The sequence below is a fragment of the Pseudomonas sp. FG47 genome, from assembly GCF_057809115.1.
In genome coordinates, this window is sequence record NZ_JBMDJI010000018.1 from 56,068 (window position 1) to 106,249 (window position 50,182).

The window sequence follows — 50,182 nt, forward strand, 5'->3', positions numbered from 1 at the left end:
AAGCCTTCCATCACCTTGCAGCGCAACGCCGATGGCACCCACCGCTGGTTCGCCGACGGTCGCCTGAACAGCTGTTACCTGGCCCTTGACCAGCAGATCGAGCAGGGCCGTGGCGAACAACTGGCGTTGATCTACGATTCGCCCGTGACCGGCGCGCAGCAAACCTTCACCTACCTGCAACTGCGCGACGAAGTCGCGCGCCTGGCCGGCCTGCTGCGCAGCCTGGGCGTGGGCAAGGGCGACGGGGTGATCATCTACATGCCGATGGTGCCCCAGGCGGCCATGGCCATGCTCGCCTGCGCGCGCATCGGCGCGGTGCACTCGGTAGTGTTCGGTGGCTTTGCCGCGAACGAGCTGGCGCTGCGGATCGACGATGCCCGGCCCGCCTTGCTGCTTACCGCCTCCTGCGGCCTGGAGTTCGACCGGGTGATCGAGTACAAGCCGCTGGTCGACCGCGCCCTGCAACTGGCCCGCCACCAGCCGCGGCATGTGCTGGTGCTGCAGCGGCCCCAGGCCCGCGCCGAGCTGCAAGCCGGACGCGACCTGGACTGGCAGCAGGCACTGGGCGGCGCCGAGGCGGTGGCACCTGTGGCGCTGGATGCCGGTGACCCGCTGTACATCATGTACACCTCCGGCACCACCGGCAAACCCAAGGGAATCGTCCGCGAAAACGGCGGCAACGCGGTCGCCCTGTGCTATGCCATGCGGCATATCTATGGCATGCAGGCCGGTGACGTGTGGTGGGGTATTTCCGACGTCGGCTGGGTGGTTGGCCATTCGCTGATCGTCTACGGGCCATTGATGAGCGGCTGCACCACGCTGTTCTACGAAGGCAAGCCGATTCGCACCCCGGATGCCGGGGCCTATTGGCGTATCGTCGAGCAGTATCGGGTCAACGGGCTGTTCTGCGCGCCTACCGCCATGCGGGCCATCCGTAAGGAAGACCCGGAAGGCGAGTTGCTCCGTGGGCATGACCTGAGCTCGCTGCGCCAACTGTTCCTCGCCGGCGAGAAGCTCGACTCCAGCACCCACGCCTGGCTCGAGCGGGTCACTGGCAAGCCGGTACACGACCACTGGTGGCAGACCGAGACGGGCTGGCCGGTAACCGCGCCGTGCGTGGGGCTTGAAGGCAGCGCTGCGCGAGCGGGGTCGAGCAACCGCGCGGTGCCGGGTTACCACGTGCAGGTGCTGGACGATGACGGCAAGCCGCTGGGGCCTAACCAGCAGGGCGCCATCGTCATTGCCTTGCCGTTGCCCCCTGGCTGCAGTCAGACCTTGTGGGGCGATCACCAGCGGTATTTGCAGGCCTACCTGCACAGTTATCCAGGCTACTACCACACCGGTGACGGCGGTTACCTGGACGATGACGGCTTCGTCTACATCATGGGGCGCACCGATGATGTCATCAACGTCTCCGGCCACCGCCTGTCCACCGGCGAGATGGAGGACCTGGTGGCGCGCCATCCGGCGGTGGCCGAATGCGCGGTGATCGGCGTGCACGACGAGATCAAGGGCCAGGTGCCGTTGGCGCTGGTGGTGCTCAAGGACGGGCAGGGCATTGGCGAGGTGCAGCTGCAGGGCGAGCTGGTGGCCAGTGTGCGCGAGCAGATTGGCGCCTTGGCTTGCTTCAACCGGGTGCGGCTGGTCAAGCGCCTGCCCAAGACCCGTTCGGGCAAGATCCTGCGGGCGGTGCTGCGCAAGATTGCCGATGGGCAGGACTACGCGCCACCCTCGACCCTGGATGATCCGGCGGTACTGGCTGAGCTCGAGGGCGTGCTGGCGGACCTGCCCAGGGCGGGCTGAGCCCATCGCGCAGCGCCGTTTCCACCAGGCGCCTTCAGGGCAACTGCGCAAGCGCTGGTGCGCCGATGCGAGTTGCCCGGTGGTCGCTGGCGTCGAGCTGCTGCAACTGCCCCAGCCGGCTGCGGGTGCGCATCAGGTCGGCGAGCGTCCCGCCCAGGCTTTCAGCCAGTGCCCGCTTGCCGATCAGCGTTAGCTGACGGTCCTGGTCGTACAGCACGTCCACCAGGTTGATGAAGCGCTGTTGCGCGGCCAGCGAGCACTCGGCCAGGTCGTTTAGGCCGTCGATGATCCAGTGCTCGTAACGCTCGGCCAACACCAGGTAGTCGATGACCGCGGTGGCTTGCTCGCACAGGTCGCTGAAGGCGAACATCACCTGGCCGCCAGCCTCGGCCAGCACTCGCAGCGGGCGCTGGTTGATCGCCAGTACCACGGGCTGTACTGGCGGTATACCCAAGGCTTGGCGTTGCGCCGCGTCCCCCGGCCAGATGTAATGCCCCTGGGTGAACCGTTGCTGCGCGCGGTTGGTCGGCAGGCTGCGAAAATCGGTTGCGCCGTCGACCTCCAGCACCTGCATATGGCCGTTGATCAGGTGGATCACCGGCAGGAAGCGTTGGTGATAAAGCGGGTTGGGCAGCAGGCCCTCGGGGGCATAGTTGCTGGTCAGCAACAGAAACACACCGCGCCTGAACAAGGCATCGAACATACGGGTGAGCAGCATGGCGTCACCGATGTCGTGCACGTGAAACTCATCGAAGCACAGCACCTGCACATCGCCCAGCAGTTCATCGAGCGTTGCGCCGAGGGCATCGTTCAGCAGGCGATGGCGATGCATGCCCTGGTGCAGGCGAGCGAAGAAATCATGAAAGTGCAGGCGCCGCTTGGCGGGTGTTGGCACGGCCTGGAAGAAGCCGTCGAGCAACCAGCTCTTGCCACGCCCCACGGCGCCATGCAGATACAGGCTGCGTGCCCGGCCATGGTCGAGCGCAGCCAGTTGCGTGGCCATGGCCTCGATTACCTGGCGCTGGCCGGTGCTCAGGGTATAGCCGCACGCCGCCGCCCGGCCCTGGAAAATGTCGAGCAGGGTGCTGGCCGGAGGGCTGCGGCGGCGCAGCACGGCGGGTATCCAGGTGGGCACGGTGGGTTCCTCACGGTCGAGACAGGGCAGCGCGCAGCTTGCGCGCGCATAGGCATTTTGACCAATCGAGAAAATGCCGGGCAATGATCGTGAAAGGTGATAGGTCGCTCAGCCCTTGCGCGCCAGTTGCCGTTCGATCATGTACTTGATCGCCAGGCGGCGTTCCTTGAGGTGGCGCAGGTCTTCGTCCGCGAAATTGCCCGCCGAGATCGATTCGGCGGCCAGCACCTGGTTGTCGATGTCGACGTACTCGTCGAGCAGGCGGTCGAGTTGCTTGTCCTGCTGGCGGCGCTGCTGGACGATTTCGCGGGGGTAGTGCAGGTCCTGGTAGAGATCATGGGAAGCTGGCATGGCGCCCTCCTTGTGAATGCGCAGATAGGTCTCTACCTGATTGGAAGGGGCGAAGCCGAATGTGTTGAAGCGAGGCGGTGGAAAAGCGACGAATGGCTTATGACCGAAGCGTCGTGGCGCCTGGCCCTGGCTGGCGCGGTGTTCGCCGGCGAGGCCGGCGCCTGTGGGCAAGGAGGCGACGGAAAACCACGGCGCATCGAGCAGAACTACTAACTTGCTGTTTTCCTATGATTTTTTTTAAAAAAAGCTTCCCACCTGAGAAAAACGTTGTTAAAGTGCGCGCCATTGCTGAGCAGCGACACACGCAGCGACAGCAGTATCTACAGGGGCGTCGCCAAGCGGTAAGGCAGCAGGTTTTGATCCTGCCATGCGTTGGTTCGAATCCAGCCGCCCCTGCCATATTTGAAAAAATCGCCGAAAGGCGATTTTTTCGTTTCTGCGTAGGTGAAAAGCCCTGTTGCTCTGTATGAAAAGCCTTGAAACGAAGGTCAGGCAAGGCGAAAACAGCCGAGCAAGCGCAGTGTACTGAAGCACATGAGCATCCGAGGCTGTTTTCAACGCCGCATGAGCGAGTATCAAGGCTTTTCGTACAGTGCCTAGCGCGGGTCCAGCAGCTCTGCCAGGGCTTGGGCCAGCAGCTGCTCGCTCACCGGTTTCTGTATCACCGCACTGTGCGGCAACTCCAGCCCCTGCAGCTCGGCGTAACCGGTCAGAAACACCACCGGCAGACGGGGAAAGCGTTCGCGGGCGGCCAGCGCCAGTTGAGCACCGTTGAACTCCGGCATGGCGAAATCGGTGAGCAGCAGCTCGACCTGTTCATCTAGCAACGCCAGCGCCTGCTCGCTGCTGTGGGCCTGGCGCACATTGCAGCCATAGCGGCGCAGGACGTCGCCAATCATTTCGCGCACCAGGTGATCGTCATCCACCAACAGCACATGGCGGTCAACGACGCGTTGCGCCAAGGCGCTGGAAGTGTCCTGTTCGGGGGCGATCTCCACGGCTTGTTGATGGACCGCCGGCAGGTACACGGTGACCTGGGTGCCACGGCCTGGGGCGGTCTCGATGCGAACCCCGCCGCCGGATTGCTTGGCGAAGCCGAACACCTGGGCCAGGCCCAGGCCCGAGCCCTTGCCGATATCCTTGGTGGTGAAGAATGGCTCGAACACTTTGGCCAGCACCTCTTCGCTCATGCCGCACCCGCTGTCGCGAATCGACAACACCACGTATTCGCCGGGCTCCGGGTCTTCTGGGCGATGCGGGCGGGCGCTGACCCGGTTGTTGCGGGTGCTCAGCGTCAGTTGGCCGCCCCCAGGCATCGCATCGCGGGCGTTGATGGCCAGGTTGAGGATGATCATCTCGGTCTGGGTCGGGTCGATCAACGCTTGCCACAGGCGGGGGGCCAGATCCAGGCGCACCGCGATGCTGCCGCCCAGGGTGCGCCGCAGCAGTTCTTCCAGGCCAGACAGGGTGCGGTTGAGGTTCAGCGGCACCGGCTCGAGCCTTTGCTTGCGTGAAAATGCCAGCAATTGCGCGGTCAGCTTGGCGCCGCGCTCGCCGGCTTCGCGAATGTGTTGCAGGCGGCTGTGCGCCTTGTCCACAGAACCGCGTTCCAGGTCGCGCTGCAAGAAGCTGGCGCCGGTAAGAATCACCGTCAACAGGTTATTGAAGTCGTGCGCCACCCCGGCGGTGAGCTGACCGACCGCTTCCAGGCGCTGCATCTGCTGCAACGCGGCTTCGATGCGTTCGCGTTCGGCGATCTGCTCGCGCAGGCGCGCGTTGGCTTCGGCCAGCTCCAGGGTGGCCTCGCGCTCGCTGGTGATGTCGCGAGCGACCACGTAGAGCATGCTGTCATCCGGCACCACCACCCAGGACAGCCAGCGCTGCTGGCCGCCGGCGTGCAGGATGCGGCCAACGAAGCGGGCGCTGGTGCGCCCCAGCGACAGCGCCGCCAGCTCCGCGAGAAAACCATCCTGGTCGGTTTCGGGCAACAGCTGCAACAGCGAGATTCTTCCCAACTGCTCACGGGTAAAGCCCAAGCTGGCTTCCCAGGCTGGGTTCAGGGCCACGGGGGTCAGGTCCTTGTTCAGTACCGCCAGCAGGTCCTGGGACAGTTCCCAGGCGCGGTCACGCTCACGGGTGCGGCGCTCGACCCGCTCGCCGAGCATCTCGTTGAGCTGTTCCAGCGCGCGGGTGGCCTGACGCTGTTGATGGATGTCCTGCAATACCCCGGAGAAACGCAGGCAGCGGCCGTCGACGAACTGGGTCTGGCCGCTGGAAAGCAGCCAGCGGGGCTCCAGCCCAGCCGGCTGGTCGATGCGAAACTCGGCGCGGTACAAGCCGTCGCTGTCCGGTTGCATGGCTTGCTCGACGGCGTCGCGAACCCGCGCCCGGTCGTCTGGATAGATCCCGGCATAGAAGACTTCGAGGGTCATCTGGGTATCGGACGGCAGGCCGAACAAAGTTTTGCAGCGGTCATCCCACAGCAGCAGGTTGTCCTGCGGTCGAAAATCCCAGGTACCCATGCCCGCCGCGTCGATGGCGATGCGCGCGCGTGCCTCGACGTCCGCCAGCGCTTCTTCGGCGCGGCGTCGGCGCTGGCGTTCCTGCACCTCGGTCATGGCCCTGCGCACGGCCTTGGGCAGCAGCGGCAGGTTTTTCTTCAGCACATAGTCGGTGGCGCCGAGGCGGATCATCTCCACCGCGTGTTCTTCGCCGTAGATCCCCGACAGAAAAATGAAAGGCACGTCGGCGGCCAGGCGCTGGGCGATGGCCAGCACCTCGGTCCCGGACGAACCCGGCAGTACGCAATCGCACAGGATCAGGTCATAGCTGGCTTCTAGCAGGGCATGTTCCACGCCGACATGGTCGAACACCAGCCGCGATTGCACATGCAGCCCACTGCGCTCCAGGCGCAGCAGGGTCAGTTCGGCGTCCATGCTGCTGTCCTCGACCAGCAACAACCTGATGGGCGTGTTCGGCATCGTCGCGGCGCTCAAGGCTTGCTGCGCCGGTTCAGACGCAGCGAGCCGGGTGGCGGCTCGTTGAGCACGGCCCAGAACACCCCCAGTTCGGAAATGGCGGCAACGAACTCCTTGAACTCCACAGGCTTGACCACATAGGCATTGACGCCCAGCTCATAGGCCCGCAGCAGGTCCGGCTCTTCTCGCGAGGAGGTCAGCATCACGGTGGGGATGCTGCGCAGCTCTGCGGTATCGCGCACCTGTTTGAGCACTTCCAGGCCGTCCACCTTGGGCAGCTTGAGGTCCAGCAGCAATACGGCCGGGTTGCCGTCGTCGCGTGCGGCATAGCTGTTGCGCCGCAGCAGGTAGTCCAGTGCTTCGGCGCCGTCGCGCAGCACGATGACTTCGTTGGCCAACTGGCTGCGCTCCAGTGCAAGGAGGGTCAACTCCAGGTCCCTGGGGTTGTCTTCGACCAGCAGGATAGGTTTGAGCATGTGGGTAACGGTGCCTCAGGAGTGCGCTTGGAAGCGCGGAAGTACGAAATGGAAGCTGGCGCCCTGGCCGGGTTGGCCGTAGGCCCAGACTCGACCGTCATGGCGTTCGATGATGCGGCGCACGCTGGCCAGGCCGATACCGGTGCCTTCGAAATCTTCCATGCGGTGCAGGCGCTGGAACACACCGAACAGCTTGTTGGCATAGGCCATGTCGAAGCCGACGCCATTGTCGCGGACATACACTTCCGTCTCCCGTTCGTGTTGCACGGAGCCGACCTCGATGCGTGCCGGGGCACGGTCGCGGCTGTACTTGATGGCATTGGACAGCAGGTTGTGCAAGACCATGTTGATGAACGCCGGGTCGGCGATGACCTTGGGCAATGGGGCGATCTCCCAGATGACTTCACGTCCCCGGTAGTCGGGCTCGAGCTCGACGCGAATGCTGTCGACCAAGGCATTGAGGTCGACGTCCGACAGACGCAGGGCGGAGCGGCCCATTTGCGAGAAGTTTAGAAGATTGTCCACCAGCGAGCCGGCAAATTGCGCAGCCTCGCCAATGTGGGTGAGGAAGCGGTGGCCGCGTTCGCTCAAACGCTCGCCTTCGATCTCGCCGAGCAGTTCCGAATAGCCGGCGATATGGCGCAGTGGCGCCCGCAAGTCATGGGACACGCTATAGGAAAACGCCTCGAGTTCCTTGTTCGAACGCTTGAGCTCGCCGGCCAGTTGCGCCAGCTCCTCGGCCTTGCGCAGGACGATGCCTAGCACAGCGCTGCGCAGCTCGAGCACGGCATCGAGGATCATCGGGCTCCAGGGCAGGCTGAAGCCGCGCACCACCTCTTGCCAGCGGGCGAAGCTGTGGCGCGGGCTGAGTTGTCCCAGGGGGCTGATCGTCTTGTCGGGACGCCCGGCCCAGTTGACCCGACGCACTTGCTCCGGGCGGAACCACACCAGATAGTGCGAGTGGATCTGGGAAATCGCCACGGCCAGCACGCCGCCGACCTGATCGGCCAGTTCCGCAAGCTCGTCGATGTCCCGCCCGACATTGTCGCTATGGAACACCAGTTCGTCCCCCCGGCGGGCCAGCCAGTGCACCAAGGCGGTGACCTGGGCCTCGGAGGGTGTGTCGCCGATCAGGTCGCAGCGTTCGGCGCTGATGATCGCGGCGCCGCTGGCGTCGGCGAAGGCCAACAGGACTTCGGGAAGGTCGAGCAGGCCTGCGCTGACACTGTCGTGGTCGGCCATCGAGGCCAGCATGCGCACGATGCGTTCGCGCAGCGCCAGTAACGTACGGGTGCTGTCATGGGACTCGCGCGATTCGATCTGCAGCGACAGCACGCTGGCCAGCAGTTCGCAGGCGGTGCGGGTCTGGAAGTCGACGGCGCGGGGTTGCGCGTGGTGGCAGGAGATCAGTCCCCAGAGTCTGTCGTCGACCACGATCGACAGCGACATGGACGCCAGTGTCTCCATGTTGCGCATGTATTGCAGGTGCACGGGCGATACGCTGCGCAGCGTGGCGAAGCTCATGTCCAGGGGGCGCCCGGTACGTGGGTTGAGGGTAGGGTGCAACGGCGAGGGTTGGTAGTTGGCGTCCTCGATCAGGCGGATGCGGTTGATCCGATACAGCTCGCGGGCCTGGCGCGGAATATCCGAGGCCGGAAAGCACAAGCCCAGGTAGCTGGGGTAGCCGGGATCGGCCAGTTCGCTCAGCACCGTACCGTTGCCCTCGCTGTCGAAGCTGTAGGCCTTGACCCGGCCGAAGCCGGTGATGCGTTTGATCTGCTCGACCGAGTGCTGCAGCAACTCTTCGATGCTGTTGGCCTGGTGCAAGGTGTCGACGAAGGCGCGCACCAGTGGGTAGTAGTCGCCCTGGAGCGGCCCGCTACGGCGCTGGCTGGGCTCGAACTCGAGGATCAGCAGCTGCTCGTGGCGGTGCGCGAGTACCCGCAGCAGGCCCTGGCAGGGTGCGCCCTGGCGCAGCTGCAGATCGCCGATATGAAAGGGAAACGCCTGTGCATCGGGCAGCAGGGCCAGTTGCTCGCGCAGCTCGAAGCCTTCGCGCACCAGCGCGCGGAACGGCATGCCGAGCACTTCGCTGGCACGCAGGCCGAGCCACTGCTCGACGTTCTCGCTGGCCTGCAGCACCTCGAGCGCGGTCTCGTCCAGCACCAGCAGGAAGCCCTGGGGCTGGATACTGCCCGGGACCCGGATCGGTTCCTCGGCACAGCGCTCGATGGCTTGGTCCAGTGGTGTGGGCGCGTTGCTCAAGGGAAAACTCCTGTCAGGCCTGTGCACGGGTTGCAGCTTGCCATGCACGGTATCAGAAGGCCGGTCGTTTTGCCGGTATCTGGGTGTTGGAGGGGCGTTCGACGCAGAGGTTTCGTTGAATCCTTTTGTCGGTAGGCACCAGCCTTGCTGGCGAAGCACCCGCCATTTTCATTAATGCCAAAGAAGGGTAGGGCCGCGCGTTCGTCAGCCAATCGCGCTGCTACGCTCAAGCTCAACCCCTCCAGACAAGGAACCCGCTGGTGTTGGAACGCGTAGTCACCGTGCTGCTGGCCCTGTGTGCCTGCTCCAGTGCCCTGGCCGCAGACTTTCTCGTCGAGGTCCAGGTTTTGGTGCAGCGTGGCTGCATGCTGGTCAGCCAGCAACGCGATGCCGGCGCCCAGGCCTTGGGTGTCGTCGACCTCGGGGCCGCGCCGCGCCTCGATGGCGCCGATGCGCCCTTGAGCGGCGTGCTGCTCAGCCAGCGTCCGCCACGCCTGGAATGCAACCCCGACACCCCGTATCAGGTTCGCGTCGACGGTGGCCAGCACGGCGGCGTCGGCGAGTTGCGTTACCTGGCCAGCAGCGATGCCCGATCCCGGCCGATCCCATACCGCCTGTACGCTGACCCCAGCTGGCGCCAGCCGCTGGCGGTGAATGTCGCACAAGCGGCGCGGGTCCCGGACAGCGGCGTGGTGGAGCTGCCGCTGTACGCCAGGATCGACAAGCTGGCCTGGGTCCCGCGCGCCGGGCTGTACGCCGACCTGCTCAAAGTCACGGTCACCTGGTAGGAGGAGGCACCGCACATGGACGCGCTGCACCGTACTTCACTGCTGTTGCTCACCCTCGGCCCGCTGTTGTTGCCCGCTGGCGTGGCCCATGGCAGCAGTACCGGCTTCATCCAGGCGCGGCTGGTGATCAGTGCCGCCTGCCAGATCAGTAGCGACCCGCAGCAGCCGGCTTCGCTGGGTAACCCAGGCCTGCTTGACTTCGGCGCCCGTGGCCCAACCTGGGACCGGCCCTTGACCAGCAGGGTCGACGAAGCGGGGGGCGAGGGCAGCCTGCAGATCAGTTGCACGCCCCAGGTACGTGCCTTCAGCGTGCGCATCAATGGCGGCCTCAATGGCGGCGACGGCGTGCGCCGGCTGAGCAACGGCCGCGAGCTGATTCCCTACCAGCTGGCCATCGACCCGGGCGGCAACAGCCGCTACGGCATCGGTCAGGCGCGAACCTTCACTATCAGCAGCACCCAGCAAGTACCTGTGCCCATCTACGGTGTGGTCATCGCGCAGCCGCGCGCGCTGCCTGCCGGGCTGTATCGCGACACCCTCAGGGTGACCCTGGACTGGTAACACGCAAGGAGATTTCGATGCCCACCCCTACCATCCGCTGCATCCTCGCCGGCCTGGGCCTCGCCCTGGGCGCCCAGGCCCAGGCCGCCACCGTGACCGGCACCATCAGCTCGACCCTGACCTTGACCGCTGCTTGCCAGGTCAATGGCAGCGGCGGCACCTCGGGGCTGAACTTCGGTAGCCTCAACTTCGGCACCCAGGACTCGTTGTTCACCACCGCCAATGGCCAGGTGCTCGGCGGTGGTGGCGGGGCCATGAGCATTCTCTGCTCGGCAGGCACGGTGCCGACTATCAAGGTGCGTGCCGGAACCCATGATTCGCAGTCCGCCGGCGGGACCCGGGCCTTGGCCGATGGCGCGGGCAATTTCGTGCCCTACGACTTCTACACCGACGCCGGCCACACCCAGCTGTTGGCGATCGACGGCACCATCACCCTGCCGACCAGCACCGGCGTGGCGCAGACCGTCAACCTGTATGGCCAGGCCCGGGGTAAAGCCGGCCTGCCGGCCGGGGTGTACACCGACACGGTGGCGGTCGAGCTGAGCTTTTGAGCCATGCCAGGCGCTGCGCGGCTACTGGCGGTCGGCTTGTGCCTGACCTTGACCCAGGGCGCCCACGCGGTCACCACCAGCACCTTCCAGGTGACGGCGCAGATCGTCGCCGGCTGCCTGGTGGTGGGCGGCGTGACGGCCTATGGCGTGCTCGACTATGGCACCAGCTCGGCACTGTCCACGGCCACCCTGAGCACCTCGCTCGGCGGCAGCACGGTGACTTTCCAGTGCACCCCCGGCGTGGCCCTGAGCATGAGCCTGGACGGCGGTCAGAACAGCGCCAGCGGCACCCGCAACCTCAAGCGCTCGGGCGGCACGCAGCTGCTGGCCTACCAGTTGTTCCGCGACGCCGCGTTCAGCCAGAGCCTGGGCATCGGCAGCAGCGTGGCGGTGAGCTACAGCGACCCGACCGCGATCAAGCTGCCGGTCTATGGCCGTACCACCCTGACCGGCACCTTGCCGGCGGGGACCTACACCGATGTCGTGCAAGTGACGGTGACCTGGTGAAAGGCCACTGCGGATAACAGAAAAGGAGAGGGGCATGGGCGCAGGCGCTAACTGGGCGCGTGGGATCATCGGGCTGCTGCTGTTGGCCAGTGCACCGGCTTTCGCGGCCACTTCGGTTTTGATCTGGCCGATCGACCCGGTGCTGGAGGCTGACCAGAAGGCCGGCGCGCTGTGGCTGGAAAACCGTGGCACGGCGCCGGCCAGCCTGCAGGTGCGGGTGTTTGCCTGGCACCAGGGCGAGTACCAGGAGCAGTTCCAGGCCCAGCGCGAGATCATCGGTAGCCCGCCTGTGGCCAATATCCCGGCGGGCCAGAAGCAACTGATTCGTCTGACCCGCACGGGCAGTTCGCCCGCGGGCCAGGAGCAGGCGTACCGGATCATCATCGACGAAATCCCCTCGCCGTTGCCGGCTGATGCCGCCAGCGAAGGGCCGAAGGCGGCGATCCGCCTGCAGATGCGTTATTCGGTACCGCTGTTCGTCTACGGCGAAGGGCTGTGGGGCAAGCCCGACCCAGAGGGCAAGCGCAGTGCCGAAGGCGTGGGCAAGCCGCAGTTGAGCTGGCGCGCGGTGACGGTACAGGGCAAGCCCTATGTCGAGCTGCGCAACAGCGGGCCTGTGCATGCGCGCCTGACCGATGTGGTGCTGCAGCAGGCTGGCCAGGACAGGCCATTGGTCGAAGGGCTGCTCGGCTATGTGTTGCCCGGCGCCAGCATGCGCTGGCCGGCCCCGGCCACGCCGGGTGCTGCCAGCGTGCTGAAAGGGCGGGTCAACGGCCAGGAGGTGGCGCAGGCCATCAAACAGGGTCAATGAACCACGCTTGAACGGATCACAGGGGCCAGGGAGGACCCGGCGATGGTTGGAAATCGTGTGTGAGCTGGATGCGGGTGGCAACGCACCGGTTGTGGCTGGGCCTGGCGGTGCTGGGGCCCGGCCTGGGCGTGGCCGACGAGCTGCCGCCGCCGCCTTCGGAACATGCCGCCATCGCCGACGCCACGCTGTACCTCGACCTGCTGGTGAACCAGGTGGCCAAGGCTGAGCTGGTGCCGGTGCAGCAGCGCGCCGGGCGCCTGTACCTGGCCAGTGAAGTGCTGCGCGCGGCGGGCGTCAGGCTGCCGGGCGAGCCTCAGGGCGAGGTGGCCCTGGACGACATCTCTGGCCTGCACAGCGACTACGACAGCCAGAACCAGCGCCTGCTGCTGCAGGTGCCGCCGGCCTGGCTGCCCGACCAGCAGGTCGGTGATCGCAACCTGTACCCGGCCAGCGATGCGCGCAGCAGCTTCGGCGCCTTGCTCAACTACGACGCCTACCTCAACGACACCGATGAGGGCGGCAGCTACCTGGCCGCCTGGAACGAGCTGCGCCTGTTCGACGACTGGGGCACCTTTTCCACCACCGGGCAGTGGCGCCAGTCGTTCAATGGCGCCACTGCCCAGGGCCGCCAGGGCTTCCTGCGTTATGACACCACGTTCCGCTACACCGACGAACAGCGCCTGCTCACCTATGAGGCCGGCGACCTGGTGACCGGCGCGCTGCCCTGGACTACCTCGGTGCGCGTGGGCGGCCTGCAACTGTCCCGCGACTTCGGCGCCCGTCCCGACCTGGTCACCTATCCACTGCCGGCCTTTGCCGGCGAAGCCGCCGTGCCGACTTCACTGGACCTGTTCATCAACGGCTACAAGAGCAGCAGCACCGAGCTGCAGCCCGGCCCCTACACCCTGACCAATGTGCCGTTCATCAATGGCGCCGGCGAAGCGGTGGTGGTCACTACCGATGCCTTGGGCCGGCAGGTGTCGACCACCTTGCCGTTCTATGTCACCAGCAGCCTGTTGGCCAAGGGCCTGTCGGACTTCTCGGTGGCCGCCGGCAGCCTGCGCCGCGACTACGCCGTGCGCGATTTCGCCTATGGCCCGGGTGTGGCCTCGGCCACCTTGCGCCACGGCGTTTCCGATTACTTCACCGTGGAAACCCATGCCGAGAGCGCCGAGGCGCTGATGCTCGGCGGCCTGGGCGGCAACTTGCGGCTGGGCACCTTCGGCGTGCTCAATGCGGCAGTGACCCAGAGCCGCTTCGAAGGCGATACAGGCCAGCAGCTGGCGCTGGGCTACCAGTACAACAGCCGGCGCATCGGCTTCAACTACCAGCGTGTGCAGCGCCATGGCGACTACGCCGACCTGTCGCGGGTCGACAGCCCCTACACGCGCCTGAGCCAGCGCAGCGAGCAGGCGACCCTGAGCCTGAACCTGGACAGTTACGGCAGCCTAGGTGCCGGCTACTTCGATGTGCGCGCCGGTGACGGCACGCGCACGCGGCTTATCAACCTCAGCTGGAGCAAGCCGCTGTGGCGCAACAGCAGCCTGTACCTGTCGGCCAACCGCGAGGTCGGTGACAGCCAGTGGGCGGTGCAGGCGCAACTGGTGATCCCCTTCGACCTGCGCGGTACCCTGGCCGTCAGCGCCGAGCGCGGCAAGGACGGCCAGGACCTGCAGCGGGTCAACTACAGCCAGGCGGTGCCGGTGGGGGGCGGGGTGGGCTACAACCTGGGCTACGCCACCGGTGGCAATCGCGACGACTACCGCCAGGCCGACCTGACCTGGCGCCTGCAGTCGGTGCAGTTGCAGGTGGGCGCCTACGGCAGCAGCGGCGAGATGACCCGCTGGGCTGACGCCAGCGGTTCGCTGGTGCTGATGGACGCGGGGCTGTTCGCCGCCAACCGCATCGACGATGCCTTCGTGGTAGTCAGCACCAGCGGCTATGCCGATGTGCCGGTGCGCTACGAGAACCAGCAGATCGGCCGCACCGACCGCAATGGCCATTTGCTGGTGCCGTACAGCAGCGGCTATTACCGGGGCAAGTACGAGATCGACCCCATGGAGCTGCCGGCCGATGTCCTCGCGCCGCAGGTGGAGCAGCGCGTGGCCGTGCGCCGTGGCAGCGGCTACCTGCTGGAGTTCCCGCTCAGGCGGGTGCTGGCGGCGAGCCTGGTGCTGGTCGACGGCAATCAGCAGGAGCTCAAGCTGGGCAGCCGGGTACGCCACCAGGAAAGCGGCACCGAGGCGGTGGTGGGCTGGGATGGGCTGGTCTACCTGGAGAACCTGGCGCCGCACAACCGCCTGCAGGTGGACAAGGCCGATGGCGGGCAGTGCCAGGTGGCGTTCGACTTGCCTGAAGGGGAGGGGCCGATTCCGTTGATCGGTCCGCTGGTGTGCCAGTGAATGTTCGACGGCACGGCCTGCTGTTTGGCCTGTTGCTGGCGCCATGCCAGGCCTGGGCACTGTGCTCGTCGGTGGCCACCACGCCAGCGGCGTTCGGCACCGTCAACTCGACGCTGGTCCGTACCACCGTGCAGACCGCCTCGAGCACCAATTCCGGCTTGCAGTGCACCGGCTCGCTGCTCAGCCTGCTGTCCAGCAATGACCACTTCTACGCAACCATCACGCCCGCCTCCGGTGGCCTGGTCGGCCCGACCGGCGATGTCATCAACTACACCCTGTATGCCGACAACAGCGTCAACTACCCGATCACCCGGGGCGTTGCCTTCGACTTTGCGCGCAATGGCATCATCGACCTGCTCGGCCTGCTCAATGGCCCGACGCCCAAGTCGGTACCGATCTACCTGCGTACACAGATCGGCAGCAACGTCGCCGCGGGCCTGTACCAGGAGACGCTGACCGTGGCCTGGAGCTGGAACTACTGCTCGGGCATCGGCATCGGCAGTATCTGCCTGGGGCGCGATATCGGCAGTGGCAGCAAGACCCTGAACGTCAGCCTGACGGTAAGCAACGACTGCCAGATCACCACGCCCAACATCAGCTTCGCCAGCGCACCGGTGGTGGCCGGGTTCGGCACGGTGAACCAGAGCCTGAGCGTGTCGTGCACCAAGGGCAGCAACTACACGGTGGGGCTGGACGACGGACAGAACGTGTCGGGCGGGCGGCGGCGGATGAAGTCCAGTGCCAACAACTACCTGGCCTACGACATCTTCAAGAGTGCCGGCGTGGTGCGCTGGGGCTCGGTGGGCGCGGCGCGGCGTTCGAGCAGCGATGCCGAGGTGAACCCCGGGGCGGGGACCGGCACGGGCAGCCAGGTGTTCAACTACAACGCCAAGGTGTACACCGACCAGGCCACGCCGCCGGCGGCGACCTACACCGACAGCGTGATTCTGGATGTGCAGTTTTGAGTGCTGGCGTAGCTCAGCGCAGATCGCCGACCATCTTCAGCAACGTCTCAAGCACCGCCCCGGCCAGCGCCTTGGAGCGCTCACCCGACCAGCCGGTGCGCTGATTCGGCGCATCGTCGTGGTCCTTGAACGGCATCTCCAGGGTCAGCGACAGGCAGTCATGGGCCTGGCCCACGGCATTGCAGGCCAGGGTCATGTTGGCTTGGCCTGGCTCATCGCGGGTGTAACCGTACTTCGTCTGGAAGTCCGGGGTCAGGCTGCACAGGGTGCCGCGGAACTGCTCTTCCAGCTTGGCGATGCGCGGCGTGTAGCCGGGGTTGCCCTCGCAGGCCGCGGTGAACACATGGGGGATTTCCTCGTCGCCATGGGCATCGATGAAGGCGTCCACGCCATGCAGCTTCATCTGGCTCTGGGCGAAGAACACCTCGGGGCTCAGCTCGACGCTGGCGTCCTGCCAGGCGCGGTTGAGGTCCTTGCCCTTGAAGTTGGTGCGCAGGTGGCCGAGGAAGGCGCCGTCCGGATTCATGTTGGGGATCAGGTACAGGTCGGCTTTGGCCAGCAGTTGCTCAATGACCGGGCCATTGGCTTCGAGGGCGTCGATCACGCCTTCCATGAACCATTCGGCCATATGCTCGCCGGGGTGCTGTTGGGCAATGATCCACAGCTTGCGCTTGCCGGCGGCGCCGTCACCTGCGCGTAGCAGCGGGATATCGCGGCCCTGCACACTGCGACCGCTGGCCAGCAGCTCGACGCCAGAGATCTGCCGGGCGCGCTCGATCAGCTGGTTGTGGCGTGCACGGGGGTAGGGCTCGAAGTAGGCGAACCAGGCTTGTGGCTGTTCGGCCTTGAAGTCGAAGCTCAGGGCCTTGCCGTCGAACTGGCTGGGCACGCGGAACCAGGTTTGCTGGTCATACGAGGCCACGGCGTGGTAGCCGGTCCAGGCGTTCTTGTAGGAGGACTGGTGGGCGTTGTCCAGGCTGAAGCGATGAACCTGGCCCGCGGTCAGGCCGCTGGCCTTGAAGTGGAACCACTGGAAGTGCCCGCTGTGGGTGTCGGGGCGGATGTTCAGGTGGACGTGCGCAGGGTCGCTGGCGTCCAGGACCAGGATGTTGCCGGAGTCGAAATCGCAGTCGATGTGCAGCGGGGAGAGCGTCACGGTCATTGCCAGCCTCCTGTTGGCGTTGTTGTGACCGTACTCTACACCGCTTGGGGCGGGGGTGCGTATGTTGATCGGGATTAACCTGTGTAGGAGCGGCCTTGTGTCGCGAAAGGGGGGCGAAGCAGCCCCAGGATTCGTGAGGCGAGCTGATATCGCCGGGGCCGCTATGCGACCCTGTCGCGACACAAGGCCGCTCCTACAAGGATTGCGAAGTCTTCAGGCCCACAGGCCCAGCGCCACCAGTGCGGCGACACCCAGCCCAACCGCAATCGAACACCCGCCCAGCGACAATGCCGCGCGTCCTTGCCGGTACCAGCCGTCATGGCCCAGTTGCCGTGCCGGGGCGAGCAGGCTGCGCCAGCGCAGCTCGGTGTCGTGGAAGGCGCGCAGGTGTTCGGGCCTGGCATCCAGCCAGCGGCGGAAGTCGATGCGTTCGCTGGCGGTCACCTGCGGGCTTTGCAGGCGTACGTACCAGTGTCCGGCGATACCGCCCAGGCTGTCGCCCGGCTGGCGGGTGGCGTTCAAGGCTTGGCTCATGTGGCGCTCGATGCTGACCAGCGGCAGGTCGAGGCGCGTGGCGATCTCGGCGAAACCCAACTGGTCGAGACGGTTGAGCAGGAACACTTGCTGGACCCGCCGTGGCAGGCGCTTGAGCGCGTGCAACAAGGCGTCTTCGCCGTGCCGTTCGGCCGTGCGCGGATCATGCTCGAGGGGCAGCAGCAGACGGGTCATGGACAGCTCCTTGCTCATTGGGGAAGGGGTGGGGGCATCTTCCTTGACGCGAGATCAGCTTAGCCTTAACGAGATTGATTCTCAAGTGCTGATTCGGCAAAGATTTGTAATGAGCGTTCACGTGCTGACACACTTTTGCTATCATCGGCGCCATCAAACGATCTTCATTAGCCTGAAGAGCCAAAAAAAATGACCCGGCAAAAGCCGGGTCAAAAACCGTGATTAGCCTGATGAGGAGATAATCTGAGCGTCCGACCTGAGGACGTTGCAGGTTATCCAGCGGGTCTCGCGACCTGCTGAGTGCAATAATAATCGTTATCATTTGCCAGTCAAATGATTTTTCCGTGCATCGGTAAAAAAATCTTCCTGACGCCTTCCTCGTCCCCGGCAACTGGGGCTATTGCCGTTCGTCGGCTATCACGTTCTCCCTAGCGATTACCTGCCTTTTCCGTGGCGTGGCACTGCTCCAGCAGGGCCCGGGCCATGTTCATCATGTGCATTAGCGCAAATACCACTTCCCGTGTGGTGCCCTGCAGGTGGCTGCCGGTTTCCTGCGCCGTGGCGGCCGCGCAGCGCAGCAGGGCCATGGCATGCTCGCTGGCCTGGGCGTTGCTGACGCCTTCGCGCAAGGTCCACAGCGAACGCTCCAGGTCAGGCTTGCTGGGGGTGGGGTTGAGGTAATAGTCGAGGGCGCGGCGGGCTGCTTCTTCGTCGAGATCTGTTTCTTCTTTTGTCGAATTACTCATGACTGCTCCTGTGAAATCCCTTCGAGGACAATGAGCGTTGATGTTAGGTCAATTTGTATTATTGTTGAGTTCTGAGATAATTCAGGATGTGTATTGATGCCGTTCATCCAGTCCGTATCGTTCACAGCCATGGAAAACTGGATCGAATTTCTGTCGCGCTACCAGCGCGAGCACAACCTCAAGCAGCACCAACTGGCCGAACGCCTGGGCATGACCCAAGGCGGTGTCGGCCATTGGCTGCGTGGCACGCGCAGGCCCACCCTGGTGACAGTCAACGAGAAGCTGGAAAAGCTCGGGCTGGTGTACCTCGAAGCGCGGGTGATGGTGGTCGAGCGTGACGCCACGGTTCGCGAAACCAGGGGTGTCTATGCCGTGGAACGACCGCTTTCGGTCAATGCCTTGCGCCATGCCAGCTTTCGCTTGCCAGTGTTGAGCTGGGTCGACCTGGACGGGCCGCTGCCGGCAACCAGTGAAATCCACGAGCTGACCGACTATATGCCTGCAGGCAACGCATTCTGGTTGCCGGTCGAGAACGATTCGATGAACGCCGCCAGCGGCAGGAGCGTGCCGCTGGGCATGCGGGTGTTGGTGGATGCGGGGATCGAGGTGACGCCGGGCAGGCTGGTAGTGGCGCGCCAGCCCGGTAAGCCGGCGGTGCTGCGTGAGTTGATCGAGGAGGGCGGGCAGCGGATGCTCAGGCCGCTCAATACCTTGTATCCGACGGTGCTGTGCGAGGAGGGGTGCGAGTTTCTTGGTGTTGTGGTGCGCATGCACGGGGTGCTTTAGGTTCGCGCGTAGCCGTGTTGGGGTTGCGAGGTGCCAGACAGTAGCCTTGCAGCGCCTATAAGATCGAGCGCCGCGTGGGCGGCGCTCGATCTTATAGGCGCTGCAAACCTTTCGGCGGGCACATTGCCGCAATCACGCCCCCTCCAACTCCACCAGCACCGTCCCCTCGCTGACCATATCCCCTTCCTGGCAGAACAACGCCTTCACCGTCCCACCATGGGGCGCGCGAATGCTGTGTTCCATCTTCATCGCCTCCAGCACCACCAGCGCGGTACCGGCCTCTACCACCTGCCCCGGCTCCACCAGCACCCGCACGATACTGCCGTTCATCGGCGCCCCCAGGCCGCCCTGGTGGCTGTGGCTGGCCTCGGCCGCGGCGATCGGATCATGGGCACTGACGGCGTGCAATTCGCCCTGCCACTGCAGGTACAGCGTACCGCCCCGGCGAACCGCCAGGTAACGACGGCGCAGGCCGTCGTGGTCATGACACAGCTGCTCCCCCTCCAGGCAATAAGTCGAAGGCGCACTACGCTCCAACGCCACAGCCTGCTCATGCCCGTCGCATTGCAGGTGCACGCTACTGCGTGCCGGTAGCCCCAGGCGCAGGCCATCGCGCAAGGTCCAGGGCGAGGCGGGGTCGTCCTGGCGCAGTTGCGCAGGCTCGCCTTGCAGCCAGGCTTCGGCGGCGGCCTCCCAGAATTGCGCCGGCAGCTCCTGTGGCGGGGGTAGCAGCACGTCCTGATGACGCGGAATGAACCCGGTGTCCAGCTCCGCCTCGGCGAACGCTGGGTGCGCCAGGATGCGGCGCAGGAAGGCAATGTTGGTCTTCAGCCCGCCAATGGCGAACTCATCGAGCATCGCCAGCAGTCGCAGGCGCGCTTGCTCGCGGTCCTGCCCCCAGGCGATCAGCTTGCCCAGCATCGGGTCGTAGAACGGCGATACCACGTCGCCCTCGCTGACGCCGCTGTCCACCCGGCGGCCTTCGCCCGGCGCCGATTCGCGGTACAGCGCCAGGGTGCCGGTGGCCGGCAGGAATTCGTTGGCCGGATCCTCCGCGTACAGCCGCACCTCGATGGCATGGCCGATCAGCGGCACCTGCGCCTGGCTGATCGGCAGCGCCTCGCCGCAGGCCACGCGAATCTGCCAGGCCACCAGGTCGAGCCCGGTGATGGCTTCGGTGACCGGGTGTTCCACTTGCAGGCGGGTGTTCATCTCCATGAAGAAGAACTCGCCCCGGGCATCGAGCAGGAACTCGACGGTGCCGGCGCCCACGTAGCCAATGGCCTGGGCCGCGCGCACCGCCGCCTCGCCCATGGCCTGGCGCAGCTCGGGCGACAGGCCTGGCGCCGGCGCCTCTTCCACCACCTTTTGGTGGCGGCGCTGGATCGAACAATCGCGCTCGTTGAGGTACAGGCAGTTGCCATGCTGGTCGGCGAACACCTGGATCTCCACATGCCGCGGCTTGAGCACGTATTTTTCCACCAGCATGCGCGCATCGCCGAACGACGACTGCGCTTCACGCTGCGCCGAGGCCAGGGCGTCGGCCAGCTGGCTTTCCTCCTCCACCACCTTCATGCCCTTGCCGCCACCGCCAGCGCTGGCCTTGAGCAGTACCGGATAGCCGATGCGCTCGGCGGCGGCGCGGAAGGTTTCCAGGTCCTGGGCCTCGCCGTGATAGCCCGGTACCAACGGCACGCCAGCGGCCTCCATCAATGCCTTGGCCGCCGACTTGCTGCCCATGGCGTCGATGGCGCTGGCCGGTGGGCCGAGGAAGATCAGCCCGGCCTGTTCGATAGCGCGGGCGAAGCCTGCGTTCTCGGACAGAAAGCCATAACCTGGGTGGATGGCCTGGGCGCCGCTGGCCTTGGCGGCGGCGATCAGCTTGTCGATCACCAGGTAGCTGTCGGCCGCCTTGGCGCCGCCGAGGTCGACGCGGATATCGGCTTCGCGGCTGTGGCGGGCGTTGCGGTCGGTGGCGCTGTGCACGGCCACGGTGGTCAGGCCCATGGCCTTGGCGGTACGCATCACCCGGCAGGCGATTTCGCCGCGGTTGGCGACCAGCAGGGTGGTCAGGGTAGGGCGGCTCATGGGCGCGGTTCCTTGTTGTCTTGCCAGGCCGGGCGGCGTTTTTCCAGGAAGGCGCGCAGGCCCTCCTGGCCTTCGGCGCTGACACGGATGCGGGCGATGGTGTTCTCGCAGTAGCGGCGCAGGGCCGGGCTCAATTCGCCGTCGTCCACTTCGCGCAGCAGTTCCTTGGTGGCGCGCAGGGCCTGGGGGCTGTTGTGCAGCAGGTTGCTCACCCAGGCCTCGACCTGGGCGTCGAGCTCGGCGGCTGGGTAGACCTCGGCCAGCAGGCCCAGATCGCGGGCACGCACGCCGCTGAAGCGCTCAGCGGTGAGGGCGTAGCGACGCGCGGCGCGCTCGCCGATGGCCTTGACCACGAACGGGCTGATCACCGCGGGCGCCAGGCCGATGCGAACCTCGGACAGGCACAACTGGGCGTCCTCGGCACCGATGGCCATGTCGCAGCAACTGATCAGCCCCAGGGCGCCACCGAAGGCGGCGCCTTGCACCACGGCCAAGGTCGGAGCCTTGAGCCGGTGCAGGGCGTACATCAGCTCGCCGAGTTCATGGGCGTCGTCGAGGTTGGTGTTGAAGTCCAGTGCCGCCGACTGTTGCATCCAGGCAAGGTCGGCCCCGGCGCTGAAGTGCCGGCCACGACCGCGCAGCAGCACGAAGCGCAGGCGGCTGTCCTCGGCCAGGCGGTCGAGGGCGACGATCAGTTCGCGGATCATCTGCGCGTTGAAGGCATTGTTCTTGTCTTCGCGGCTGAGCCACAGGGTGGCGAAGCCGCGCGGGTCGTGTTCCAGTTCGATAGTCGCGAAGTCGCTCATGGGTCACATCCGGAAAATGCCGAAGCGGCTCTGTTCGATCGGGGCGTTCAGCGCGGCCGACAAGGCCAGGCCGAGCACATCGCGGGTCTGCGCTGGGTCGATGACACCGTCGTCCCACAGCCGGGCGCTGGAGTAGTAGGGGTGGCCCTGGCGCTCGTACTGGTCGAGGATCGGCTGCTTGAGCTTCTTCTCGTCTTCGCTGCTGAACACCTCGCCGCTGCGCTCGCTCTGCTCGCGCTTGACCTGGGCCAGCACCCCGGCGGCCTGCTCGGCGCCCATCACGCCGATCCGCGCGTTGGGCCACATCCACAGGAAGCGCGGATCGTAGGCGCGGCCGCACATACCATAGTTGCCAGCGCCGAAACTGCCACCGATGATCACCGTGAACTTCGGCACCTGGGCGCAGGCCACCGCGGTCACAAGCTTGGCGCCATGCTTGGCGATGCCGCCTTCCTCGTACTTCTTGCCGACCATGAAGCCGGTGATGTTCTGCAAAAACAGCAGCGGGATGCCGCGCTGGCAGGCCAGTTCGATGAAGTGCGCGCCTTTTTGCGCGGCCTCGGCGAAGAGGATGCCGTTGTTGGCCAGGATCGCCACCGGGTAGCCGTGCAGGTGGGCGAAACCGCACACCAGGGTGGTGCCGAACAGCGCCTTGAACTCATCGAACAGCGAGCCGTCGACCAGCCGCGCGATCACCTCGCGCACGTCGAACGGCTGCTTGGCGTCGGCTGGCACCACGCCATACAGCTCCTCGGCGCCATACAGCGGCGCGATCGGCGCCTGGCATTGCAGCTTGCCGAGCTTGTGCCAGTTGAGGTTGGCCACGCTGCGGCGGGCGATGGCCAGGGCATGTTCGTCGTTGTCGGCGTAATGGTCGGCCACGCCGCTGGTGCGGCAGTGCACGTCGGCGCCGCCAAGGTCCTCGGCACTCACCACTTCACCCGTCGCCGCTTTCACCAGTGGCGGGCCGGCCAGGAAGATGGTCGCCTGCTGGCGCACCATGATCGCTTCGTCGGCCATCGCTGGCACATAGGCGCCACCGGCAGTGCACGAGCCCATTACCACGGCGATCTGCGGGATGCCCAAGGCACTCATGTTGGCCTGGTTGAAGAAGATCCGCCCGAAGTGCTCGCGGTCGGGGAACACCTCGTCCTGGCGCGGCAGGTTGGCGCCGCCGGAGTCCACCAGGTAGATGCACGGCAGGCGATTCTGCAGGGCGATAGTCTGCGCGCGCAGGTGCTTTTTCACCGTCAGCGGGTAGTAGGAGCCGCCTTTTACCGTGGCGTCGTTGGCCACGATCATGCACTCCACGCCCTCGACGCGGCCGATGCCGGCGATCACGCCGGCGGCCGGCACGTCTTCGCCGTACACCTCATGGGCGGCCAGTTGGCCGATTTCGAGGAACGCCGAGCCCGGGTCGAGCAGGCGGTCGATACGCTCGCGAGGCAGCAGCTTGCCCCGCGAGGTATGCCGCTCCTGCGCCTTCGGCCCGCCGCCCTGACTGACCTGGGCGAGCAGGCCGCGCAAGGCCTGGACCTGTTCGAGCATGGCCGCGCTGTTGGCGGCGAACTCCGCCGAGCGCGGGTTGATCTGGGTGTGCAGGGTAGCCATGTGCGCCCGTTCCTTATGCTCAGCGGGTTTCGTTGAACAGTTCGCGGCCGATCAGCATCCGGCGGATCTCGCTGGTGCCGGCGCCAATCTCGTACAGCTTGGCGTCGCGCAACAGGCGGCCAGCCGGGAATTCATTGATGTAGCCGTTGCCGCCGAGGATCTGGATCGCCTCCAGGGCCATCTGCGTGGCGCGTTCGGCGGTATAAAGGATCACCCCGGCGGCGTCCTTGCGGGTGGTCTCGCCGCGGTCGCAGGCCTGGGCCACGGCGTACAGGTAGGCGCGGCTGGCATTGAGTTGGGTGTACATGTCGGCGATCTTGCCCTGGATCAGCTGGAACTCGCCGATGCTCTGGCCGAACTGCTTGCGGTCGTGGATGTACGGCACGACCAGGTCCATGCAGCTCTGCATGATGCCGGTCGGGCCGCCCGACAGCACCACGCGCTCGTAGTCCAGGCCGCTCATCAGCACGCGCACGCCGCCGTTGAGCTGGCCGAGGATGTTTTCTTGCGGCACTTCGACGTCATCGAAGAACAGCTCGCAGGTGTTGGAGCCGCGCATGCCGAGTTTGTCGAACTTGTTGCTGCGGCTGAAACCCTTCCAGTCGCGCTCGACGATGAACGCGGTGATGCCGTGCGGGCCCTTGTCCAGGTCAGTCTTGGCGTAGATCACGTAGGTGTTGGCGTCGGGGCCGTTGGTGATCCAGGTCTTGCTGCCGTTGAGCACATAGCGGTCGCCGCGTTTTTCGGCGCGCAGTTTCATCGACACCACGTCGGAGCCGGCATTGGGCTCGCTCATGGCCAGGGCGCCGATATGTTCGCCGCTGATCAGCTTGGGCAGGTACTTGAGCTTCTGCTCGTGAGTGCCGTTGCGGTTGATCTGGTTGACGCACAGGTTGGAGTGGGCGCCATAGGACAGGGCCACCGACGCCGAACCCCGGCTGATCTCTTCCATGGCCACCACGTGGGCCAGGTAGCCCAGGCCGGCGCCGCCGTATTGTTCCGCCACGGTGATGCCCAGCAGGCCCATGTCGCCGAACTTGCGCCACATGTCGGCGGGGAACAGGTTGTCCTGATCGATCTGCGCGGCGCGCGGTGCCAGTTCGGCGGCGACGAAGGTGCGCACCTGGTCGCGGAGCATGTCGATGGTCTCGCCGAGGGCGAAGTTCAGGGTGGGGTAATGCATGCGCGGGCACCTTGTTGTTCTTGATGTTCGAGGTATCACGGCGGCTTTGCGGGAGCTGGGTTGTGGCAGCGGGCTGGCCACGCGATGCCCGTCAGAACGGCCAGTTGCATCGACTGGTCCGGCCTCATCGCGGGGCTAGCCCGCTGCCACAACCTCGCTCCTGTCCAGCCGCAGTGATGCGTGGTTGACGTTAACGTAAACCTGGCTCAGCAGGCTGTCAATCACCTTTACGTAAACGTAAATCTGCGCCAGAGTAATTCGCGCCTGCTTCAGTCATGCCCAGAACAATCACAAAGAAGGGACATCCATGCCTCAACCAAGCTATACCCGCGGCCGCCAGGACCAGCCCCTGCTGACCCAGACCATCGGTCAGGCCTTCGATGCCACCGTCGCCCGCCATGCCGAACGCGAGGCCCTGGTGGTGCTCCACCAGGGCCTGCGCTACAGCTGGCGTGAACTGGCCGCCGAGGTCGATACCCATGCCCGGGCCTTGCTGGCGTTAGGCATGGCTGTTGGTGAGCGGGTCGGCATCTGGGCGCCCAACTGCGCCCAGTGGTGCATCCTGCAACTGGCCACGGCCAAGGTCGGCGCGATCCTGGTCAATATCAACCCGGCCTACCGCGTCGGCGAGCTGGATTACGTGCTGCGTCAGTCGGGCTGCCGCTGGCTGGTGTGCGCCGGCGCGTTCAAGGCCTCCGATTACCACGCGATGGTGCAGGAACTGGTGCCGGAGCTGGCGACCGCGGCGCCTGGCGAACTGGCCAGCGAGCGCCTGCCAGAGCTGCGCGGCGTGGTCAGTCTGGCCGCCGAGCCGCCGCCAGGCTTTATGCCCTGGGCCATGCTGGCCGGGCGGGCAGGGGCGGTGAGCGAGGCCGACTACGCGGCTCGCCAGGCCGAGCTGCAGTTCGACCAACCGGTGAACATCCAGTACACCTCCGGCACCACGGGCGCTCCCAAGGGCGCCACCCTCAGCCACTACAACATCCTCAACAACGGCTACATGGTCGGCCAGGGCCTGGGCCTGAGCGAGCACGACCGCATGGTGATCCCGGTGCCGTTGTACCACTGCTTCGGCATGGTCATGGCCAACCTCGGCTGCATCACCCATGGCGCCACCATGATCTACCCCAACGATGCCTTCGACGCCGAGCTGACCCTGCGCGCCGTGGCCGAGGAGCGGGCCAGCATCCTGTATGGCGTGCCGACCATGTTCATTGCCATGCTCGATCATCCGCTACGGGCCCAGCTCGACCTGTCGAGCCTGCGCAGCGGCATCATGGCCGGCGCCACCTGCCCGATCGAGGTCATGCGCAAGGTCATCGATCAGTTGCACATGGCCCAGGTGCAGATCGCCTACGGCATGACCGAGACCAGCCCGGTGTCGCTGCAGACCGGCCCGGACGACGAGCTGGAGCTGCGCGTGACCACGGTCGGCCGCACCCAGCCGCAGCTGGAGACCAAGCTGGTGGATAGCGATGGGCGCATCGTTGGCCGTGGCGAGATCGGCGAGCTGTGCACCCGCGGCTACAGCGTGATGCTCGGTTACTGGGACAACCAGCAGGCCACCCATGACGCCATCGATCCGGCCGGCTGGATGCACAGCGGCGACCTGGCGGTGATGGATGACGACGGCTACGTGCGCATCGTCGGGCGCAACAAGGACATGATCATTCGCGGCGGCGAGAACATCTATCCCCGCGAGCTGGAGGAGTTCTTCCATACCCACCCGGCGGTGGCCGAGGCACAAGTGGTGGGGATTCCATGCAGCAAGTATGGCGAGGAGGTGGTGGCGTGGATTCGCCTGCACCCGGGGCACAGCGCCACGGCGGATGAGCTGCAGCAGTGGTGCAAGGCCAGGCTGGCGCATTTCAAGGCGCCAAGGCATTTCCGCTTTGTCGATGAATTCCCGATGACGGTGACAGGGAAGGTGCAGAAGTTTCGCATGCGCGAGATCAGTGTGGAGGAGCTGGGGGGTTAGCCATGGTCTTGTAGATCAGGTCGACCAGTTCGGCGAAGGTGACGTGGGCCCGCAGGGGCTCGGCGATGAAGATGCCGAAGGTTTCCTCCATGATCGCCTGCAGCTCCACGAGGTCGAAGCTGTCGGCGCCCAGCTCGTCCAGGGTGATGTCGGGGCGGATTTGGTGCAGGCTCTGCTCCAGGAAGCTTGCGAGGATCCATTGCACGTGGAAGGCGAGGTAGAGGCGTGAGTGCATGCCGGAAGGATCGTCAGAGAGTGAGGCTACTCTGTACGTGGCTTTGCGGGCAGGTGCTACTGGTAGAAATGCCAGGTGCGGTTGAGCCAGGTTTGTGCTGTGAATGCCGGCCCCGCGACAGGGCCGGCCAAGGTGGCCAGATTTGCGCAGCCTTGTCTATCCTCAAGCTTTCACCGGCGGCTCCTGGCTCGGCGGGTCGCCCACGGTCGGCGGCACGCTCGGCTTGCTCGGCAGTTCGTCCGGCTCCTCCTCGGGCACCGGCGGCGGGAGCGCCGGGTCGTCGATGTTCGGGTCGGGTGTCTCCGGTGGAATGGGAATATTCATGGGCCTGACCTCGTGGGATGAATGAAGAGGTGTTGCAGGCTTTGACCCGGGTTTGCGCCCTGCGCTCATTTTTTTGAACCCTCGCGCTTGCGCACGGCTCTGAACCCTTACCGCCACCAGCCCAGGGGAGCAAGATCGATGTCTGGTAACGAGCCGTTCGAAAGCGTGCCCACGGCAGGTGATCACCCGGACCAGGCCATCAGCCTGTCCCAGGCCTTGCTGGCGCCGCGCATCGTGATTGAGGACATCAGCCCGGTGCTCGACGGTGGCACCTTCGCGGCCAAGGCGGTGCGCGGGCACAAGGTCGAGGTGAGCGCCAAGGTGTACTGCGATGGCCACGATCGCCTGGCCGTGACCCTGCACTGGCGCCAGGCCCACAGCCGGCGCTGGCACTGCGTGGCCATGCACTCGCCGGGCAACGACCTGTGGTTGGCCGAATTCACGCCTGCCGAGCTGGGCGTGCATCTGTTCAGCATCGAGGCCTGGATCGACCCTTGGGCCAGCTACTGCCATGACCTGGAGAAGAAGTACGCCGCCGGCGTGGAGGTGAAGCTGGAGCTGGAGGAGGGGCGCCTGCTGCTGGGCAAGGGCATCGAACGCAGTGATGGCCTGCTGCGCGAGCAGCTTGAACAATTGCAGCAGCGCCTGCCGGGGTTGTCGGCGGACGATCAGGTGGCGCTGTTGTTGCACCGCGACGCCGCGCAGTTGATGTTCGAGGCCGAACACCGCAGCTACCTGACCCGCAGTGCCGAACTGCCGCTGGACGTCGACCGCGAGGCGGCGCAGTTCGCCAGCTGGTACGAGCTGTTCCCGCGCTCGGTCACCGACGACCCCGAGCGCCACGGCACCTTCGACGACGTGCGCCAGCGTCTGCCGATGATCCGCGACATGGGCTTCGATGTGTTGTATTTTCCGCCGATCCACCCCATCGGCATGAAGCACCGCAAGGGCCGCAACAACGCCTTGCAGGCCGAGCCCGGCGACCCCGGCAGCCCTTATGCCATCGGCAGCCCCGAAGGCGGGCACGACGCCATCCACCCGCAGCTGGGCAGCCGCGAGGACTTCCGCCGCCTGGTCGCCGCCGCCGCCGAGCACGGCCTGGAAATCGCCCTGGACTTCGCCATCCAGTGCTCCCAGGACCACCCCTGGCTGCAGGAGCACCCTGGCTGGTTCAGCTGGCGCCCCGACGGCACCATCCGCTACGCGGAAAACCCGCCGAAGAAATACCAGGACATCGTCAACGTCGACTTCTACGCCCCCGAGGCGGTGCCGAGCCTGTGGCTGGCGCTGCGCGACGTGGTGCTCGGCTGGGTCGAGGAGGGGGTCAGGACCTTCCGCGTCGACAACCCGCACACCAAGCCGCTGCCGTTCTGGCAATGGCTGATCGCCAATGTGCGCAGCCAGCACCCCGAGGTGATCTTCCTTGCCGAGGCCTTCACCCGCCCGGCGATGATGGCGCGCCTGGGCAAGGTCGGTTATGCGCAGAGCTACACCTACTTCACCTGGCGCAACAGCAAGCAGGAGCTGCGTGAATACTTCGAGCAGCTCAACCAGCCGCCGTGGAGCCAGTGCTACCGACCGAACTTCTTCGTCAACACCCCGGACATCAACCCGTACTTCCTGCAGACCTCCGGCCGCCCGGGCTTTCTCATCCGCGCGGCGCTGGCGACCATGGGCTCGGGTCTGTGGGGCATGTATTCGGGCTTCGAGCTGTGCGAGGGCACGCCGCTGCCGGGCAAGGAGGAGTACCTGGACTCGGAGAAATACGAGATCCGCCCCCGGGACTTCACCCAGCCCGGCAACATCGTCGCCGAGATCGCCCAGCTCAATCGCATCCGCCGCCAGAACCGTGCCCTGCAGACGCACCTGGGGGTGGTGTTCCTCAACTGCTGGAACGACCAGATCCTGTACTTCGCCAAGCGCACGCCCGAGCGCGACAACGTCATCCTGGTGGCCATCAGTCTCGACCCCTATAACGCCCAGGAGGCCAGCTTCGAGTTGCCGCTGTGGGAGCTGGGGCTGGACGACAACGCCGATACCCAGGGCGAGGATCTGATGAACGGCCACCGCTGGACCTGGCACGGCAAGACCCAATGGATGCGCATCGAGCCCTGGCACCAGCCGTTCGGTATCTGGCGCATCGAGAAGCTGCGCTAACTGCCCGGCAATATCTGCGCGTCGCTGAAATCCTGGGGCCGCTTCGCGCCCCTTTCGCGACACAAGGCCGCTCCTACAAGGGGCGTGCCGAACCGGAAAATGAAAGGAGTCGCACATGGCCAAGCGTTCCCGCCCGGCAGCCTTCATCGACGACCCGCTGTGGTACAAGGACGCAGTGATCTACCAACTGCACGTGAAATCGTTCTTCGATGCGAACAACGACGGCATCGGCGATTTCGCGGGCCTGATCGGCAAGCTCGACTACATCGCCGAACTGGGCGTCAACACCCTCTGGCTGCTGCCGTTCTACCCCTCGCCGCGGCGTGACGACGGCTACGACATCGGCGAATACAAGGCCGTGCACCCGGACTACGGCAGCATGGCCGATGCCCGGCGCTTCATCGCAGAGGCCCACAAGCGCGGCCTGCGGGTGATCACCGAGCTGGTCATCAACCACACCTCCGACCAGCACCCCTGGTTCCAGCGCGCCCGCCACGCCAAGCGCGGCAGCAAGGCGCGGGACTTCTACGTGTGGTCGGACGATGACCAGAAGTACGACGGCACGCGGATAATCTTCCTCGACACCGAGAAATCCAACTGGACCTGGGACCCGGTGGCCGGCCAGTACTTCTGGCACCGCTTCTACTCGCACCAGCCGGACCTGAACTTCGACAACCCGCAGGTGCTCAAGGCGGTGATCGGGGTGATGCGTTTCTGGCTCGACCTGGGTGTCGATGGCCTGCGCCTGGATGCCATTCCCTACCTGATCGAACGCGACGGCACCAACAACGAGAACCTGCCCGAAACCCACGCGGTACTCAAGGCGATCCGTGCCGAGATCGATGCCAACTACCCCGACCGCATGCTGCTGGCCGAGGCCAACCAGTGGCCCGAGGACACGCGCCCGTACTTCGGCGAGGGCGACGGCGACGAATGCCACATGGCCTTCCACTTTCCGCTGATGCCGCGCATGTACATGGCCCTGGCCATGGAGGACCGTTTCCCGATCACCGATATCCTGCGCCAGACCCCGGAGATCCCGGCCAACTGCCAGTGGGCGATCTTCCTGCGCAACCATGATGAGCTGACCTTGGAAATGGTCACCGACCGCGAGCGCGACTACCTGTGGAACTACTACGCCCAGGACCGTCGCGCGCGCATCAACCTGGGGATTCGCCGGCGCCTGGCGCCGCTGTTGCAGCGTGACCGGCGGCGTATCGAGCTGCTCACCAGCCTGCTGCTGTCGATGCCCGGCACGCCGACGCTGTACTACGGTGATGAACTGGGCATGGGCGACAACATTTATCTGGGCGACCGCGATGGCGTGCGCACCCCCATGCAGTGGTCGCCGGACCGCAACGGAGGTTTCTCCCGCGCCGACCCGCAGCGCCTGGTGCTGCCGCCAATCATGGACCCGCTGTACGGCTACCAGACGATCAACGTCGAGGCCCAGGCCCACGACCCGCATTCGCTGCTCAACTGGAACCGTCGGCTGCTGGCGGTGCGCAAGCAGCAGAAGGCCTTCGGTCGCGGCAGCCTGAAGATGCTCACGCCGAGCAACCGGCGGGTGCTGGCCTATATCCGCGAATACACCGATGCCGAGGGCAACGTCGAGATCGTGCTGTGCGTGGCCAATGTCTCGCGGGCCGCCCAGGCCGCGGAGCTGGAACTGTCGCAGTACGCCGACAAGGTGCCGGTGGAGATGCTTGGTGGCAGCGCGTTCCCGCCCATCGGCCAGTTGCCGTTCCTGCTGACGTTGCCGCCCTATGGCTTCTACTGGTTCCTGCTGGCCAGCCACGACCGCATGCCCAGCTGGCATATCCAGCCCAGCGAGGGCCTGCCCGAGCTGACTACTTTGGTGCTGCGCAAGCGCATGGAGGAACTGCTCGAATCACCGGCCCGCGAGACGTTGCAGGCAGCGATCCTGCCGCAGTACCTGCCCAAGCGCCGCTGGTTCGCCGGCAAGGAAGGGCCGATCGACCAGGTCCGCCTGCGCTATGGGGTACGCATGGCCACCCCGGCGTTGCCGGTGCTGCTTGGCGAGCTGGAGGTGCACAGCGAGGGCGTGGTCACCCACTACCAGCTACCCTTCGGCTTGTTGCCGGAGGAACAGATCAATGCCGCGCTGCCCCAGCAGTTGGCGCTGTCGCGGGTACGCCGTGGCCGCCAGGTGGGGCTGATCACCGACGCCTTCGTGCTCGAACCCTTCATTCGCGCCGTGCTCCAGGGCTGCCAGGACGGCCTGCGGCTGGCCTGTGGCGATGGCCTGGGCGAGTTGCGCTTCCACAGCACTGAGCAGTTGGCCGCGCTGCAGCTCGATGAGCACAGCGAGGTGCGCTACCTGAGCGCCGAGCAGTCCAACAGCTCGGTGGTGGTGAGCGGCAGCCTGGTGCTCAAGTTGATTCGCCGGGTCAATCCGGGCATTCACCCGGAGCTGGAGATGAGCGCCTACCTGACCGCCGCCGGCTTTGCCAATATCTCCCCATTGCTGGCCTGGGTCAGCCGCGTGGACGACAGCAAGCAGCCGCACCTGCTGATGATCGCCCAGGGCTACCTGAGCAACCAGGGCGATGCCTGGGACTGGACGCAGAACACCCTGGAACGGGCGATCCGCGACCAGATGGAACCCGCCAGCGTCGAGCAGGAAGCGCACACCGACGCCTTGGTCGAGCTGACCGGTTTTGCCGCCTTGCTCGGCCAGCGCCTGGGCGAGATGCACCTGCTGCTGGCCGCGCCGAGCGGCGACGAAGCGTTCCGTTCACGCCCGAGCGACACCCGCGACAGCGAGCGTTGGAGCCGCCAGATCAGTGCCGAGCTGAGCCATGCCCTCGACCTGCTCGCCCAGCACCGTGACACCCTCGACAGCGACAGTCAGGCCCTGGTCGACGACCTGCAGCAACAGCGCGCAGGCCTGCGACAGCATGTCGATAGCCTCGCCCGCCAGGCCCAGGGCGGGCTGCTGATGCGGGTACACGGCGACCTGCACCTGGGCCAGGTGCTGGTGGTGCAGGGTGACGCCTACCTGATCGATTTCGAGGGCGAGCCGGCGCGGCCACTGGACGAGCGCCGGGCCAAGCACAGCCCGTACAAGGATGTCAGCGGTGTACTGCGATCCTTCGACTATGCTGCTGCGATGATCCTGCGCAGCGCTTCGGCGGTAGACCTCTCCGAGGCCGCGCGCCAGGCCCGGCAGCGGGTCGCCCGGCAGTACCTGCACCAGTCGCGCCATGCCTTCGTCGAAGCCTACGGGTTGGCCACCGCCGCCATGCCCCACGCCTGGCAGCAGGCCGAGGGCGAGCGCGCGGCGCTGGAGCTGTTCTGCCTGGAGAAAGCCGCCTACGAAATTACCTATGAAGCCGAGAACCGGCCAAGTTGGCTGGCCGTGCCTTTGCATGGCCTGCATGGCCTGATCAGTACCTGGGGAGAGTCATAGATGAATGCAACCACGCGTGACAACGGCGGCCTTCGGCAACGGGATCTCGATGCCCTGGCCCGCGCCGAGCACGCCGACCCGTTCGCCGTACTCGGCCCGCACCCCGATGGTGCGGGCGGCCAGTTCATCCGGGCCTTCCTGCCCAGTGCCCTGAGCGTGCGCGTGCTGGCCCGCGACGACGGCCGGGTACTCGCCGAGATGCGCCAGGGTGGCGTGCCCGGGCTGTTCACCGCGCACCTGGACCAGGCGGCCCCCTACCTGCTGCAGATCGGCTGGGCCGGCGGCGAGCAGGTCACCGAGGACCCTTACAGCTTCGGCCCGCAGTTGGGCGAGATGGACATGTACCTGTTCGCCGAGGGCAATCACCGCGACCTGTCCGGGCGTTTCGGCGCCCAGCCGACCGAGGTGGATGGGGTTGCCGGGGTGTGCTTCTCGGTATGGGCGCCGAATGCCCGGCGGGTGTCGGTGGTGGGCGAATTCAACAACTGGGATGGTCGCCGCCACCCCATGCGCCTGCGCCATGGCGCCGGGGTGTGGGAGCTGTTCGTGCCGCGCCTTGGCGTGGGCGAGACCTACAAGTTCGAAGTGCTCGGCCAGGACGGCGTGCTGCCCCTCAAGGCCGACCCCCTGGCGCGCGCCACCGAATTGCCGCCGAGCACCGCCTCGAAGGTGGCCGGCGCCCTGGCCCACGAATGGCGAGATGGCCAGTGGCTGGAACACAGGGCCCAACGCCACGCCTATAGCGCGCCACTGTCGATATACGAGTTGCACGCCGGCTCCTGGCGCTGCGAGCTAGACGACGCCGGCGAGGTCGCCCGCTACTACAACTGGCGTGAACTGGCCGAGCGTTTGGTGCCTTACGTGCAGGAGCTGGGCTTTACCCATATCGAGCTGATGCCGATCATGGAGCACCCGTTCGGCGGCTCCTGGGGCTACCAGCCACTTTCTCTGTTCGCGCCCACTTCACGCTACGGCAGCGCCGAGGACTTCGCGTATTTCATCGACGCCTGCCACCAGGGCGGCATCGGTGTGATCCTCGACTGGGTGCCGGCGCATTTCCCCACCGACGAGCACGGCCTGGCGCGCTTCGACGGCACTGCGCTGTATGAGTATGACAATCCGCTGGAAGGCTTCCACCAAGACTGGAACACGCTGATCTACAACCTTGGCCGCAACGAAGTTCGCGGCTTCATGCTGGCCTCGGCGCTGCACTGGCTCAAGCACTTCCATATCGACGGCCTGCGCGTGGACGCGGTGGCCTCGATGCTCTACCGCGACTACTCGCGCAAGGCCGGCGAGTGGGTGCCCAACCGCCACGGCGGGCGCGAGAACCTCGAGGCCATCGACTTCATCCGCCACCTCAACAGCGTCGCCGCCCATGAGGCGCCGGGCGCGCTGATCATCGCCGAGGAATCCACCGCCTGGCCTGGGGTCAGCCAGCCGGTGCAGCAGGGCGGCCTGGGCTTTGCCTACAAGTGGAACATGGGCTGGATGCACGACACCTTGCACTACATCCAGAACGACCCGATCCACCGCACCTACCACCACAACGAGATGAGTTTCGGGCTGATCTATGCCTACTCCGAGCATTTCATCCTGCCGATCTCCCACGACGAAGTGGTGCACGGCAAGCATTCGCTGATCGACAAGATGCCCGGCGACCGCTGGCAGAAGTTCGCCAACCTGCGCGCCTACCTGGCTTTCATGTGGATGCACCCAGGCAAGAAGCTGCTGTTCATGGGCTGCGAGTTCGGCCAGTGGCGCGAATGGAACCACGACCAGCAACTGGACTGGTACCTGCTGCAGTATCTCGAGCACCAGGGGGTGCAGAAGCTGGTGGCCGATCTCAACCGCCTGTACCGCGACCTGCCCGCGCTGCACGAGCAGGACTGCCAGCTCCAGGGCTTCCAGTGGCTGATCGGCGACGATGCCGCCAACAGCGTGTATGCCTGGTTGCGCTGGAGCAGCCAGGGCGAGCCATTGCTGGTGGTGGCCAACTTCACCCCGGTGCCGCGGGAGGGGTACCGCATTGGCGTGCCGTTTGGTGAGCACTGGGTGGAACTGCTCAACAGCGACGCGGAGCTGTATGCCGGGTCGAACGTCGGCAACCTCGGGGCGGTGATGGCCGATGAGGTCGCCAGCCATGGGCAGCTTTTGTCATTGGCGTTGAACCTGCCGCCGTTGGGAGTGTTGGTGATGAAACCGGCATAGGCCATGCCACTGCTGTTCGCCGGCAAGGCCGGCTCCTACAGGCGAGCGCGATCCCTGTAGGAGGCGGCCTTGCCGGCGAACAGCGCTACCAGCGCATCCTGACGCCCAGGCTGCCAATCAGCCCATTCAAATCGTTGTCATCCACATCGCTGCTGTAGTCGGCGCTGACGAACAGCGCCACGTTCGGCGTCACCCGGGCCACCAGGCCCAACCCCAGTTCCACCGTGGCGGCGCTGCGCGAGCTGGAGATCTTGTCCACCTGGTCCAGCTTCACCGGGTCGGCGTTGCTGAAGTCGTACCAGACGTTGGTGCGCACATAGGGTTCGATGGGCATGCCACGCACCTCGTAGCGCGCCGACAGTTTGGCGCCGACCCGGCCGCTCCAGCTGGGTTGGCTGTCAAAGGCCTGCAGGGTTTCTTCCTGCGCCTGGCTGCCGGGGAAGAACTGCTGGTTGATCAACTGCGCCTGGGGCTCGATCACCCAGCCGGCGCCCAGGCCGATGGGGTAGCCGCCCTCCACCGAGAAGGTCATCGCGTGGCCGCTGTCGTCAAGGCGCTGGCCGGCCTGGGAGCGGCCATTGACGTCGATGCGCGTGCCCATGGCCACGGCGTCCACGTGCCAGCCCTTCTCGTGAGTCATGCTCCAGTACACGCCCAGGCTCTCGCCACTGAGGTTGACCGCGTTGCGCTGTTTGTCGCCAAGCAGCGGGCGCATGCCGTTGAAGGTGCTCTGCAGGTTGTTGTGGCCGACGAAGATGCCCGCGCGATGCACATTGCCCGCGTTGGTTTCACGCACGAACAGGTCCGGGCCGATCACCATCTGCTGGCTGGGTGCCTCCACCTGTGCCGGCGGCTGGGCGCCCTGGCGAGGCGTGCCGGGGAAGAACTGCGCCCACTGGCTGGCGATGTGTTCGTTGTCGAGTTGGCCGTGGCGCTCGCCCATGCGTTCGGAAAAGGCGCTGAGCATGCCCTGGCTCAGGCCGCTGGCGCTGACCGGGTCGAGCGATAGTCGCGGCACCTCGGGTTGCGCCAGGAAGGGGGCGAAGGGCTCGCCCTCCTGCAGTTCGAACGCGAAGGTTTCCACCGGGGTTGCCAGGAGCAGCGACGTGGAAACCGCACAGAAAAAAGCGTCGAAGCGCGAGGGATTCGAGGTGCTTTTCATGGCGGATCTCCTGTTGTTGTGTGAAGTGAACAGCCCGATACCTGGCCTGATGTCACGAGCTGTACGACAAGAACAGGGGCGACCCAAACCAGCGCGCCAGCTTCTTGGAACGCGCACGAGGGCGCGAGCTTGAGGCCCGGCACGAGATTTTCCATCTGCTGATTACTGTTCAGCTAAGGAGAGGACGGCGCTTGCGTCAAGAAAGCGTGAAATGATCGATAAATGTCTGTTTAACTACGCAACTTATTGAATAAATTAAGAATTTATTCATGTATATCGACAATGGTGATTTACCGCTACGCCGCTATGCCGAATCGTTGCTACAACCGTACCTCCACCGCCAGCGGCAGGTGATCGGACAGGTGGGTCCAGGGCTTGTTGCCGAGGATTCTCGGCGCGTGGCTGTCGGCATTGCGCAGGTACACGCGGTCCAGGCGTAGCAGCGGCAGGCGGGCGGGGTAGGTGCGGGCGAGCAGGCCATGGTGGCGCTCGAAGGCCTCGTGCAGATCGCGCTGCAGGCCCAAGGTGCGGTTGCCGCGCAGTTGCCAGTCGTTGAAGTCGCCGGCGATGATCACCGGGGCGTCGGCGGGCAGCGCGTCGAGCAATCGGCGCAGCAGTTGCAGTTGTTGCTGGCGGTGGCTTTCGAGCAGCGACAGGTGCACGCAGATGGCATGTACCTGGCGTTGCCCGGGCACATCCAGCACGCAGTGCAGCAGGCCACGGCGCTCGGGACCGGTGATCGAGACGTCGAGGTTGCGGTGTTCGAGGATCGGGTACTTCGACAGCAGGGCGTTACCGTGGTGGCCGTCGGGGTAGACCGCGTTGCGGCCGTAGGCGAAGTCGTTCCACATGCTGTCGGCAAGGAATTCGTACTGCGAGGTCTGGGGCCAGCCCGGGTAGCGCGCGGCGTGGCGGTCGTGGCTGCCGAGCACCTCCTGGAGGAACACGATGTCAGCCCCGGTGCTGCGCACCGCCTCGCGCAGCTCCGGCAGGATGAAGCGCCGGTTGAAGGCGGTGAAACCCTTGTGGGTGTTGACCGTCAGCACCTTGACCCGGTGCACGGCCGGGGCCTGGCTGACGCTGGCGAAACCTGGACTGCCGGCTTCGAGGTTCACGACCGCTCCTGTTCTTTGAGGGCTGCTCGGCAGCCCCAGGTTCAACTGGCTCGACACAGTCTAGGACAGGACTTCCTGTTTCGGGTTCAGTCCTCCTCGCGCTGCAACACCATCAGCAGCAATGACCGCCCCTTGACCTCGAACACCGTGTCGAACGCCAGGTGCTGCGCCTTGCGCAGCTCGGGCCGGTCGGTGTCGACCAGGCAGCTCCAGTAGTCGCCCTCCGGCACCGCCGGCAGGGTGAACGGCACCACGTCGTGGTAGGCGTTGACGATCAGCAGCATAGTCGCCTCGGCGCCGGGCCGGGCAATACCGCTGACCTGGGCGCGGCCATCCATCAGCATGCCCAGGCAACGCCCGTGCGGGTCTTCCCATTGCTCGACGGTCATTTCGCTGGCGTCCGGAGCCAGCCAGGTGACGTCCTTGACGCCGATCGCCTCGTTGTAGTCGCCGACCAGGAAGCGCGAACGCCGCAGGATCGGATAGGCCAGGCGCAGCCGGGTCAGGCGCTTGACGAAGGTCATCAGCGCCTGGCCGTCTTCGTCCAGGTCCCAGTTCACCCAGCCGATCTCGCTGTCCTGGCAGTAGGCGTTGTTGTTGCCGTGCTGGGTGCGGCTGAACTCGTCGCCGGCAACGATCATCGGCGTGCCCTGGGCCAGCAGCAGGGTGGCGAAGTAGTTGCGCATCTGGCGCATGCGCAGGGCGTTGATCGCCGGGTCGTCGGTGGGGCCTTCGGCGCCGCAGTTCCACGACAGGTTATTGTCGGTGCCGTCCTGGTTGTTCTCGTCGTTGTCTTCGTTGTGCTTGTCGTTGTACGACACCAGGTCGCGCAGGGTGAAGCCGTCGTGGGCGGTGACGAAGTTGACCGACGCATAGGGGCGTCGGCCGCGGTTGTTGAACAGATCGCCCGAGGCGGTGATGCGCGCGGCAAAGTCGGCGAGCATGCCTTCGTCGCCTTTCCAGAAGCTGCGCACGGTGTCGCGGAAGCGGTCGTTCCATTCCGCCCAGCCCGGAGCGAAGTTGCCCACCTGGTAGCCGCCCGGGCCGCAGTCCCAGGGTTCGGCGATCAGTTTGGTCTGGCTGAGCATCGGGTCCTGGCGACAGGCGACGAGGAAACCGTGGCGCTCGCTGTAGCCATCGTGATAGCGGCCGAGGATGGTTGCCAGGTCGAAGCGAAAACCATCCACATGCATCTCGCCGGCCCAGTAGCGCAGCGAATCGGTGACCAGTTGCAGGACCCGTGGATGGCTCATGTCGAGGGTATTGCCGGTGCCGGAATCGTTGATGTAGAAACGCCGGTCGTCGGGCATCAGGCGGTAGTACGAGGCGTTGTCGATGCCGCGCATCGACAGGGTCGGGCCGCGTTCGTTGCCCTCGGCGGTGTGGTTGTAGACCACGTCGAGGATCACCTCCAGGCCTGCGTCGTGCAGGTGCGCGACCATTTCCTTGAACTCGGCGATCTTGCCGCTGGCCAGGTAGCGCGGGTGGGGGGCGAAGAAGGCGATGCTGTTGTAGCCCCAGTAGTTGTTCAGGCCCTTGTCGAGCAGGTGCTGGTCGTTGACGAAGGCGTGGATTGGCAGCAGCTCGATGCTCGACACGCCCAGCTCCTTGATATGGCCCAGCAGCTCGTCGTTGGCCAGGCCCGCGAAGGTGCCACGCAGGTGCTCGGGCACCGCCGGGTGGCGCATGCTGATGCCGCGGGTGTGGGCCTCGTAGATGATGGTGCGCTCCCAAGGGATCGACACGCGCTGGTCGCGGCCCCAGGTGAAGGCCGGGTCGATGACCTTGCACTTGGGCACGAACGCCGCGCTGTCGCGTTCGTCGAACGACAGGTCGCCGTCGGGGTGGCCGATGGTGTAGCCGAACAATGCCTCGGACCATTTCAGCGTGCCCACCAATTGCTTGGCGTAGGGGTCGATCAGCAGTTTGTTGGGGTTGAAGCGGTGGCCGTTCTCCGGTTCGTAGGGGCCGTGCACCCGGTAGCCGTAGACCAAGCCCGGGTGGGCATCGGGCAGGTAGCCGTGGTAGATCTCGTCGGTATATTCGGGCAGCTCGATGCGCTCGATTTCGGTTTCGCCCGTGGCGTCGAACAGGCACAGCTCGACCTTGGTGGCGTTGGCCGAAAACAGGGCGAAGTTGACCCCAAGGCCGTCCCAGGTGGCGCCGAGGGGGAAAGGCAGGCCTTCGCGAATGCGCGACGGGGCGACGGAGCGGGTTTTCTTCGGGGTGCGGGGGCTCATGGCGGTCCTCATGGTCCGGGGAGAGTGGGCCATCGCGGGGCAAGCTCGCTCACACGCACGAGCACTCAGTGACTGAGGCGTGGGGGCGGCGGTGCGCCGATGCGACTTGCCCCGCGATAGGGCGGTACAGGCTTGCTAAAAGCTCAACCAGCGGAAGGCTTCGCCGCTCGCGGTTTTTTAGCCGCCGCAGCCGGCTTCACGCCCGGCAACGCCGCCACCTTGGGCTCTGCCGGTGGCTTGGGCTTGGCCGCTGCCTTCTTGCGTGGCGGCGCCTTGGGGGCCAGCGCCTCGGCTTCGGCCAGCTTGCGCGCCTTGTCCCAGTGTTCCTCCTCGCGCCCCTCGGGCTTACCCTCCGACTCCCAGATCTGATAGGCGAACTCGCGAATACGTTTTTCATCGACACTCATCACGACGCTCCTGAATACAGTTAGGCATGATCAATCAACACATTGACCGGAAACTCAGCCAGCACGGTGCTCAACATCAGCTCCCTTGAAGGGGTGACAGCACCGCCGCCGAAAAGTCCCGAACAGTTGGCAGGCGACAAGGCAAACGGCAGTACAAGCCGGGTATCGTCCCAGTTCTGAGCCGGGATCAACGGGATGGCTGCCGCGCCCAGCAGGGCGCTGGCCAGCCGCGGCACGACGATGACGGCGCGCTCGCCCTGGCCGAGGCGGGCAAAGGCCAGCACCTGGTCGGCGTGGCGGCCCTGCACGCTCAGCGCCAGGTAGGCGCCGCGCTGGAACAGCTCGGGATGGGCCTGGCGGGCGTCCAGCACGCGGGCCACCAGGGCCTGCTTGATGCGGCCATCGCGCCAATGGGCGAGCAGCTCGGCCAGGGGCGTGCCGTCGTCGAGGCTGGCGCGCCTGGCCAAGTAGTCCACCGGGCGGCGGTTGTCCGGGTCGACCAGCGAGAGGTCCCAGTATTCGTTGCCCTGGTACAGGTCCGGCACGCCGGGGATGGTCATGCGCAGCAGGCACTGCACCAGGCCGTTCAAGGCGCCAGGGCAGGCCAGGCGCTGCGCGGCCTCGTGCAGGGACTGGCGCAGCTGCTGGTTTTCCTCGTCCAGCAGCAGGCCGTCGACATAGGCCGCGCAAGCCGCCTCGTAGCGTTCGTTGGGCGCGGCCCAGCTACTGCGCAGCTTGGCTTCGCGCAGCGCCTTGCATTGCCATTGGCGAAGGCGTTCGGCGTAGCGCTTCAGGGCTTGCGGGGCATGCAGGTCGAGGTCCAGCGGCCAACTGCCGAGCAGCGTCTGCAACAGTAGCAGCTCGTCGCCGGGGCTTGGCGCCTGGCCATCGTCCAGTGCCTCGCGTAACGGCGCGGCCAGCTCGCGCCAGTGCTCGACACGGCTGGCCAGCCAGGGCGCGCGTTCGCTGAGCACGGCCAGCCGTGCGCGGCAGTCTTCGCCGCGCTTGTGGTCGTGGGTGGCGGTGGCCAGCAGGTTGTCGGGAAAGTCGCGCAGGCGGCGCTGGGCTTCGTTGTGGAACCAGGCCGCATCGGCGCTGAAACGCTCGGCATCGAAGCCCACGTCGTTGCGCGACAGCAGCCGGGCGGATCGATAGAAGGCGGTGTCCTCCACGGCCTTGGCAGCGCTGGGGGCGGTCAGTTGCTGGAAGCGCACGCAGGCGTGGCGCAGGTGCTTGCGCGGGCGGCCTGGCGGCAGGTGCCGCCAGGGTTGACCGCCAAGCCAGCGTTCGAGCTGTTCGAGCAGCGGCCAGTCGGCCTCCCCCAGCGACTGGCGCGCGCCGGCCAGCGCTTGCTGGAAGAACGCCTCGTCCTCGGCGGGGCGGCCGCAGGCATTGATGTAGGTTCGATACACCGGATAGTGCTCGACCAGCGCCTGCAGCGCCCGGCGAATGGCGCCCAGGGTAAGGTCGCGGGTCATCAGGTCGTCGCGGGCCACCTGCAGCAGGGCCTGGGCCACCGACTCGCAGTCACCGGCCAGGCTGGCGTTGAGCACCAGGTGGCGGGCGATGCGCACCTCCTCGGGGAACTCGGGGCGCTCGCTGGTACTGCGCCATAGTTCGTCCAAGATGGGCTCGCCCTCAGGGTCGTGCTGCAGAAGCGACACCTGGTTCATGAACTCGTAGCCGGTGGTGCCGTCGGTGAGCCAGTCGCGGTGCAAGTGTTCATTCGTGCCAAGGATCTTTTCCACATAGATCGGGAAGTGTGTCAGCGCGGCATTGAGGGGGCGTCGCGCCAGCAGCGAATCGACCCGGCGGCGCAGGTTGCGGCAATAGCGGCGGGGATCGGCGAGGCCATCGACATGGTCGATGCGCAGGCCATCCACCAGGCCGCGCTCGATCAGCTCGAACAGCTTGGCGTGGGTGGCCTCGAACACCACGGCACGTTCCACCCGCAGGCCGCCGAGTTCGTTGATGTCGAAGAAGCGCCGCCAGTTGATGTCGTCGGCGGCGGTGCGCCAGCTGGCCAGGCGGTAGGTCTGGCGTTCGAGCAGCAAATGCAGGCGCTTGAAGCCTGCTTCGTCGCGGCTGTCGAAGGCGGCCAGGGCCGCGTCCAGTCGCGACCCGTCGGCCACCAGGCGCGCCAGTTCGTGCTGCAGGGGCTGGGTGTCGGCCAGAGGCTCGGCCGCCTCGCCGAGGGCGCTGAAATGCGCGGCCAGCGCCTGCAGGCGCGGGTCCTCGGCCTGGTCGAGGATGCGTGGATAGTCCAGTGGGCAGATCGGGAAACGGTGCTCATGGTGGGCGACTTCGAAGCGCCCATGTTGTGCATCGAAGGTCAGCGGGATCTCGCCGTTGTGCAGGGCGGCGCCATAGTCGCTGCCGAGGAACGGCAGCAACAGCTGGCCGGCCAGCAACGGGTCGCTGGAATGCCACTGGATATCGAAGAATTCCGCGTAGGGGCTGCGCCGGCCCCAGGCCAGCAGGCTCTGCCACCAGGGGTTGTCGGCGCCGCCCACGGCCATGTGGTTGGACACGGTGTCGACGACCAGCCCCATGCCATGCTGGCGCAGGGCAGCCACCAGGCGTTCGAGCGCCGCCTCGCCGCCGAGTTCGGGATTGACCCGGGTCGGATCGACCACGTCATAGCCGTGGCGCGAGCCTGCGCGGGCGGTGAGGATCGGCGAGGCGTACAGGTGGCTGATACCCAGCCGGGCGAAATAGGGCACCAGCGGTACCGCGTGGTCGAGGGTGAAGTCGCTGTGCAGTTGCAGGCGCAGGGTCGCGGTCAAGGGTTTCATCGGTCACGCTCCCAGGCTTGTTCGCGGGCCTGGGCCAGCAGTTCCAGGCGCCGGGCGGCGTCCTCGTCGTCCAGCAGCTCGCGTACCGACGCCTTGAAGCGGCGGCGCCAGTTGGGATGGCCGGTGGTGGTGCCGGGCAGGTTGGGTTGCTCGTCGCTGCCCAGCAGGTCCTCCAGCGGCACCAGCACCAGCGGTGCGCGGGTATGGCCGACGTAGCGGATCGCCGCGTCGATCAGCGCCGAATCGTCGCGCAGTGGCCCGTAGTTCTGCTCCAGGGTGCGGCGCAGGCCGTCGCGCTCCAGGGCCCGGGTGTGGCGCCAGTGCAGTTCGGTGGCGGCGTCGACCAATTGCAGGCGATGGCTCCAGTCGATGTCCCGGCTGGTCAGCCAGCCGGCGAGCGGCGCCAGGTCATGGGTGCCGGTGGTGGCCAGGGCGTTGTCCGGCCAGTCGAGGATCGGCGTGAACCGGCCTGGTGGTTGCTGCTCGAACGGCAGCACGCGCATGCCCAGCACGGCCTTGTCGGCCAAGCGCTCGCGCAGGCCCTCGGGCACGGTGCCCAGGTCTTCGCCGAGGATGATCGCCTGGTGTCGCACCGACTCCAGTGCCAGCAGGCGCAGCAGGTCGTCCAGCGGGTATTGCAGGTAGGCGCCTTCGCTGGGCTTGGCGCCACGTGGGATCAGCCACAGGCGGCGCAGGCCCATCACATGGTCGATGCGCAGGCCGCCGGCATGGGCCAGGTTGGCCCGCAGCATTTCGATGAAGGCGCGGTAGCCGTTACGCCGCAGGCCTTCGGGGGAGAATGCGCAGATACCCCAGTCTTGCCCGGCGCGGTTGAGGATATCGGGCGGGGCGCCGACATTGAGTTCGGCCAGCAGTTCGTCCTGGCGGCTCCAGGCCTGGCTGCCGGCACCGTCGGCGCCCACTGCCAGGTCGGCGATCAGGCCCACGGCCATGCCGTTGCCGCGCGCCGCATCCTGGGCCCGTTGCAGGCTGCGCTCGGCCAGCCACTGGCAGAAGGCATGGAACTCGACCCGCGCCGGATAGGCGTTGGCGAAGGCCTCGACCTCGGGGTCGTAGGGGTCGTGCCAGGCCTTGGGCCAGTTGCGCCAGTCCGCGCCCAGGCCGCTGCTCACCGCCTCGGCTTGCAGCACTTCGAAGCGGCAGTGGTGTTCCAGTTGCTCGCCGGCGCTGGCGCGGAAACTGTCGAAGTCCGCGCGCAAGGGGTGCTGGCCCTGGCTGAAGTGCCGGTAGAGCGCTTCGAGCAGGCGCAGCCGGGCCCCGGCGGCCCTGGGCCAGTCCACCAGCGTGTGCTGCTCCAGCGCTTCGAGGGTGGCCTGCAGTTCACAGGCCTCGGTGGCCATGCGCACTTCGCGTTCGCCGAAGACCACGCCTGGGCTGGCGTAGAGCACATTGAGCAGCAGGCGGCTGGACGGCGAATAGGGGCTGTAGTGGTGCTGGTCGAAGGTCGACAGGGTGTGGATCGGGCTGATCGCCAGGGCATCGGCGCCGCGCTCGGCGGCGTGGCGTGCCAGTTGTTCCAGCGCCAGGCAGTCGCCAAAGCCGCCATCGCCGGGGCGCCGCAGGCTGTACAGCTGCACGGCAAGGCCCCAGCAACGGGGTGGGGGTTGCTCCACGCAGTCTTGCAGGGCATGGCAACGCGCCGGTGCCACGGCCACGGTGCAGGTCCGGCCATCGATATCCAGGCGGTGATAGCCCAGGGGCAAGCCGGCCGGCAGCCGCGCCTGGGCGTCCAGGGTCAGGTTGCGCTGGCTGCCGTCTTCCAGGCTGCAGCGCACCTGGCTGGCGGCGCTGAAGTAACGCTGCAGGTCGAGGGGCTGGTTGATGTCCACGGTCAGCAGCGGTGGCAGGTGCTCGCTGTCTTCGGCCTGCTCCACGGCGCGCAGGCTGGCGTCGATCTCGGCAGCGTTGCCAACCGGGTGGCCAAGGCCGGCGAGCACCTGGCGCAGCACGTCATCGCTGACCTGCTGCGGGCGGTTGTTGGCGTCGATCCAGTCGCGGGCCAGGCCCACCTGGGCGGCCAGGCGGTGAAGGGGCTCTGCGCTCATGGCGTCTCCTGGTCGGGGGGCAGCAGGCTGACCACGCAGCTGTGCGCGGCGAGCGTCGAGTCGGGGTGGGCGTTGTCGCTGCTGTCGAACAGGCGGCGGGGCAGGGCCGGCAAGGTGACCGGCTGGGGCTGGGCATCGAGGTTCAGGTCGATGCGCAGCTGCTGGCCGTCGCCCAGGCGCCAGAGGGCGGTCAGCGCCTTGGCGCCGAGTACCTCGCAGCCCTCGGCGCGGGTGCCGGGCAGGTGCGGGATGACATGGCGCCTGCGCAGTTCGAGCAACTGCTGGTAAAGGCCGTGCCAGCCGGCAAGCACCTCTTGTTGCCGAGGTTTGGAGGTCTCGAAGGTGGCCTCGGCGTTGGGGTCGGGTATCTGCTCGCGCTTCTGCGGGTCGGCGAAGGCTTCGAAATGAGCGAACTCGCCACGCCTGCCTTCACGCACGGCATCGGCCAGCGCGTCGTGGAAGTCGGTGAAGAACAGGAACGGCTTGCGGCTGCCGTCGTCGTCGCCCATGAACAGCAGCGGGATCATCGGTGCCAGCAGCAGCAGGGTGGTGGCGGCCTTCAGCGCCTGTGGCGGGCAGAGTCGGGACAGCCGCTCGCCCAGGGCGCGGTTGCCGACCTGGTCGTGGTTCTGCAGGAACAGCACGAAGGCGCTGGGCGGCAGGTGGCTGCTGGGCTCGCCGCGCGGCCTGCCGTGGCGGTCGGGCTGGCCCTGGAACACGAACCCTTCGGCCAGGCAGCGCGCCAACTGCTCGATCGGCCGGTCCTTGTAATCGGCGTAGTAACCCTCGGTTTCGCCGGTCAGCAGTACGTGCAGGGCGTTGTGGCCGTCGTCGTTCCACTGCGCGTCGAAGCCTTGCTCAAGCAGCGTGGCCTGGTTGTGCTCGTTCTCCAGCACCAGCCAGACCTGCCGCCCGGGCTCGACCGTGGCGCGTACGCGCTGGGCCAGTTCGACGAGAAAGTCCGGCTGGTCGATGGCGTGCACCGCGTCCAGGCGCAGGCCGTCGCAGCGGTAGTCGCACAGCCACATCAGGGCGTTCTGGATGAAGAACTCGCGCACCTCGGCGCGGCGGAAGTCGATGGCCGCGCCCCACGGTGTCTGGCGGTCTTCACGGAAAAACGGGCTGGCGTAGCGGTGCAGGTAGTTGCCGTCCGGGCCGAAGTGGTTGTAGACCACGTCCACCAGCACCATCAAGCACTGGCCATGGGCGGCGTCGACCAGTGCGCACAGGTCCTGCGGGCGGCCATAGCTGTGCTGCGGGGCGAACGGCAGCACGCCGTCGTAGCCCCAGTTGCGCTCGCCAGGGAACTGCCCCAGTGGCATCAGCTCGATGGCGCTGACCCCCAGTTCGGCCAGGCGCGGCAGCACCTTGGCCACGCCCGCGTAGCCGTCGAGCAGGCCGACGTGCAGCTCCTGGATCACCGCTTCGTGCCAGGGCCGCCCCTGCCAGGGATGGCGCCACGGGTAGCCGCCCAGATCTACCAGCTCGCTGGGGCCCTGCACGCCCTGGGGCTGGCAGCGCGAGGCCGGGTCAGCCACGCGCAGTCCATCGTCGATCACGAACTGATAGCGCTCGCCCGCCTGGCAGGGGGCGACGCCGGTGTACCAGCCATCGTCGTCGGGCAGCAGTGCCACGGGCGGCTGCTGGCCGATCGCCACGCTCACGCTGCGCGCGTCGGGCGCCCACAGGGCGAAGCGCGCCGACGTGGCGTCCAGCAACTGTGCGCCATGCTTGTGCATCGTCGGCTCTCCGCTCAGTAATGGGCGTGCTGTGTCTGCTTCACCAGGTCTTCGTACAGGCGCGCATAGGGTTCCACCGCCTGGCACCAGTTGAACGGCTGGGTCATCGACAGGCAGCGCATGGCATTGAGCAGGTGCTTCTTGCCGTACACATAGAAGGCTCGGCCCAGGGCTTCGCGGTAGCTGTCCACGCTGGAGTCGTCGAACAGGAAGCCGGTCACGCCGTTCTCGATGGTGTCGGCCAGCCCGCCGGTGTTGCGCGCCACCGGCAGCGAGCCGAAGCGCTGGGCGTACATCTGGCTCAGGCCGCAGGGCTCGTAGCGCGATGGCATCAGCAGGAAGTCGCTGCCTGCGAACATGCGCCGGGCGTCGGTCTCGTTGAAGCCGATGCGCACGCCGATGCGGCCGGGGTGACGCAGGGCCAGTTCGCGCATGGCCTGTTCTTCCTCGGGTTCGCCACGGCCGATGATGGCGATCTGGCCGCCTTGTTCGACGATGTAGTCGGCCACGCCCAGGGTCAGGTCCAGGCCTTTCTGGTAGACCAGCCGCGAGACCACGGCGAACAGCGGCCCGTCGCTCGCTTGCAGGCCGAACAGCGCGCGCACCTGGTCGGCATTGCGTGCCTTGGCGTCCCAGTCGTTGATGCTGAAGTTGTGGTCCAGGTGCTGGTCGGTGGCCGAGTCCCAGCTTTCGTCGATACCGTTGGGGATGCCGCCGAGCAGTCCCTGCTGGGCCTTGCTGGCGAGGAAACCGTCCAGGCCGCAGCCGAACTCGGGGGTGGTGATTTCCCGGGCGTAGGTGGCGCTGACCGTGGTGATATGGCTGGCGTAGGCAAGCCCGGCCTTGAGGAACGACAGCTTGCCGTAGAACTCCATGCCTTCCTGCTGCATGGCGTGGTCGGGGATCGCCAGTTCCGGGCTGCAGCCGCGGCTGTACACGCCCTGGTAGGCCAGGTTGTGGATGGTGAACAAGGTCGGGGTGCTCAGGCCGCGCCAGTGCATGTAGGCCGGGGCCAGCCCGGCCGGCCAGTCGTGGGCGTGCACCAGGTCGGGGCGCCAGTGGGCCATGCCTTCGCCGGCGGCGATTTCCGCGGCGGCCAGGCCCAGGCGGGCGAAGCGGATATGATTGTCGGGCCAGTCGCGACCGTTGTTGGCGCCGTAGGGCGTGCCATCACGCTGGTACAGCTCGGGGCAGATCAGCACGTAGATCACCAGGCCGTCGGCCAGATCCATGCGGCCGATCTTGCACGGCGGCAGCGCGGCGTGGCCGCCCAGTTCGCCGACGATGTGAATGGGATTGTCGCTCTCGACCACCTGGCGGTAGCCGGGGATCAGCACCCGCACATCGTGCAGATGGGCCAGGGCGCGGGGCAGGGCGGCGGACACGTCGCCCAGGCCGCCGGTCTTGACCAGGTCGGCGATCTCCGAGGTGACGAACAGGATCTTGCGCTTGTTCGGGTTGTGCTGGCGCTGCGCGCCGGGTGCCTTGACTGTCGGGGCGAGGGACGCAGGCAGCGGCTCGCGGTTATCCGGGTTGAATGACTCTACGTGAGGTTCGACAGCGGCACTGATCATACTTCTCTCCGTCCCTTGTTCTGTTTGCTTGGCGTTGGCTCGTGGGTCTGCTCTCTGATCGTTGTTGCATCTTCGTAGTGCGTCCTTGCCCCAGATTCGTGCGCGCAGGCACGGCACGCTCGGCATTCCCGCCGAATGGCGTATGGACTGGTTGGGGTGTGCGGGCCTGGCGTGAGGAAGTCCTTTTGCGTCGGCCCTACTTAAGTCCTGACCTGCCCGTGTTTTGGAAAGTTCGACTTTTTTACGTCACTTTTTCCGAGCAAAACGCGGGCCGAATCTGGAGTGTAGGGGACGAAACGCAAAGAAAGTGACCCGCTGGTCATTTTTGTCGCGACGGTTTACCCGCGCAAACGTTGGCGAGTTGTTGCAAAATATGAGGCTAGCCAGCGTAGGCGCAGCGAATTCGCGACAGACGCGGCACAACGCAATCAGGAAGGGAAGCTGTGACGAGGTGGGAGCCTGGCAGCTCCCACGCAGAGGGGCGGTGAATCAGAGGCCGGCGGCCTTGCCTTGCACGCGGGCCTGCTCAAGCAGCAGGTTCAGCTGGGCGACCTGCTGGCGCAGGTGATCGCGCTCATCCTTCAACTGGCGCAGCTCGTCGCGGCGCACGGTGACATAGAGGGTCTGGGTGGGAGTGGCAGGCATCAGGGTTCCCATGGGCACACCTCGCATGGCTGGTGACATTTTGAAGCGTAGACGCTTCACGCGGCGCGCATTCTGAATTCTTTGCAGGCCCTTGGGAACTTTTTTGTTTATCGTTGTCGCCCCGTTCGTCGCTGAACCCCACGCAAGAACGCTGGACTAATCTGAAATCTTCAACTGTTGTAAAGCAAAACCTACGGGAGCGTCGTCACATGCAACTGGGAATCATCGGGCTTGGCCGCATGGGCGGCAATATCGCAAGGCGCCTGATGCGCGCAGGTCACAGCACTGTGGTCCACGATCGCAACCGCGAAGCCATCACCACCCTGGAAGGCGAGGGGGCCGTCGGCGCCCACGACCTCGGGGCGCTGGTGCAGAAACTCAAGGCGCCACGCGCGGTGTGGGTCATGCTGCCCGCCGGCGACATCACCGAGCAGACCATCGCGCAACTGGCCGACCTGCTCGAGCCGGGCGACGCCATCATCGATGGTGGCAATACCTTCTACAAGGACGACGTGCGCCGCGCCGCCGAGTTGGGCAAGCGTGGCCTGCACTACCTCGACGTCGGCACCTCCGGCGGCGTGTGGGGCCTGGACCGTGGCTACTGCATGATGATCGGCGGCGAGAAAGAGGTGTTCGAGCGCCTGGAACCGCTGTTCAAGGCCCTCGCCCCGGGCGTCGGCGACATTCCGCGTACCCAGGGCCGCAGCGGCGAGCACGAGCGCGCCGAACACGGTTACATCCACGCTGGCCCGGCCGGCGCCGGTCACTACGTGAAGATGGTACATAACGGCATCGAGTACGGCCTGATGCAGGCCTACGCCGAAGGCTTCGACCTGCTGCGCAGCAAGGGTGGCCCGGAATTGCCGCAAGAGCAGCGCTTCGACCTCAATGTGGCCGAGATCGCCGAAGTGTGGCGCCGCGGCAGCGTGGTCACTTCCTGGCTGCTGGACCTGACCGCCGACGCGCTGGTCGCCGACCCGCAACTGACCGAATTCAGCGGCTCGGTGTCCGACAGCGGCGAAGGGCGCTGGACCATCGACGCCGCCGTCGAACAGGCCGTGCCGGTACCGGTACTGTCCAGCGCGCTGTTCGCCCGTTTCCGTTCGCGCCAGCAGCAGGGCACCTACGGTGACAAGATCCTCTCCGCCATGCGCCTGGGCTTTGGCGGCCACGTCGAGAAAAAGAAGGACTAAATGAATAAACCGACCATCGCCGCGGCGCCGCCATGCACCTTGTTCCTGTTCGGCGCCAACGGCGACCTGGTCAAGCGCCTGCTGATGCCGGCGCTGTACAACCTCAGCCGTGACGGCCTGCTCGACCGCAACCTGCGTATCGTCGGGGTCGACCACAACCCGGCCACGGCCGAGGACTTTGCCGCGGGGGGGGGGGGGGGGGGG

General features: G+C 66.2%; 37 protein-coding genes, 1 tRNA gene and 1 pseudogene (1 of these 39 cut by a window edge). 16 read left to right on the top strand and 23 right to left on the bottom strand.

Going from position 1 to position 50,182, the window contains the following annotated elements:
- Positions 1-1,803 carry the 3' portion of a propionyl-CoA synthetase gene (locus tag ACODS5_RS15130; RefSeq protein ID WP_489109038.1) on the top strand. The gene continues 87 nt to the left of window position 1, outside the view, so only the last 1,803 of its 1,890 coding nucleotides appear in the window; the start codon falls outside the window, past its left edge; its stop codon occupies positions 1,801-1,803.
- 34 nt (positions 1,804-1,837) lie between these two features.
- Here ACODS5_RS15130 and zapE read toward each other — a convergent pair whose 3' ends face one another.
- Together zapE and ACODS5_RS15140 are read right to left on the bottom strand one after the other, a co-directional pair.
- Positions 1,838-2,938, bottom strand: a complete 1,101-nt coding sequence (gene zapE / locus ACODS5_RS15135; protein WP_256660234.1) for a cell division protein ZapE — start codon at positions 2,936-2,938, stop codon at positions 1,838-1,840.
- A gap of 108 nt (positions 2,939-3,046) precedes the next feature.
- Entirely contained in the window at positions 3,047-3,289 is a 243-nt protein-coding gene (locus tag ACODS5_RS15140) for a hypothetical protein (RefSeq protein ID WP_134690207.1), read from the bottom strand.
- Between the two features lie 324 nt (positions 3,290-3,613).
- Between ACODS5_RS15140 and ACODS5_RS15145 the strand changes: the two genes are divergently transcribed.
- A tRNA-Gln gene (locus ACODS5_RS15145) sits at positions 3,614-3,688 on the top strand.
- Positions 3,689-3,885: 197 nt separating this feature from the next.
- Here the strand turns inward: ACODS5_RS15145 and ACODS5_RS15150 are convergent.
- From ACODS5_RS15150 to ACODS5_RS15160, 3 genes are read right to left on the bottom strand one after another with little or no spacing between them, the layout of a single operon-like run.
- Positions 3,886-6,270 carry a response regulator gene (locus ACODS5_RS15150; protein ID WP_489109039.1) on the bottom strand — a complete coding sequence of 795 codons (2,385 nt, stop codon included), beginning with the start codon at positions 6,268-6,270 and terminating at the stop codon, positions 3,886-3,888.
- Between the two features lie 11 nt (positions 6,271-6,281).
- Positions 6,282-6,743, bottom strand: coding sequence for a response regulator (locus tag ACODS5_RS15155; RefSeq protein WP_134690209.1), 462 nt, complete (start codon positions 6,741-6,743; stop codon positions 6,282-6,284).
- Between the two features lie 15 nt (positions 6,744-6,758).
- Positions 6,759-9,008 carry an ATP-binding protein gene (locus ACODS5_RS15160; RefSeq protein ID WP_489109040.1) on the bottom strand — a complete coding sequence of 750 codons (2,250 nt, stop codon included), beginning with the start codon at positions 9,006-9,008 and terminating at the stop codon, positions 6,759-6,761.
- Positions 9,009-9,268: 260 nt separating this feature from the next.
- Between ACODS5_RS15160 and ACODS5_RS15165 the strand changes: the two genes are divergently transcribed.
- From ACODS5_RS15165 to ACODS5_RS15195, 7 genes are all read left to right on the top strand, one after another.
- Complete coding sequence (locus ACODS5_RS15165) at positions 9,269-9,796, top strand: Csu type fimbrial protein (RefSeq protein ID WP_489109041.1); 528 nt, start codon at positions 9,269-9,271, stop codon at positions 9,794-9,796.
- A 24-nt stretch (positions 9,797-9,820) separates the two neighbouring features.
- Entirely contained in the window at positions 9,821-10,357 is a 537-nt protein-coding gene (locus ACODS5_RS15170) for a Csu type fimbrial protein (protein ID WP_134690244.1), read from the top strand.
- Between the two features lie 17 nt (positions 10,358-10,374).
- Positions 10,375-10,908, top strand: a complete 534-nt coding sequence (locus ACODS5_RS15175; protein WP_489109042.1) for a Csu type fimbrial protein — start codon at positions 10,375-10,377, stop codon at positions 10,906-10,908.
- A gap of 3 nt (positions 10,909-10,911) precedes the next feature.
- Positions 10,912-11,415 (top strand): Csu type fimbrial protein, encoded by a 504-nt coding sequence (locus ACODS5_RS15180; protein WP_256660236.1) that lies wholly within the window; start codon positions 10,912-10,914, stop codon positions 11,413-11,415.
- Between the two features lie 34 nt (positions 11,416-11,449).
- Complete coding sequence (locus ACODS5_RS15185; RefSeq protein WP_134690212.1) at positions 11,450-12,226, top strand: fimbrial biogenesis chaperone; 777 nt, start codon at positions 11,450-11,452, stop codon at positions 12,224-12,226.
- Between the two features lie 68 nt (positions 12,227-12,294).
- Positions 12,295-14,628, top strand: a complete 2,334-nt coding sequence (locus ACODS5_RS15190; RefSeq protein ID WP_134690246.1) for a fimbria/pilus outer membrane usher protein — start codon at positions 12,295-12,297, stop codon at positions 14,626-14,628.
- Complete coding sequence (locus ACODS5_RS15195) at positions 14,625-15,593, top strand: Csu type fimbrial protein (RefSeq protein WP_134690213.1); 969 nt, start codon at positions 14,625-14,627, stop codon at positions 15,591-15,593. Before ACODS5_RS15190 ends, ACODS5_RS15195 begins: the two co-directional genes overlap by 4 nt.
- Before the next feature lie 13 nt (positions 15,594-15,606).
- Here ACODS5_RS15195 and ACODS5_RS15200 read toward each other — a convergent pair whose 3' ends face one another.
- The 3 genes from ACODS5_RS15200 to ACODS5_RS15210 all read right to left on the bottom strand — a co-directional run bounded on the left by ACODS5_RS15200 (position 15,607) and on the right by ACODS5_RS15210 (position 18,230).
- Positions 15,607-16,755 (bottom strand): M14 family metallopeptidase, encoded by a 1,149-nt coding sequence (locus tag ACODS5_RS15200; RefSeq protein ID WP_489109043.1) that lies wholly within the window; start codon positions 16,753-16,755, stop codon positions 15,607-15,609.
- A 213-nt stretch (positions 16,756-16,968) separates the two neighbouring features.
- Complete coding sequence (locus ACODS5_RS15205; RefSeq protein ID WP_134690215.1) at positions 16,969-17,484, bottom strand: DUF4880 domain-containing protein; 516 nt, start codon at positions 17,482-17,484, stop codon at positions 16,969-16,971.
- Between the two features lie 428 nt (positions 17,485-17,912).
- A complete protein-coding gene (locus tag ACODS5_RS15210; RefSeq protein ID WP_134690216.1) occupies positions 17,913-18,230 on the bottom strand; it encodes a DUF6124 family protein in 318 nt (105 codons plus the stop codon).
- Positions 18,231-18,359: 129 nt separating this feature from the next.
- On the opposite strand from ACODS5_RS15210, the gene ACODS5_RS15215 reads away from it, so the two are divergent.
- The gene (locus ACODS5_RS15215; RefSeq protein ID WP_489109053.1) at positions 18,360-19,016 is read left to right on the top strand and encodes a LexA family protein; all 657 of its coding nucleotides are present in this window, start codon (positions 18,360-18,362) and stop codon (positions 19,014-19,016) included.
- Between the two features lie 132 nt (positions 19,017-19,148).
- Here the strand turns inward: ACODS5_RS15215 and ACODS5_RS15220 are convergent, their stop codons facing one another.
- The 4 genes from ACODS5_RS15220 to ACODS5_RS15235 are packed head-to-tail and all read right to left on the bottom strand — an operon-like array spanning position 19,149 to position 24,704.
- Entirely contained in the window at positions 19,149-21,104 is a 1,956-nt protein-coding gene (locus tag ACODS5_RS15220) for an acetyl/propionyl/methylcrotonyl-CoA carboxylase subunit alpha (protein WP_489109044.1), read from the bottom strand.
- Complete coding sequence (locus tag ACODS5_RS15225) at positions 21,101-21,910, bottom strand: gamma-carboxygeranoyl-CoA hydratase (protein WP_134690218.1); 810 nt, start codon at positions 21,908-21,910, stop codon at positions 21,101-21,103. The genes ACODS5_RS15220 and ACODS5_RS15225 overlap by 4 nt, the downstream gene beginning before the upstream one ends.
- A 3-nt stretch (positions 21,911-21,913) precedes the next feature.
- A complete protein-coding gene (locus ACODS5_RS15230) occupies positions 21,914-23,521 on the bottom strand; it encodes a carboxyl transferase domain-containing protein (protein WP_134690219.1) in 1,608 nt (535 codons plus the stop codon).
- Positions 23,522-23,540: 19 nt separating this feature from the next.
- The gene (locus tag ACODS5_RS15235) at positions 23,541-24,704 is read right to left on the bottom strand and encodes an isovaleryl-CoA dehydrogenase (protein WP_134690220.1); all 1,164 of its coding nucleotides are present in this window, start codon (positions 24,702-24,704) and stop codon (positions 23,541-23,543) included.
- Positions 24,705-25,011: 307 nt separating this feature from the next.
- Here ACODS5_RS15235 and ACODS5_RS15240 point away from each other — a divergent pair, with 307 nt between their 5' ends.
- Positions 25,012-26,682, top strand: coding sequence for an AMP-binding protein (locus tag ACODS5_RS15240; RefSeq protein ID WP_489109045.1), 1,671 nt, complete (start codon positions 25,012-25,014; stop codon positions 26,680-26,682).
- Here ACODS5_RS15240 and ACODS5_RS15245 read toward each other — a convergent pair.
- Complete coding sequence (locus tag ACODS5_RS15245) at positions 26,657-26,917, bottom strand: acyl carrier protein (RefSeq protein ID WP_489109046.1); 261 nt, start codon at positions 26,915-26,917, stop codon at positions 26,657-26,659. The genes ACODS5_RS15240 and ACODS5_RS15245 overlap by 26 nt on opposite strands.
- Positions 26,918-27,079: 162 nt before the next feature.
- Positions 27,080-27,241 (bottom strand): hypothetical protein, encoded by a 162-nt coding sequence (locus tag ACODS5_RS15250; RefSeq protein ID WP_167659443.1) that lies wholly within the window; start codon positions 27,239-27,241, stop codon positions 27,080-27,082.
- A 138-nt stretch (positions 27,242-27,379) separates the two neighbouring features.
- Here ACODS5_RS15250 and ACODS5_RS15255 point away from each other — a divergent pair, with 138 nt between their 5' ends.
- The 3 genes from ACODS5_RS15255 to glgB all read left to right on the top strand — a co-directional run bounded on the left by ACODS5_RS15255 (position 27,380) and on the right by glgB (position 35,042).
- Positions 27,380-29,398, top strand: coding sequence for an alpha-1,4-glucan--maltose-1-phosphate maltosyltransferase (locus ACODS5_RS15255; protein WP_489109047.1), 2,019 nt, complete (start codon positions 27,380-27,382; stop codon positions 29,396-29,398).
- Positions 29,399-29,513: 115 nt separating this feature from the next.
- Positions 29,514-32,831, top strand: a complete 3,318-nt coding sequence (gene treS, locus ACODS5_RS15260) for a maltose alpha-D-glucosyltransferase (protein ID WP_489109048.1) — start codon at positions 29,514-29,516, stop codon at positions 32,829-32,831.
- Positions 32,832-35,042 (top strand): 1,4-alpha-glucan branching protein GlgB, encoded by a 2,211-nt coding sequence (gene glgB, locus ACODS5_RS15265; protein ID WP_489109049.1) that lies wholly within the window; start codon positions 32,832-32,834, stop codon positions 35,040-35,042.
- A gap of 85 nt (positions 35,043-35,127) precedes the next feature.
- Here glgB and ACODS5_RS15270 read toward each other — a convergent pair whose 3' ends face one another.
- The 9 genes from ACODS5_RS15270 to ACODS5_RS15310 form a co-directional block, all read right to left on the bottom strand.
- Positions 35,128-36,204, bottom strand: coding sequence for an autotransporter domain-containing protein (locus ACODS5_RS15270; RefSeq protein WP_134690225.1), 1,077 nt, complete (start codon positions 36,202-36,204; stop codon positions 35,128-35,130).
- 320 nt (positions 36,205-36,524) lie between these two features.
- A complete protein-coding gene (locus ACODS5_RS15275; RefSeq protein ID WP_134690226.1) occupies positions 36,525-37,319 on the bottom strand; it encodes an endonuclease/exonuclease/phosphatase family protein in 795 nt (264 codons plus the stop codon).
- Positions 37,320-37,405: 86 nt separating this feature from the next.
- On the bottom strand, positions 37,406-39,559 hold the full coding sequence (gene glgX / locus ACODS5_RS15280; protein WP_134690227.1) for a glycogen debranching protein GlgX: 2,154 nt from the start codon (positions 39,557-39,559) through the stop codon (positions 37,406-37,408).
- A 143-nt stretch (positions 39,560-39,702) separates the two neighbouring features.
- The gene (locus ACODS5_RS15285) at positions 39,703-39,969 is read right to left on the bottom strand and encodes a DUF2934 domain-containing protein (protein WP_134690228.1); all 267 of its coding nucleotides are present in this window, start codon (positions 39,967-39,969) and stop codon (positions 39,703-39,705) included.
- A 17-nt stretch (positions 39,970-39,986) separates the two neighbouring features.
- Positions 39,987-42,761: a malto-oligosyltrehalose synthase gene (locus ACODS5_RS15290; protein WP_489109050.1), complete on the bottom strand. Its 2,775-nt coding sequence runs from the start codon at positions 42,759-42,761 to the stop codon at positions 39,987-39,989.
- Positions 42,758-44,827 (bottom strand): 4-alpha-glucanotransferase, encoded by a 2,070-nt coding sequence (gene malQ / locus ACODS5_RS15295; RefSeq protein WP_489109051.1) that lies wholly within the window; start codon positions 44,825-44,827, stop codon positions 42,758-42,760. Before malQ ends, ACODS5_RS15290 begins: the two co-directional genes overlap by 4 nt.
- Entirely contained in the window at positions 44,824-46,566 is a 1,743-nt protein-coding gene (gene treZ / locus ACODS5_RS15300) for a malto-oligosyltrehalose trehalohydrolase (protein WP_134690231.1), read from the bottom strand. The genes malQ and treZ overlap by 4 nt, the downstream gene beginning before the upstream one ends.
- A 14-nt stretch (positions 46,567-46,580) precedes the next feature.
- Positions 46,581-48,140 carry a glycogen synthase GlgA gene (glgA, locus tag ACODS5_RS15305; RefSeq protein WP_489109052.1) on the bottom strand — a complete coding sequence of 520 codons (1,560 nt, stop codon included), beginning with the start codon at positions 48,138-48,140 and terminating at the stop codon, positions 46,581-46,583.
- Positions 48,141-48,629: 489 nt separating this feature from the next.
- On the bottom strand, positions 48,630-48,797 hold the full coding sequence (locus ACODS5_RS15310) for a DUF6026 family protein (protein ID WP_220036851.1): 168 nt from the start codon (positions 48,795-48,797) through the stop codon (positions 48,630-48,632).
- Positions 48,798-48,946: 149 nt separating this feature from the next.
- On the opposite strand from ACODS5_RS15310, the gene gnd reads away from it, so the two are divergent.
- Both gnd and ACODS5_RS15320 read left to right on the top strand, forming a co-directional pair.
- Entirely contained in the window at positions 48,947-49,978 is a 1,032-nt protein-coding gene (gene gnd, locus ACODS5_RS15315) for a phosphogluconate dehydrogenase (NAD(+)-dependent, decarboxylating) (protein WP_256660240.1), read from the top strand.
- Positions 49,979-50,182: pseudogene (locus ACODS5_RS15320) on the top strand (glucose-6-phosphate dehydrogenase); the annotation flags it as partial.

Excerpts from the sequence above, each read along its gene's own strand:
- ACODS5_RS15140 (WP_134690207.1), bottom strand. The coding sequence starts at position 3,289 with ATGCCAGCTTCCCATGATCTCTACCAGGACCTGCACTACCCCCGCGAA.
- ACODS5_RS15150 (WP_489109039.1), bottom strand. The coding sequence starts at position 6,270 with ATGCCGAACACGCCCATCAGGTTGTTGCTGGTCGAGGACAGCAGCATG.
- ACODS5_RS15155 (WP_134690209.1), bottom strand. The coding sequence starts at position 6,743 with ATGCTCAAACCTATCCTGCTGGTCGAAGACAACCCCAGGGACCTGGAG.
- ACODS5_RS15175 (WP_489109042.1), top strand. The coding sequence starts at position 10,375 with ATGCCCACCCCTACCATCCGCTGCATCCTCGCCGGCCTGGGCCTCGCC.
- ACODS5_RS15180 (WP_256660236.1), top strand. The coding sequence starts at position 10,912 with ATGCCAGGCGCTGCGCGGCTACTGGCGGTCGGCTTGTGCCTGACCTTG.
- ACODS5_RS15185 (WP_134690212.1), top strand. The coding sequence starts at position 11,450 with ATGGGCGCAGGCGCTAACTGGGCGCGTGGGATCATCGGGCTGCTGCTG.
- ACODS5_RS15190 (WP_134690246.1), top strand. The coding sequence starts at position 12,295 with ATGCGGGTGGCAACGCACCGGTTGTGGCTGGGCCTGGCGGTGCTGGGG.
- ACODS5_RS15200 (WP_489109043.1), bottom strand. The coding sequence starts at position 16,755 with ATGACCGTGACGCTCTCCCCGCTGCACATCGACTGCGATTTCGACTCC.
- ACODS5_RS15205 (WP_134690215.1), bottom strand. The coding sequence starts at position 17,484 with ATGACCCGTCTGCTGCTGCCCCTCGAGCATGATCCGCGCACGGCCGAA.
- ACODS5_RS15210 (WP_134690216.1), bottom strand. The coding sequence starts at position 18,230 with ATGAGTAATTCGACAAAAGAAGAAACAGATCTCGACGAAGAAGCAGCC.
- ACODS5_RS15215 (WP_489109053.1), top strand. The coding sequence starts at position 18,360 with ATGGAAAACTGGATCGAATTTCTGTCGCGCTACCAGCGCGAGCACAAC.
- ACODS5_RS15220 (WP_489109044.1), bottom strand. The coding sequence starts at position 21,104 with ATGAGCCGCCCTACCCTGACCACCCTGCTGGTCGCCAACCGCGGCGAA.
- ACODS5_RS15225 (WP_134690218.1), bottom strand. The coding sequence starts at position 21,910 with ATGAGCGACTTCGCGACTATCGAACTGGAACACGACCCGCGCGGCTTC.
- ACODS5_RS15230 (WP_134690219.1), bottom strand. The coding sequence starts at position 23,521 with ATGGCTACCCTGCACACCCAGATCAACCCGCGCTCGGCGGAGTTCGCC.
- ACODS5_RS15235 (WP_134690220.1), bottom strand. The coding sequence starts at position 24,704 with ATGCATTACCCCACCCTGAACTTCGCCCTCGGCGAGACCATCGACATG.
- ACODS5_RS15240 (WP_489109045.1), top strand. The coding sequence starts at position 25,012 with ATGCCTCAACCAAGCTATACCCGCGGCCGCCAGGACCAGCCCCTGCTG.
- ACODS5_RS15245 (WP_489109046.1), bottom strand. The coding sequence starts at position 26,917 with ATGCACTCACGCCTCTACCTCGCCTTCCACGTGCAATGGATCCTCGCA.
- ACODS5_RS15250 (WP_167659443.1), bottom strand. The coding sequence starts at position 27,241 with ATGAATATTCCCATTCCACCGGAGACACCCGACCCGAACATCGACGAC.
- ACODS5_RS15255 (WP_489109047.1), top strand. The coding sequence starts at position 27,380 with ATGTCTGGTAACGAGCCGTTCGAAAGCGTGCCCACGGCAGGTGATCAC.
- treS (WP_489109048.1), top strand. The coding sequence starts at position 29,514 with ATGGCCAAGCGTTCCCGCCCGGCAGCCTTCATCGACGACCCGCTGTGG.
- glgB (WP_489109049.1), top strand. The coding sequence starts at position 32,832 with ATGAATGCAACCACGCGTGACAACGGCGGCCTTCGGCAACGGGATCTC.
- ACODS5_RS15270 (WP_134690225.1), bottom strand. The coding sequence starts at position 36,204 with ATGAAAAGCACCTCGAATCCCTCGCGCTTCGACGCTTTTTTCTGTGCG.
- glgX (WP_134690227.1), bottom strand. The coding sequence starts at position 39,559 with ATGAGCCCCCGCACCCCGAAGAAAACCCGCTCCGTCGCCCCGTCGCGC.
- ACODS5_RS15290 (WP_489109050.1), bottom strand. The coding sequence starts at position 42,761 with ATGAAACCCTTGACCGCGACCCTGCGCCTGCAACTGCACAGCGACTTC.
- malQ (WP_489109051.1), bottom strand. The coding sequence starts at position 44,827 with ATGAGCGCAGAGCCCCTTCACCGCCTGGCCGCCCAGGTGGGCCTGGCC.
- treZ (WP_134690231.1), bottom strand. The coding sequence starts at position 46,566 with ATGCACAAGCATGGCGCACAGTTGCTGGACGCCACGTCGGCGCGCTTC.
- glgA (WP_489109052.1), bottom strand. The coding sequence starts at position 48,140 with ATGATCAGTGCCGCTGTCGAACCTCACGTAGAGTCATTCAACCCGGAT.
- ACODS5_RS15310 (WP_220036851.1), bottom strand. The coding sequence starts at position 48,797 with ATGGGAACCCTGATGCCTGCCACTCCCACCCAGACCCTCTATGTCACC.